The sequence below is a fragment of the Janthinobacterium sp. TND4EL3 genome, from assembly GCF_900156175.1.
Classification (GTDB): domain Bacteria; phylum Pseudomonadota; class Gammaproteobacteria; order Burkholderiales; family Burkholderiaceae_D; genus Janthinobacterium.
In genome coordinates this window covers 1-45,089 of the sequence record NZ_FTMV01000026.1, presented here as the reverse complement: position 1 = coordinate 45,089, position 45,089 = coordinate 1, and the positions used below count along the sequence as shown (strand labels likewise).

Here is a 45,089-nt window from a genome sequence, read left to right as displayed (position 1 = left end):
CCTGTCCTCGATCTGGAGCATCCTCATGGCGGTGTGTGAGGACATCGCCCTGTACTACGGGGGATCGGTGATCGCAGGCGGGCTGATCGGAGGTATCGGCGGGGCCTTGCTGGGCGGCGTCGGTGCTGTGCCAGGCGCTGCTGCCGGCGCTGCTGCCGGCAGCTATGCGGGCGGCGCAGTACTGTCGCTGCTGGGCCTGAAATCGTTGGTGGAAGGCGTGGTCCAGTCCGTTCCCCAAGCGCTGGAGTATTACGAAAAGGGTTTCCGTGAGGCGTGGGGGCCGACCAGGCAGGACCGGCTGTCGCATTACGGCATGGCAGGGGGCAGCCCATCGTCGGGGGCGTTCTACCTGGCTCATGGCCATGTCATCATGATCACCACCATCCTTTCCGTACTGCTGGCTTACGTCACTAGAGGCAAGGGCGGCAAGGCGGCGGCGCTGAAGGAGATCAGCAAGAGCCCGCGCCTTGGGCCGAAAGTGGCGCAATGGGTCGAGCAGAACGAGGGTAAGCTGAACAGCCTTCCCCAACTGCGGCCACGCGGCGGCGGGGGCATGGGCCACGGGGAGTCACCACCACCACCGCGCCGACGCGGCTCAGAACGGGCGCCGGGGCGCCCCCGGCCCAATGGCATGCCGAAGAAGACAGTGCCGTGCTTTAAGGTCAACGGACTGCCCCAAGGCGGCGTTCCGGAGTTTGACCGCCAACTCGCAGGCCAAGAGGCTGGCATCAATAGCATGACGGTTGCTGAGTATATCAAAGGACGTGAGGCATTTACGGCCGGTACTTCGGTGCGCGATCCGAACGTGGCGCGAAATGCGAGGGTGGCCTATCAAAATTTGTTGCAGAAAGATGCGTTAGACAGCCTTCGTGAAAAAGGAATGTCTTTCTCGGACGCAAAGGTTGAATCTGCCGCAATAGCCGCCGATAAAATGAAGACGTTGGCAGCATTACATAACCCGGACATGGTAGCCGCAGGGAAGGATAAAATTGGCGACTTCGGAGATCGGAATATCAACTCACGCATTGGCGCGCAATGGAATAAAGGGCAACGCTTGGTTGAACTGGACAGGGCGGCAAACGCAGTTCCAGAAGCCCTGCGTGGTAATAAAATGAATGCAAAACTTGAACGATGCAAATGAGGCAAAAAATGGATGAAGACTTCACGGGTTTCCTGAACGATTTTGGCCCGGCATTCGACAAGCGGTATGTGCCGCCGTCAAGTATCGAGCGCTATCGTGGCAAGCTGCCGGATCAGTTGTTGTCCTATTGGGCAGAGCATGGTTGGTGCGGCTATGCCAATGGCCTGTTTTGGACTGTTGACCCCCAAGAGTATGATCCAGTACTAGAGGCGTGGATTGGCGATACCCCATTCATGGAGCAAGACGCCTATCACCTCATCGCCAGAAGTGCATTTGGAGAGCTATATTTTTGGGGCGAAAAGACAGGAGATTCATTGGGAATTTTTGCGCCCGGTTCTTACTGCATCCCTCGCAAATCGCGATTCGTTGGCGAGAAAATGGACTTCGGGATGCGACTGTTTTTTGGTGCACTTTCTCGAAAGGCAAATGACTTTGCTGGCATGTTCACCCCCGCATTAGCAAAACTAGGGCGTCTGAAACATGACGAAATGTATGGCTTCGTGCCGGCCCTCGCCTTGGGCGGCACTTCTACGCTTGCTAACTTGCAGAAAGTGAAGGCCGTCGAGCATTTGGTCCTGCTTGCACAACTCGCGCCATTGGACGTCATTACTTCTCCGCCGCCTTGATGGCCGGATGAGTATCCGCGAGGGATGACCATTGCCACGTCGCGGCCATCGGTGGTACGCCACGATCCCATCGGTGCAGGGTTTCCGGCAGCGTCCTTACCTTGGTTGTTGCTCGTTTCGATGCAGATGCGCCCGCCGCAGGTGATGAGATTGATCCTGCCGCCTAGCCTAGTCAGATCCGCTATGCCCGCCTCCAGATCGGCCATCTCCGATCGGAGCGCCGCGATTGTGGTGGGGGCGGGCAGAGAGTGAATCGACCGATGGCATAGTTGGTGGCCACAGCCACTGCGCTGGCGAGGGCTAGGGCGAACACAAGGGGGAACTTCCAGCTGATCCAGGCGCCGGCGTCGCGCATCTGATCGGCGGCATCGTCCAGGGCCTCCATTGAATCGCCACGAGTTCGCTAGGCGCTATTCAGACGCTCAAAGTACTGCTTTTCGCAATTGAGCGGCCTGGGAGGCTCATGATTCGCAGTCCGCCACCAGCGTGCAAAGTCCCCGATCTGGCCGAGCGCACGAAGCTGATGACGGGCTAGTTTATCGTAGCCAACTGTGCCGTTACGGCGCTCAGAAGCCGGCGCACTGCTGCTGCCTCGATCGGATAAGGCAATCCTTCGCACCCGTCAGGGCAAGGGAAGGCCAGCTTTTGCTTCAACGCGGCATGAATCTCTGCTGGGCAGGGGAGATAGACAGGCCAGACCCGATTTCGTCGGTGGATCGAGCAGCTAAGGGATCGCACACCAGGTGCCTGGCAGGACACTCAGGGCTCGAACACGATCCATCGGGTTTTCGTCCTCCAGAATTATGGACCAGGAGTGTCTAAGCTACAGGTGGCAATTCAAATCAACACCCAAACGGAAGCCAAATGAGAGTCCAAGATGGCCAAGCGTGACGCTGACCACGAAGTTGGCTGCAAGCCTCGCGGAAAAGATCATAATCCGCCGGCAAGCATGCGCCCTAACAGCAAAGATCAATTCAATCTGACAGATGAATAGTCGCGGATCATGAAGATGGCCGGCGGCTCCGATCAATACTACAGACTGCTAGACTGCCGTTGCCGAGTAGTTGCGGGCGTCCAAGGCATCTTAGCTAATTACCCATCACGGTCGGCGACATAACACACCCGAAATCCTACTTTGAGGTGGTTGTTCCTGCCCACATACCATGCCTCGAACAACTCGGTTTCGAGTGAGCCGCGTCCCAGCGCGATTCCCGACGCGGTGCAGGCCACAGGTGCGAAGACGTTATTTGGAGCGAACCCGCGATAGTCTCCCAGCCACTCACCAAAGCTGAGGGAGGACAGGAAAGGCAATCCCTGCCCATTCGGCAACCAGCATAGATCCGGCTTAAAACGGGTGAAGTAATGCGGCAGATAAGTCGGTGGCTCAAGCACGCGGCCTTCAGCGTCGAGACCTTCGACAACGGAGTCCCTCGCCTTGCGGCCAAGCGAATCGACTACGGCGCGCTCCGGCGCGATTGCCTGCCATTCCTCGATCGTCAACAAACGCATCGGCAAGCTGGTCCGGCATTCAAGATATTTGCAATAAGCGACTGCATCGTACCAAGTGGCGCACACCGGATGGTCACGTTCGTCGCGCCCGTTCATCTCGTCGAGCGGCGCCCAGCCGCGCACTGTGTGGGCCGCCTTGTCATCGCGCCGCTCGGCCCATTCGTTCTCATAAAAATTCCAGAACTCATCAATGGTGATTAGCTCGGATACCATCAGGCACCTGTCCGCCAAGTGATGCGCGATAAAGTCAATACGGCGCGCGCCGGACTGCGGCTTCCTCGGTGCAAATTCGTTCGTAGATTTGAGGTAGTTGGCCAGCACCCTATCTGTCCCCGGGTAGGTAGCAAGCGTGCCGCCTGTCGCATAATGGAAGGCCTCGGCGCGATGCTCGATCTGCTCGTGCCAGAGGCCTTTGGTGAAGTGTAATTTAGCCTTCGCTTCCGTGTCAGCGGACATGGTACGCGGGACTTCATCGGCGGAAAACACCGGATACAGCCGATTGCCGGAAAACGGCGCGTCGCGCTGATCGCGCACTACCCAGTCGTACGTTCCATCTGCTCCGCGAAGGAACACGATGTTCTCATTAAAGGGTAAGACGTCCACCCAACCTGTCGAGGCGTTCTCGATCTTTGCGCGGAAGATTGCGAAAAGCACCGCCATGCGTTGCTCATCGTCAGCGCTGGTGTGGTAGAGCTGATGCACGGGCGCAAGCCGCTGTGGCACCACCAGATTGTCGCCGAGCAAATTGAAAACGCAGCTAATGTCCCACCGGAATGCCAGCAACAGCAGATCATGCAGCGTCAAGCCACGGTAGGCAGGATCAAGAGCGAACTCACCATCGCCGATCGGCTCATCAGGGTAGATCTCCTGGTCCGGCATTGACGAGACAATGCGGATCATGTCGAGGTCATGGCGAGAACTGAATTCCCGCTTGCCTGTAATGCGCGACATCGCCCACTGCAGGTCCAACGCGCCGATATTGCGCGCAGCGAACATCTCGTTACCGACGCCAGTAAACAGCCGCTCCGGTAGTGGCAATTCCGAAGCGAAGAACCTGTCCGCTAGCTGACGCCCCGTCAGCGGATGGGCGAACGGAGGACTATTCCATTTGATGAGATCGGTTGGCTGACGCAAGTCGTGCATAGCGAAAAAACGCGCAAGCTCCGGCTGGACCTGATGAATCCACCGCTCGAACGACTCGCCGCCCAACGCCCGTGCCAGGCCATCCAGCAAATCCTTGAGCTTGAGATTCGGATGGGAAATCGTATCGCCACGCTTTTGCCGCGACGTTCGCAATGAGTGTACCGCCGACTTCAATTGTTCCGGATGCAGTCCCGGCAACAAGACTTCCCAATATTCAGGGTGCTCGGAAGCGGGTTGTTCAATAAGAAGGGAAAGCGCGCGCATGGAACGCGACAATGACTGGTCCATCAAGTTCTCCAAGCCTACCCCGGCATATACCGATCAAGCACGGAGAACCGTACTGTCTTACGCAGGCAGGCAACATTAACCTAATCAACGTATTGTCTGGAGAACTACTGAGAAGCGTCGGCTTCTTTGGGCTGTTTTAGTCGATAAAGACAGTCATACCGACCTTGGTAGCACACACACATTGTGAGCATACCGCCTGCCCAACAAGACTGTCAATAAGTTGCGTCATATGAATGCATCGCTAACGTTGTATCGTCATCGACTTGACGCCGCACTGCCAGCCAAGCCCCGATCTCGTCGGTGGATCAGGCAGCTACGAGATCTCACACTTAGCGTCTGGCAGGGCTCCCAGGGCTCCAACACGATCCATCGACTTTGCATCTTTCAAGAACTATGGATCAGGAAAGTCTAAGGTACCGATGGCGTTTTGCCCCAGTAGTACCGCCCGCTTCCGCCCCATTGCTGACTGTCGGATATCCGGGAAAACCGATCGACTTGTTTGCTCAACGGTGTGGGGAAGCGGGCACGGCCTGCTGTAGTTGGAGCTACTTCAAATTCCACCGCAGCTTACGCGGCTTGCGCTCCTAGATCCTTAGCCAACTTGATCGCTTAGCCCAGTATCTATCTAAACCGCTAGATGATCCGCCCCATCTCCTTAAATCGATGTTTCAGGTTGGTCAAAACGTAATTTTCATCGGTCTTGAACCTGTCCAAAACACGATCGTATGCCTTTAGAAGTCTTTGGTCCTGGACGCCTGCAAGTGCCTGAAGTGCTGAGTGAACGACTTTTGCGGAAATATCATCCAATCCGAGAATGAAAAGATCAACCAAATTATTCTTGTTTCTCAGTTTCCCGAGTGAATAGAATGCTGTCACGCGAATGTTTTCATCCTCATGCGTGCAGAAAGGCCTGAAGTCTTCGCTAAAATCCATGCTCGACTCCACCAGTAGATAAGATATCACTCGAAATGTCTCTGACGTATGGACTTTCGGTAGGCGACTTCTCAGCAAGGCGCTCCATTCATTCGCTTTATTCTTGGCATACCAATTAATGTTCTGGCAGGCCGCGAGGCAATCATAATCGTCACTAAGAATGTGCGCATGAAGGGATTGCCGGGCCATGAGGTACGAAAATTTAGTCAGCATCGCGAGCGCGAGGCGGCGAATCTCCGCGTCTTCTTCACCGCAAAGCTCAAGCAGTTTGCGGCAATTCTCGTCGGTCGCAGTAGCAAGCTTGGTGAGTCCCTTGAGGGCCTCAAGTTTCGTATCACGGTTATTCGCCTCAGCGTACGCATGCATTAGCTGATTGTCATCGCCTCTCATTGTGTAACCGAACCATGTCGGACCACCTTCCGTTAGATAACCGGCTATTACTTCGTCAAGCCAGCGCTCATACCAATCAAGGAAATTCATCTCGAACGCGAACTGCGGTCGATGTAAGTCGAGATCCAAGTTCACAACCCGACCAGCATGCGGGCCATTTAGAACGAGGGCGTGAATACACGTGCATCCCTGCGAGCCGATTGGCAATAGCCCTCCGTAGATTTTCTCTCGCTCCTTTTCATATTCCTCGTCCGAGATTTCGTCATCATTCTTGATACGCTCTATCAATCTTTCCCATTCCTCGTCTGTTATGGCGGGATTAATGATTGCAGGCTTATTCAAATGTGATGCCGGTCTTTCGGCGAGTTCATCTACACCGTGACCAAGCGGATATATTCCATAAAATGGCCCTGCGGCTGATCCGCAAGTAGATTGTCCGCCGTTGCCCAGCGAAGTCAAAAAAGAACGATAACATTCTGGCAAAACCAGTGAGAAGCGTTTTTCGAAGGCACTGACTTCGCGTTCTGGCGCCGGCGGCTTGATTCTATATTGATGAGAATCCGCGCCAAAGACCTTGAGCTCCTTGTCTGCCTTCTGCGCGTTCGTTAGTTTCGTCTTGATACGTTGGATTTGTTTACTATGGCTATTTGTTGTCGGCTTAGGTTTCAAACTTCCCGACAGGCCATTAAGAAATTTTAAAAAAAGATTCGCCATGTAAGAAAAACTATAAGAGATGAAGTCGCTGTCAACGGCAGGTTTTGGCCGATCTCAGCCATACAGTGTACGGCAACTGTCGCCCCCAGAGTAGGCGGCGAGCACTACATGTTTAATCGTGCAAAACAATCTGAACTTCGATGCTTCGCGTTGTTGCAAGCGCGCGGAGAAAGGTGCGGAACATTCGAATCTCATCGCCAATCGTGCCGCTAGCACTTGGCAGGCCACAGACTAACACCCGCGCAGGTACTGCAAACTCGCTGGAATTACAAAGCAGATCTTGAAGGAAGATCCAAGTTATTTCCCTATCTATTGGCACGGCAAAAGCGACCGCAACGGATTGACGAACGAACAATGCATTCTTCGCGTAGGTAAGATCTATCGTTACTTGCTTGTTGCACATATCTGTCGAGTCAATCATGGCCGGGTGTAGCTCTAACGCTGCGTCCGCTTCTGCGTTGACGACGTCATCGTTATCAACCTCCAAAACATGAACCTGCAACACAAGCTCGCTGCGGCTGCATCAGTCGGATATGACATCTTCGCCATCGCTTATGGCCGAATAAGGCTAATCCGTACCGGTGGAAAAAAGAAGCCCGCTGGAACTTTCTTTAAGGATAGAAGTCTAACAAAATCTACTAAAGTATAAGCATGTATAACGTGAGAAGCTTCTACTTTATTAGAATTTCCTATCAATGGAGGTTGCAGGGATCCCGTAAGAAACCTTTCGCACCCGGCGTAGGTATGTTCGTCTGACGTCGAAAGCGGTTCAACTTCTTAAAGCTGGCAACGGCGAGATCATTGGCAGCAGCCAAATGTGTGCATCGTCTGCGGGGCGAGACAATGGCATTGCCTCCTGCAAAGCCAATGGCTCGACATCTAAAATAGTTGACGAAGCCTGATCGTAGCGAGTTAATGTTGGAAGTGGACCGGATGCTTCTCTAATGAAAATTCCTGCTCTTCGTGTCAAGCTGGCCAAGCAAATGCGAGCAATCGACCAGCCGCTTGGCAATCAGATTGCGCACGCCGCTCTTCGATTGCCAGATTCCGTATACCCCCAAGAGTGAGGCATTCATCAGTTCGGCGCGCTGCTTTTCCACCAGCGTGGGCCAGACAATGATGTTGATGGTGCCAAATTCGTCTTCCAGGGTGAGGATACGCAGCAACTTGGCCCCATGGTGGCTCAGGGCGTGCCAGTCAACTTCCGCAACGAAAAAGGCGATAGCCTGATCATGCTGGCCAGCTACCATGGCCACCTGGAAACGTCGCGCCTGCTGCTCGCAGCGGGCGCCGACGCCAACGTCCCCAACGACCAGGGCCAGACGCCGCTGGCCGGCGTGGCCTACAAGGGCTACCTGGAGATCGCCGCACTGCTGCTCCAGCATGGTGCGAAGGTGGAAGGCGCCAGCCCCGACGGCAAGACACCGTTGATGATGGCCGCCATGTTCAACCGCCTGGCCATCCTCGACCTGCTGCTGCAACACGGCGCCCGCATCGACGCCGTGGACAGCCGCGGCATGAGCGCCGTCAAGTTGGCCAAGAGCATGAATGCGCCGGAGACGCTGGCCAGGCTGGCCAGCCTGGGGCAGACGGCCTAGCCGACGCCGACCTCACCGGCCGTTTCGCAAGCAATACCAGCAAAAAAGCCCCTGAAAAATCAGGGGCTTGGCTGTTGCATTGACCCGGCATTACCTTACGGTGCCGGACGGGAGATTATTCCCACTCGATGCTCAATGAGCTGGCTAAGCGTTTGATTTTTCAGTGTTTTCCAAACCATTCAGTTACTGATACCCTCAAAAATACCCTCACCTGCAAAATCCGCTGTTGCCGGTTTGTCGCGGCCGGGAGGGGAGACACCAGTCCGCTTGCTCGCACCGGTCATCAGATTCTTCCGGGCGACCACGCCTTCATTTCAGCACAGCAGCAATCGAAGCGCTCCGATAAATTTAAGGATACGCCGATCTTCAGCGCCACGCTGTCACCCTGTCACTAACGCAATGTCAGGTCCGCTATAGCGACAGAGATGAGGCAATGGAACGCTCCTATCTCTCAACCTTTTTTACCATAGCCCATATCGCCACCGCTTTTCACGTCTCGCCTTCGCGTACCAGGGCGAACAGGCCCTGGATGAATTCCAGCGTGTCGGCATCCATCGTTGCCGGGAGTTTTCGTGCTTCGGTGTTCATCGTGTTCTTTCCGCGAAGGTGGGCTATGCCTTTAGTCTACTATGTGGCGCCGAACGTCACGGCGTGGTGCCTGTTTATTTTTCGTGAACCTGAAATCGGCGGCGAAGGTTGAAATTGATGTTGAAGCCGGGAAGTTTCAATCGTCTGAGTCCGGCTCCTCATTTGAGGTAAATGCGGCAAGGTACTCTGCTTGTAAATTTTCATTATTGAACTATATTAGAAAATGATGTTATTTTTATATCTCATTGGCTATTCCGATTCGGAAATTTAATGCTTTCCAGAAATTAAACAGGAGGGGCGGATCATGAGTGCAATGTTAGAAAAGAAATCCCTGGATAAGCCGGACGAAGTCCGCCCATTCAAGGATGGAGCAGGCCGGATGGCCGTCTTTACGCTTGGCGAGCACACCATGGGCCGCGGCGAATTTGAGCCTGGCTGGCGCTGGAGCCTGCACGTAAAACCGATTGCAGGAACCGATTCGTGCCAGGCAGCTCATACTGGCATGGTCCTTGAGGGACGGATGGCGGTACGGATGAATGATGGCGCCGAGATGGAATATGGACCGGGTGACGTCTTCCATATGCCGCCGGGGCACGATGCCTGGGTCGTTGGAAGCCAGCGTTGTGTGCTGTTCGATGTCACAGGCGTCGCAAGGTATGCCAAACCGCAGTAAGCGGGCCCAGTGCATGCGCGAGACAGCCGCTCACGCGCCCGGCACCAGCGCCTTTTGCCGCGCTGCCAGCGCCGCGCCAATGAAGAGGGCGATGGCTGAGGCGATCAATCCCCGCTCCAGTCCTGCGGGGCCGTCGGCGATCCAGCCGACCACGATGGGGCCGACGATCTGGCCCAGCGCGAACAGCGTCGTATAGGCGGTAATGCCGGCCGTCCAGGATTGCTGCGGCAGATTATGCCGCACGAGGGCTGTAGTCGATGCCACCACCGACAGGAACACGGCGCCAAACACCAGGCCGGACAGAAAAACGACGGGCGCAAAGCTCGTCAGCGCGGGCAGGATGGTGACCGTGCCCAGCACGCCGTTCAGGATCGCCAGCGATTCGCCGCCCTTGTAGCGGTCGAGCATGCGCGCCCAGATGCGCGACGAGGCGACCACCGCCAGGCCCAGCAAGGTATAGAACACGGTGATGCGCGCAGGACCCATGCCTTGCTGCTTGAGCAGGGCGATGACGAAGGTCATGTAGCCGATGTAGCCGACGCCAAACATGAAGTAGCCGGCCAGGCTGGGGGCAAAGTCGCGCCAGGCGAAGCGCCGACCTGCATCCTTGCTGCGCGGCGCCTCGCCAATGGCGCGCGCCGGCAGGGCGATGACGGCGGTGGCAAGCAGGCAGGCGCAGCCCAGGGCCAGCCATGGCCATTGCCAGGCATGCGCGGCGCCGTGTTCCTGCGCGGTTGCCAATGCTGCCGGCACCAGCAGGGCCGACAGCGCAATGCCGAAACCCGTGCCGCCGTAATACAGGCCGATGTAGAAGCCGGCGCGCTGGCTATGCATGGAACCGAGGCGCGCCGCCAGCACGCCGCCCGCGATGAAAATGAAGGCGCTGGCCACGCCCGCGCACACGCGCTGGAGGAACAGGGCGGCCGTGTCGCTGACCAGGCCCGACATCAGCATGAAGACGCTGGCCAGCACGCAACCAATGATGAGCAAGCGCCACACGCCCAGGCGGCGCATCAGGGCCGGCGTGGCCAGGGCGCCGAGAAAATAGCCGAGCGCATTGAAGGTGTTCATGGCCCCGGCCAGCAGGTAAGACCAGCCCAGGTCGGCGCGCATGGGCGGCAGCAGCAAGCCATAGGAAAAGCGCGACAGGCCCAGGGCAATGGCGGCGCCCAGCGAGAGCGCCAGCGCCGTGGCCAGCGGATGGGCCGGGGATTGATCGTGTATCGGCATGGCCTTGAACCCCGTCAACGTGAAGCGTGCAATGGAGCCGGCGCCCGGGTGCGGCACGTCGGCAGGCAGGGTCTGCGCGTGGCGGTGATCTTCACCGCCCACATTTTTACTATCAAGTTAATGAATATGCATTTGGAAGTCAAGTATTCCCTGGCGCCCCAGATCGCACACTTGCGGATTGGTAGGCTCCCTGTCCTGGGCCGCCAGCGGACCGTCCGGCGCCACGTGGGCCGTGCCGAGGCGCCGCAATACCTGGCACGGCACGACGGGCAGCCCGGTATAGGAGGCCGTATCATCGGTTAGCAGCCAGCCAATGCCGCCCGTGTTAACTGGCCATTGTTGCATTATGGTATACATCGCGGGAATGCACGTGTCGTCGAGGACGAGGGCGATTTTCTTCTCATTTCCGCCAAGAACGATGAATCACGGGCACGGCCCCGACAGGTGAAAGGCGTCTCCCACGCGCAGGCCGGAGAGGCGTGCGAAGCAGAGGACAATGCGGCCGTAGCAGAGGCGTTGAGGTTGGCGATGTCACCATCAAATAATGTGCGAATGCTTCCAGCATTGCTTTCAATTGCGTTTCCGGATTTCTGGGCCGTTTCGCCTGACGCCTCGGGCTGACGGATGCGTCGCTTGCCCTGCTGGCGATGGGCTTGCGCAGACGGGAGTAAGATGGCGTCTTTTCGAGACATTGAGAGGGTGCCGTGCGCGTGTTGCTGGTGGAAGACGATCCGATGATCGGGGAAAGCCTGGTCGAAGGCTTGCGCGGCGAATGCTATGCCGTGGACTGGGTGCGCGACGGCCACGATGCGGAGCTGGCGCTGGCCGGCTTTGCCTACGATTTGATGCTGCTGGACCTGGGCTTGCCCGGCAAGGCTGGCATGGACGTGCTGCACGCCACGCGTGCGCGTGGCGCCGAGCTGCCCGTGCTGATCATCACTGCGCGCGACGGCACGCCGGCCCGCGTGGAAGGACTCGACAGCGGCGCCGACGACTATCTGGTGAAACCGTTCGACCTCGACGAGCTGCTGGCGCGCATCCGCGCGCTGCTGCGGCGCCGGGTCAGCCGTTCGCGCTCGGTCATCGAGCATGGCGCGCTGACGCTGGACCTGGCCAGCCACGACGTCACGTTCGGCGGCGAGCAGATCAAGCTGCCGCCGCGCGAGTTTTCCGTGCTGCGCGCCTTGCTCGACCATCCGGGCAAGGTGGTGACGAAGCGCCAGCTGGGCGAAAAGCTGTACGGCTGGGATTGCGAAGTGGAAAGCAATACCGTCGACGTCTATGTGTACCAGCTACGCAAGAAGCTGGGCACGGACAGCATCCAGACCGTGCGCGGGGTCGGCTACAAGATGCGGCTGGCATCTTGCTGAGCATCCGCCGCCAATTGCTGCTGGGATTGCTGGCCGCCACCTTGCTGTGCGTGCTGGGCGCCGGCATCTCGCTGTTCCGCTCCCTGCTGGAAGAGACCAATGAACTGGCCGATTTGCAGCTGCGCCAGCTGGCCGTGGCCTTGCCGGGCGAGTTCGAGCCGCAGACGGGCTTGCCGGCCGCGCAGGACCCGGAAGAAGCGTTCGTGCTGCAGGCGTGGGACGAGGAGGGCCAGCTGTTGCCCGTCTTGCCGGGCCAGCCGCAACTGCCGCGCTACGCGCTGGCCGGCTTTGCCGATGTCGAAGTGCAGGGCGAGGAATGGCGCCTGTATGGCGCGACGCGGCGCGGCCGCTACGTGCAGGTGGCGCAGGCGCAGGCCGTGCGCGACCAGCTGGCCTGGCAGATGAGCATGCGCGCCGGCGCGCCCCTGCTGGTGTTCGCGCTGATCCTGGCGCTGCTGATCGTCGTCGTCGTGGGGCGTGCACTCGCGCCGCTGCACCGGCTGGCCGAATCCGTGGCCGGGCGTTCGCCGGAAGCGCTCACGCCGCTGCCGGCCGACGGCATGCCGCCCGAACTGCGGCCCGTGGCGCTGGCGCTCAATAGCCTGATGGGACAGTTCGAGGCGGCGCTGACCGCGCAGCGCACCTTTGTCGCCGACGCCGCGCATGAATTGCGCTCGCCGCTGACGGCGCTGAAACTACAGCTGCAGGTGGCCGAACGGGCCGCCAGCGAGGCAGAGCGCCGCGTGGCGCTGGCGCGGCTGCACGAGCGGCTCGACCGCAGCACGCACCTCGTGCGCCAGTTATTGAGCCTGGCGCGCCACGAAGCGGCGCTTACGGCCAGCCAGCTGCACACGGTGGATCTGGGACAGTTGCTGGAAGCTGCCGTGGCCGACCACAGCGCGCTGGCCGACAGCCGCGACATCGACCTGGGCGTGCTGGAAACGCCTTTCGCCGGCGCATCCGTGCTGGTGCAGGCCGATCCCGACGGCTTGCAGGTCTTGCTGAACAATTTGATCGACAACGCCTTGCGCTATACGCAGCGGGGCGGCAGGGTGGACTTGCAGTCGGCGGTGGAGGGCGGCCGGCCGCTGCTGCGCGTGTCCGACAACGGCCCCGGCGTGCCGCGCCAGCACCATGCGCGCCTGTTCGACCGTTTCTTCCGCCCCGACGGCAACGACGCCTGGGGCTGCGGCCTGGGCCTGTCCATCGTGCGCCACATCGCCGAGCACCACCGGGCCGACATCGCGCTGGCCGAAGGGGCGGCGGGGCGGGGACTGCAGGTGACGGTGCGCTTTCCGCAGGCGGCCTGAACGAAAAAAAAGCGGATGCCGGCGAGGGCATCCGCTTTTCAGTCGCTGGCGCGGCGCTTACGCCAGCTCGGTAATGAACTGCTCGCGCGCGGGGCGCACTTTTTTCAGGTCCACCAGCCAGTCGCCTTCGTCCGCGCGGTAGCCCAGCGGCAGCATGACGACGGAGCGCAAGCCTTTTTCGCGCAAGCCCAGGATCTCGTCGACCTTGGCCGGGTCAAAGCCTTCCATCGGCGTCGAATCGACCTTTTCCTGCGCCGCGGCGATCAGCGCCGTGCCCACGCCGATGTACGCCTGGCGCGCCGCGTGCTGGTAGTTGGTCTCGGCATCGCGCTGCGGATACGTGGCCAGGATCTGCTGGCGGTACGCTTCCCAGCCTTCGTTCTTGAAGCCGCGCACGGTGTTGACCAGGTCAAAGCGGGCGTTGATACGTTCGGCCGTGTAATTGTCCCAGGCGGCAAAGACCAGCAGGTGCGAGGCGTCCGTCACTTGCGACTGGTTCCACGCGTGCGGCTTGATCTGCTCGCGCAGGGCCGGATTCGTCACGACGAAGACTTCATACGGGTGCAGTCCGCTGGAGCTGGCCGTCAGGCGCACGGCTTCCAGGATGCGCTCGACCTTGTCTTGCGGCACCGTTTTCGCCGGGTCCATCTTCTTGGTGGCGTAGCGCCATTGCAGTGTTTCGAGCAAATCGGACATGTGTATCCCTTTCAGAGTGAATAGTTCAGATTGGAAATGATAGCGGATTCAGCCATTTCAAGTGCGGCGCCGCAAAGAGAGTTGTATAGATGAGCTGTCTCTTGCCCGTTACAGCACCACCATGGCCAGCTCCGTGTCCGGGTAGCGCGCGCCGTGCACGCTGGCGGGCGCGATGGCGGCGCCGATGGCGGCCAGCTCGGCGCCGCTCAGGGCAAGTTGCGCGGCGGCCACGTTCTCTTCCAGGTGGGCCAGGCTGCGGGCGCCGGGAATCGGCACGATGTCAGTGCCTTGGGCCAGCAGCCAGGCCAGGGCCAGCTGGGCTGCCGTGGCACCGCGCGCGGCTGCCAGACGCTGCAGTTCCGCAACCATGTGTGCGTTGGCCGCCATCGCCGGCGGCTGGAAGCGGGGCAGGCTGTGACGGTAATCGTCTGGCGCCAGTGTGGCGCTGGACGGCAGCTGGCCCGTCAGGAAGCCCCTGCCCAGCGGGCTGTAGGGCACGAAACCGATGCCGAGCGCGCGGCAGGCGGGCAGCACGTCCGCTTCCACCTCGCGGCTCCACAGCGAGTATTCGGACTGCACGGCCGTAATCGGATGGACGGCGTGGGCGCGGCGCAGGGTGGCGGCCGAGACTTCCGACAGCCCCAGGTGGCGCACCTTGCCCGCCCGCACCAGTTCGGCCATGGCGCCGACCACGTCTTCGATGGGCACGGCCGGGTCCACCCGGTGCTGGTACAGCAAGTCGATGCACTCGATGCCGAGCCTGGACAGCGATCCTTCCACCGCCTGACGAATATGTTCGGGGCGGCTGTCGACACCGGCCATGCGTTCCACGCCCTGGCCGTGCGGCAAGATCTTGAAGCCGAACTTGGTAGCGATGCTGACTTTGCCGCGCAGCTGTTTCAGGGCGCGGCCCACCAATTCCTCGTTGGCGTAGGGGCCGTAGACTTCCGCCGTATCGATCAGGGTCACGCCCAGTTCCACGGCGCGGTGCAGCACGCGCAGCGAGGCGGCTTCGTCGGCGCCGCCGTAGGCAAAGCTCATGCCCATGCAGCCCAGGCCGATAGGGGCGACGCGCAAGCCGGAGTTGCCCAGTGTTCTGTGTTCCATTGTCATTTCCTTTCAAAAAAAGATGCAAGGAGTATGGATGACGCAACAGCATGCGATAAGATGGCTAATCCTGCATGCATTACTGAATTTTTCTCATGAATTTTTTCCTCGACTATGGCTGACCTCAACGAATTGACGGCCTTTGCCGCCGTCGCCCGCCTGCGCAGCTTCCGCAAGGCGGCATTGGAGCGGGGCGTGTCCGCCTCCGCCCTCAGCCACGCATTGCGCGCGCTGGAAGAGCGCCTGGGCGTGCGCCTGCTGAACCGCACCACGCGCAGCGTCACGCCGACGCAGGCGGGGCAGCAGCTGCTGGCGCGGCTGGCGCCGGCCATGCGCGAGATCGACGATGCCTTGCAAGACTTGAGCGCCATGCAGGATGTGCCCGCAGGCAAGCTGCGCCTGAACGTGCCCCGTCCCGCCGCCCGGCTGCTGCTGGGGCCCATGCTGGCCGGTTTTGTGGCGCGCTATCCGCGCGTGCAGGTGGAGGTGGTCACCGATGACGGCATGATCGATATCGTGCGCGACGGTTTTGACGCGGGCATCCGCTTCGGCGAACAGGTGGCGGCCGACATGATCGCCGTGCCCGTGGGCGCGCCGCAGCCGTTCGTGGTGGTGGCGTCGCCCGCCTACCTGGCGGTGCATGGCGCACCGGGCACGCCGCGCGACTTGCTGGCGCACGCCTGCATAGGCCGGCGCTTTCCCAGCGGGCGCCAGTATGCGTGGGAGTTCGGGCGGGAGGAAGACGCCGTCAGCATCGCCGTCGGCGGCCCGCTCGTGTTCGACGACGATGAACTGATGCTGCGCGCGGTCCGCGATGGGGCGGGACTGGCGTATGTGTACGAAGCCGACGCGCGCGCCGATATCGCGGCGGGGCGCCTGGCGTGCGTGCTGGAGCACTGCCTGCCGCCGCCTTCGCGCTACTTCCTGTACTACCCGGGCCGGCGGCAGATGCCGCCCGTGCTGCGCGCCTTTGTCGACATGGTCCGCGCCGACGGTCTTGCCTAGGCGGCCGGCGGCGCGCCGTGCTCGACCGGCCACTTGACGGTAAACACGCTGCCGCCCGCCTTGCCGCGCGTGCAGGCCGCGCTGCCGCCGTGCGCGCGCGCGATGGCTTCGACCACGGCCAGGCCCAGGCCGCTGCCCGCGTTCAGGTCGCCGCCGTCGCTGTCGCCGCGGCGAAACGCCTCGAACACGTGCGGCGCCAGTTCCTCTGCAATGCCGGGGCCCGCATCCTCGACGCTCAGGTAGTACTGGCCGGCCTGCACGCGGGTGCGCACGCGCAGCAGGCCAGGGTGGGCATAGCGGCGCGCGTTGTCGAGCAGGGCCAGCACGATTTGCCGGATGCGCGCCGCGTCGCAGCAGACGGGATGGTCGGACAGGTGCAATTGCAGCGTAAAACCGGCCGCTTCCATTTCCTGCGCCAGCAGGCGGGCCACTTCCTCGATTTCCAGGGTCAGGTCCGTCCACGCCATGCGCAGCTGCATGTGGCCGCTGTCGGCCAGGCTCAGGGTGCGCAAATCCTCGATCAGCCGGCCCAGGTCCTCGACTTGCGCCAGCAGGCTGGAAAACGGCACTTCCTCGGGCTTGAACACGCCATCGACGACGCCCTGCAAGGTGCCGCGCAGGATGGTCACGGGCGTGCGCAGTTCGTGCGCGATGGCCGCATTCCACGTTTCGCTTTCCTTGGCGCCCCGCTGCAGGCGCTCGGCCATGCTGTTGAAGTCATCGACCAGCATGGCCGTCTCGCCCAGGCTGCGGTCGCCCGCGAAGGCGCGCGCGGACAGGTCGCCATGGGCCACGCGGCGCACGCTGTCCATCACGGAATTGATCGGTTTCAGGATGCGCGCGGCCAGCTTGAAGGCGAAAAAGGCGGCCAGCCCCAGGCCGAAGATGGTGATGGCAAAGATCCACAGCCATTCGACGGTACTGGGCGACCAGTCGTCGGGCTCGGACAGCATGCCGGGATCGATCTTGAAGGCGACGGCGAAGAAGATCCACGAGCCGATCCAGATGATCAGGATGCTGCACACCATCAGCACGGACATTGACAGCACGATCTGCCGGTTCAGACCCGTAAAACGCATCAGGCGTCGCTTTCCAGCCGGTAGCCCACGCCGCGCAGGCTGGCCGGCATGTGCATCACGCCCGCTTCTTCCAGCTTCTTGCGCAGCTTGCTGACGTGGCTGTCCACCGTGCGTTCCATCGAATTGCTTTCGGGCATGCACGACTCCAGCAATTCCAGGCGGCTGCAGACGCGGCGCGGCGTGCGCGCCAGGTGGGCCAGCAGGCGAAATTCCGTCAACGTCAGGGTCAAGGGCACGGGCGCGCCGTCGCGCAGCACGCTGGCCACGTACGTTTCCTGGTCGATTTCGATGGGGCCGCAGCGCAGGCGCTGGCCGCCCACCGGATGGTGGCGCACGCGCGAGCGGCGCAGCACGGCCGCCACGCGGGCCACCACTTCGGCCGGATTGAAGGGCTTGATGATGTAGTCGTCGGCGCCGACGCGCAGGGCGGCCAGCTTGTCCGCATCCTGGTCGCGCGCCGTGAGCATGATGACGGGCGTCTCGCCGCGCCGCCGCACTTCGGCCAGCACGCCCCAGCCGTCGACGCGGGGCATCTGCACGTCGAGCAGCAGCAGGTCCGGCGCCAGCGCCAGGTGCTGCTGCAGCGCTTCCTGGCCATCGAGGGCAAAGGCCGTGCGGTAACCGTCGCGCTCCAGGTAACCGGCGAGGATGCGGGCGATTTGCGGTTCATCTTCGGCGATCAGGACGAGGGCGGAAGGCGGCGTGGTGGCAAGAAACGAGGGCTGGCTGGCGCTGTGATGATAGTTCATGCAAATAGTCTAGCATTCTTCTTTCTCTCCATCGAATCTCCACATTTCTTTGACGAAATATCCACCTTGGCCTTTTATGCTGCGCTTATCTGTCGACCGGACCGCCGGTTGGGATCCGCCATAGAAAAGACCATGCATCCGAACCACCTCTCCAAGAAAAACATGTTGATCGCCGCGGCACTGTTCAGCCTTGCCGCCTGTTCCAAACCCGCGCCGGAAGAAGGCGCGGCACCGCCCGCCGCCGTCACGGTGCTCAAGCTGCAGGCGGCGCCCGTCGTGCTCAGCGATGAATTGCCGGGCAGGGTGGCCGCCTTCCGCACGGCCGACATCCGCCCGCAGGTGGGCGGCATCGTGCTGCGGCGCCAGTTCGAGCAGGGCGCCGACGTGACAGCGGGGCAGAAGCTGTTCCAGCTCAATCCCGCGCCGTTCCAGGCGGACGTCGATTCCGCCGCCGCCGCCCTGCAGCACGCGGTGGCCACGGCGAAGCGCGCCAGCAGCCAGGCGGACAGGCTGAAACCGCTGGTGGAGGCGGATGCCATCAGCCGCCAGGCGTATGACGACGCCGAGGCCCAGCGCGAACAGGCCGTGGCCACCGTGGCGCAGGCGCGCGCGACCCTGGCGCGGCGCCGCCTGGACCTGGCTTTTGCCAGCATCGAGGCGCCCATTGCCGGGCGCATCGGCTCCGAACTGGTGACGGAAGGCGCACTCGTGGGCCTGGCCGATGCCACGCCGATGGCGCGCATCCAGCAGATCGACAAGGTGTACGTGGACGTGCGCCAGCCGGCGTCCGCGCTGGCGGCCCTGCAGGCGTCGGGACCGGCCGGGGTGGACAAGCTGCCCGTCACCATCCTGGGCGCCGACGGCCAGCCGCATCCCGTCACGGGCCGCATCCTGTTCTCGGGCATCAGCGTCGATGCGGGCACGGGCGACGCCGTCATCCGCGTGCTGGTCGACAATCCGCAGCGCCAGCTCCTGCCCGGCATGTTCGTGCGCGCCCGCATCGCCCGCGCCGTGCAGGCCCATGGCGTGCTCGTGCCGCAGCAGGCCGTCTTGCGCGGCAGCGGCGGCCAGGCGCAGGCCTGGGTGCTGGACGGCAGGAACAAAGCCAGCTTGAAGCCGATTGCCGTGGGCGACGTGGTCGAGCACCAGTACGTGGTCAGCGGCGGCCTGAAGGCGGGCGATACCGTCGTCATCGAAGGCCAGGAGCGCCTGCAGCCGGGCGCCACGGCCGCGCCGCAGCCGTGGAAGCCGGCTGTCGTGGCCACGGCGGCTGCCGCCACGGCGCGTTAATGCACACCTTGAATACAATGAAAGTCTGACGACATGCCTCAATTTTTCATCAACCGCCCCGTTTTTGCGTGGGTGGTGGCGGTCTTTATCGTCCTGTTCGGACTGATCGCCATACCGCAATTGCCGATTGCGCGCTTCCCTTCGGTGGCGCCGCCCAGCGTCAGCATCAGCGCCAGCTATCCCGGCGCCACGCCGCAAACCATGAACGATTCCGTCGTGGGCCTGATCGAGCGCGAACTGTCGGGCGTCAAGCACCTGCTGTATTTCGAGTCGTCCACCGATACCTCGGGTTCGGCCTCGATCACCGTCACCTTCCAGCCGGGCACCGACCCGGAAATGGCACAGGTGGACGTGCAGAACCGCCTGAAGGCCATCGAGCCGCGCCTGCCGCAAGCCGTGCGGCAGAACGGCTTGACGGTGGAGTCGGCGTCGTCCGGCTTTTTGATGATCGTCAGTTTGATCTCCGACCATGGCCAGCATGACGAAGTGGCGCTGGGCGACTACCTGGCGCGCAACGTGACGGAAGAGCTGCGCCGCATCCCAGGCGTGGGCAAGGTGCAGCTGTTCGGCTCCGAGCGGGCCATGCGCATCTGGGTCGATCCGGCCAAGCTGGTGTCGTACAACATCGCCATGGGCGAGCTGACGGCCGCCATCGCGCAGCAGAATGCGCAGATCGCGCCGGGCCGCCTCGGCGATTCGCCCGCCGTGCACGGCCAGCGCGTGACGATTCCGCTGACGGTGCAGGGCCAGTTGCACACGCCGGCCGAATTTGCCGCCATCGTCCTGCGCGCCAATGCCGACGGCTCGAAAGTGACCATCGGCGACGTGGCGAGAGTGGCGCTGGGCGCGCAAAGCTTCAATTTCAGCATCCGCGAAAACGGCCAAGCCGCGTCGGGCGCCGCCATCATGCTGTCGCCGGGCGCCAACGCCGTGCAGACGGCGGCCGCCGTGCGCGAGCGCATGGCCGAACTGGCGCACACCATGCCGGCCGGGATCAAGTACTCGGTGCCGTTCGACACGGCGCCGTTCGTGAAGATCTCGATCGAAAAGGTCGTCGCCACCTTGCTGGAGGCGATGGTGCTGGTCTTCCTCGTCATGTATCTGTTCCTGCAAAAGATACGCTACACCCTGATTCCCGCCATCGTCGCGCCGATCGCGCTGCTGGGCACATTTACCGTGATGCTGATGGCCGGCTATTCCGTCAACGTGCTGACCATGTTCGGCATGGTGCTGGCGATCGGCATCATCGTCGACGACGCCATCGTGGTGGTGGAAGCGGTGGAGCGCCTGATGGCGACCGAGGGCCTGTCGCCGAAGGAAGCGACGTCGAAAGCCATGCGCGAAATCACGGGGGCCGTCGTGGGCATCACGCTGGTGCTGACGGCCGTGTTCATTCCGATGGCGCTGGCCAGCGGTTCCGTGGGCGCGATCTACCGCCAGTTCACCCTGGCCATGGCCGTGTCGATCCTGTTCTCGGCCTTTTTGGCCTTGACCCTGACGCCGGCCCTGTGCGCCACGATGTTGAAACCGATCGGCCCGCACGACCACGATAAAAAAGGCTTTTTCCTGTGGTTCGACCGCCAGTTTGACCGCATGACGGCCCGCTACGAAAAAGGCGTGGTGGCCATGCTCAAGCGCGCGGGGCGCTCGATGTTTGTCTACGGCGCCATCGTCGCGGCGCTGGGCGTGGCCTTCATGCAGCTGCCGTCGGCCTTTTTGCCCGAGGAAGACCAGGGTTACTTCATGACGTCGATCCAGCTGCCGTCCGACGCCACCATGGAGCGCACGCTCGATGTCGTCAAGCTGTACGAGCAGCACGTGGCGTCGCGCCCCGGCATCGAGGTGAACCAGTCGGTACTCGGTTTCAGCTTCTCCGGCTCCGGCCCGAACGCGGCCCTGGCCTTCACCATGCTGAAGGACTGGAAAGAGCGCCACGGCGCCACGGCGCAGGAGGAGGTGGCGCTGGCGCAGGCGGCGATGGCGCAGGCGAAGGAGGGCATGATCATGAGCCTGATGCCGCCCGCCATCGATGAACTGGGCAATTCGTCCGGCTTTTCGCTGCGCCTGCAGGACCGCGCCAGCCAGGGCGTCGAAGCCTTGCAGGCGGCGCAGAACCAGTTGCTGGCCCTGGCTGCGCAAAGCAGCAAGGTGGCGGGCGTGTATCCGGACGGCTTGCCGCCCGGCGCCAGCGTGCGCCTCGATATCGACCGCGCCAAGGCCGAGGCGCTGGGCGTGCCGTTCACGGCCGTGGGCGACATGCTGACGGCGGCCATGGGGTCGACCTATGTCAACGATTTTCCGAACGCGGGCCGCATGCAGCAGGTGATCATCCAGGCCGATGCGCCGTCGCGCATGCAACTGAACGACGTGCTGGCCTTGCGCATCCGCAATAACGCGGGCGGCATGGTGGCCCTGGGCGAGCTGGTGCGCCCCGTGTGGAGCGAGTCGCCGCTGCAGCTGGTGCGCTACCAGGGCTATCCGTCGGCGCGCATTTCCGGCAGCGCGGCGCCCGGCGTGTCCAGCGGCGACGCCATGCTGGAAATGGAGCGGCTCGTGAAACAATTGCCGCCGGGCTTCGCGCTGGCATGGACGGGACAGTCGCTGCAAGAGAAGGAATCGGCGTCGCAGGCGCCCATGCTGATGGCGCTGTCGATGCTGGTGGTCTTCCTCGTGCTGGCGGCCCTGTATGAAAGCTGGTCGATTCCCGTCTCCGTGATGCTGGTCGTGCCTTTGGGCTTGCTGGGCGCCGTGCTGGCGGTGATGCTGCGCGGCATGCCGAACGACGTGTTCTTCAAGGTGGGCATGATCACGATTATTGGCCTGTCGGCGAAGAATGCCATTCTGATCGTCGAATATGCGCGCCAGCTGCAGGCGCAAGGGCGTGGACTGGTAGAGGCGACGGTGGAAGCGGCCCGCCTGCGCCTGCGTCCGATTTTGATGACGTCGCTGGCGTTCGCGCTGGGCGTGGTGCCGCTGATGCTGGCCACGGGCGCCAGCGCCGAGACGCAGCACGCGATCGGCACGGGCGTGTTCGGCGGCATGATTACCGCCACCGTGCTGGCCGTGTTTTTCGTGCCCGTGTTCTTTGTCGTGGTGCTGGGCGCCGTCGACAAGGCGGGAAATTATTTGCGCAAGCGCAATCGCACCGCCGTCAAGGCGGTGGAAGGAGAATCGTAATGCGTTTGATCTTTATCATGCCCCTGGCCGCGCTGGCCTTGTCGGCGTGTTCCCTGACGCCGCCGCTGGTCAAGCCGGCGGCGCCGATACCGGCCAGCTATGCAGAATCTGCCGCGCCAGTCGCGGCCGACAGCGCGGCCGGCACCGCGGCCGACCTGGGCTGGCGCCAGATGCTGCTCGATGCGCGCCTGCAGCGCCTCGTCGATATCGCGCTGGAAAACAACCGCGACCTGCGCGTGGCTTCGCTCAACGTGGAAGCCGTGCGGGCCCAGTACCAGATCCAGGATGCGGGCCGCTATCCTGGCGTCGGCGCGAATGCGGGCGGCGTGCGCCAGCGCGGCGCCGATGGCGCGGTTCAGAACACCTTCACGGCCGGCATCGCCCTGAGCGCATTCGAGATCGACCTGTTCGGCCGCCTGCGTTCCTTGTCGGACGCGGCGTTTGCCCGCTACCTGGCGACGCAGCAGGGCCAGCGCGCCGCGCACATGGCCCTGATCGGCGCCGTGGCCGACGCCTACCTGGAGCAGCGCCTGGCCGAGGAACAGCTGGCGCTGGCCCGGCAAACCCTGCTTGACTGGCGCCAGGCGCTGGTCCTGACGCAGCGCCTGCACGGCGCGCAGCAGGGCAGTGGACTTGACGTGGCGCAAGCCGAAGGCCAGGCGGCCACGGCGGAAGCGGACGTGCAGGCGCGCGAACGGGCCAGCTTTCTTGCGCGCAACAACCTGGAATTGCTGCTTGGTGCGCCATTGCCAACGGACTTGCCCGTTGGCCGGCCGCTCGACGGCCAGCCCGTGCTGACGCAGCTGCCGCCCGGCCTGCCGTCGGACTTGCTGGCGCGCCGTCCCGATATTTTGCAAGCCGAGTACGCGCTGGCGGCGGCGAATGCGGAAATCGGCGCCGCCCGTGCCGCCTTCTTCCCCCGCCTGTCGCTGACGGCGTCGCTGGGCCTGGCCAGCCCGGAACTGGGCGACCTGTTCCGCGGCAGCGCGCGCAGCTGGTCGTTCGCGCCGCAAGTGACGCAGCCGCTGTTCCAGGGCGGCCAGCTGCGCGCGGAACTGCAGCTGTCGCGCCTGCGCAAGGACGTGGCCGTGCTGCAGTACGAGCAGGCGATTCAGGCGGCGTTCCGCGAGGTGCGCGACGGCCTGGCCGGCAGCGCCACGTTTGCGCAGCAGATCGCCGCGCAGGAGCGCGTGGTGGCGGCGGCGCGCCAGCGCCAGCGGTTGTCGCAGCTGCGCTACGACGCGGGCCAGGACAGCCGCCTGGAATTGCTCGACGCGCAGCGCCAGTCGTATGCGGCCCAGCAAGCCCTGCTCGACGCGCGGCGCGACCAGTTCAAGTCGGCCGTGGCGTTGTACCAGGCGCTGGGCGGCGGCCTTGAGGAGTGAACCTCCGTCTACCAGGGCAGCGCCACGGGCACGCTGTCGCGGTGCTTCGCCTGGTAGTGGGAACGCAGGAATTGCGCCAGGAAGGTGAATTCGTTGTAGCAATGCATGAGCAGGGCGCGGGCGAATGCATCGGGGAAGAGGGCGGCGATCTCTTGCGGGCTGTGGCCGGCGTCCGGCAAGTCCTGGCCCATGTAGAAATGGCTGCGCAAGGTCATGCCCCAGGCCGTGTCGCGGCCGATGTGCAGCAGGCGCCCGCCGATGACGGCGCCGTCCGCCGTGCGGGGCGGCGCATAGCTCATGCCCACCCTGGCGCACACGGCGGCAGAAATGCGGCCCTCGGCCCGCGCCGCCGCGTATTGTTGTGCGTCAAAGAATTCACGCGGATCGCGGAACTGGATGGCCAGCTGTTCGGCCGGCATGCCGCTGAAAAACTCTTCCGCCAGATGGATGGAGCCGATGTGCGTCCCGGCGCTGCCTTCGGCCCAGCCGCTGGCCAGGTGGTCTACCGGGTGCCACATCAGGTAGCGTTCCGTGTCGGGCCGCGAGCGGAACCACCATTCAAACATCTCGCCAGTGCAATTTGGCAAGTCGGTGCGGCACGCCACGTGCAGCACGCCGCTGGGCAGCCGTTCAAAGCCCGTTTCCAGCGCCAGGGGCGCGGGCTGCAGCAGGGCGTGGACGTCGTTGAGATCCATGGTCTTACCTTTCAGTGTGGGTGGTGGAAACAGCGGTGGTGCCGGCCGGGCGGCGGCGCAGCAGCGGGGCGGCGGCCACGGCCGCGCCCAGCAGGGCCAGCGCGGCCGTGGCGGCAAACATCGTGGCGTGGCTGCCGGACAGGCAGGTCATGAAGGAAGAGAGAAATTGCCCGCCGAAGATGGCCATCGACAGATAGGCGAGATTGCGGTTGCGGCTGGGCAAGTGGCTGCGCTCGACCGTCATGTGCGTGCACAGGGGCACGGACAGGCCGAAGCCCATCCCCAGCGCCACGGCACCGGCCAGCAGCGCGGGCAGCGCGGCGGCGCCCGCAAACAGCAGGTGCGCCAGCGCATAACAGGCGAAGGCGGCGCCCAGGGTGCCGTGTTCATGCAGGCGCCGGACTGCCCGGGGCATCAGCCAGGCGGCCGCCACGGCCACCAGCGACACGAAGGAAAGCAAATACCCGGCCCGGTCCTCGCTCCAGCCCAGCTGCTGCAGGCGCAGGGGCAGGATGATGATGGCGGCGAAAAATACCGTCATGGAGAGCGCCGCCAGCGCATGGACGAGGAGCAGGGCGCGCGATGGGCCGGGTGCTGGCTGCGCGCCTTCCATGCCGGCATCCCCGGCAGGGGCAGGTGCCGGCACGCAGCGCCAGGCGAAGGCCAGCAGTACCCACGAGGCCAGATACAGCAGGAAGGGATAGCGCCAGCCCGCCGTGGCCAGCAGGCCGCCCAGCGCGAGGAAGAGCACGCCGCCCAGTTCGATCGTCATGCCTTGCCTGGCGATCATGCGCAGCCGCGCCTGGCCGCTGAACAAGGCCGAGATCAGCCCCGTGCCCGACGCCATCACGAGCGCCGTCGGCACGCCCAGCAGGAAACGGTTGGCGAACACGGCCAGGTGGCCATGCAAGAACATGCCCGAGACGCCCAGCAAGCCGTACAGGAACAGCCCCGCCAGCAGGGTGCGGTGCAGTCCCAGGCGCTGCATGAGCATGGCGGCGAAGGGGCCGGACAGCACCACGCCCAGCGCGGGCAGCGTGACGAGCCAGCCGGCGGCGTCGGCCACCCCGAGCCGCGCGGCGATGGACGGCAATCCCGGGACCAGCACGCATCCCACCATGATGGTCAGGCTGGCAACGGAAAGGAGGGTGCACGTTGCTGTCTTCGATATACTGCGGCTGGACATGCGCCTCCCAGGTGTGCGAGTTGAAAACCGTTGGACGGAACAGTGTTCCGAATGATGGAACAATTATAGGGCCATGTACAATGCCGGTCAATGCCGTCACGGCAGCTATCGTCATGCACAATTGGGTAAAGAGATGAGTGAAGAAAACGAAGGCAATAGCGGCAAGCAAGTCATTGCGCGCGCGGCGGCGGTGCTGCGCGCGCTGGAAAACCAGACGGGCGGCCTGAGCCTGGCGCAGATCGCCAAGGGCGCGGACTTGCCGCGCACCACGGTGCACCGCATCGTCGCCGCGCTGGAAGCCCAGCAGCTGGTCAGTTCCGGCGCCGGCGGGGTGAAGCTGGGGCCGGCCATCGCGCGCCTGGCCGCGTCGGCGCATACGGACGTGGTGGCGGTCCTGCGGCCGCATGCGGAAGCGTTGGGCCGGCGCACGCGCGAAACGGTGGACGTGTGCGTGTACCGCGGCCTGCACGCGGTGTCGGTGGACCAGTATTGTTCGGACCATGAATTGCGGGTCGTCTCGGCCGTGGGAACGGCCTACCCGATCCACTGCACCGCGCACGGCAAGGCGCTGCTGGCGGGTCTGTCAGACGAAGCGCTGGGCCAGCTGTTCGGCGAACGCCTGGAAGCGCGCACGGGCCAGAGCATCGCGGCGCTTGCGCAACTGCTGCCGCACCTGGCGCAGGTGCGCGCGCAGGGCTATGCCGTCGATGTGGAAGAGCACGCCCCGGGCGTGTGCGGCATCGGCGTGGCCCTGAACACGGGCACGAGCGAACGCTACGCGCTGTCGCTGGGCGTACCGGCCCTGCGTTTCCACGCCCAGCGGGAGTTGCTGCTGTCGGCGCTATTGCAGTGCAAGGCGGAAGTCGAGGCCGTGCTCGGCGTCAAGCCGTAAACGCCCCGGCCGGGCTGTTGCACGCCTGACTCAGCCCGCTTGCTGCACGCTGAAGCTCCAGAGGATTTCCGTAAAGTTCAGCTTGAACTGTGCGGTCGGCATGTCGTCGGGATGGCTTTGCGGCTCGGTTTCGCTGACTGACCGATATCGCCATCGCACTCAAGTAGGCCAGGCAGGCTGCGCCCGGTGCCTCACGACTTCTGCATTTGCTGCTGGAAGGTGAGTTCGATGAACTCGGCCGGGCGGCTGATCGCGACCAGGATGGTGATCCGCAGGATGCCTTCCAGGATATCGTCGGCCGTCATGGTCTCGTTCAGGCCGACGGCCACGCTAAAGGCGTCGTCCGGCGTGGCGCCGGCCAGTCCGCCGCGCTGCCAGATGCCGGTCAGGAAGTTGCGCGCCATGCTCTTGATGGTGACCCAGGTGTTGGCCACGTTAGGCTCGAACACATGCGCCTTGATAGCCAGGCGCAGCGACTCCTCGAGCATGATCATGGTGCGGCGCACGTTGATATAGCGCCAGTCGAGGCTGTTGCCGTCGAGGGTGCGCGCGCCCCACACCAAGGTGCCTTCGCCTTCGAAGCTGCGGATGGCGTTGACCGACTTGCCGCTGCTGCTCACGTTGAGGTCTTCCTGGTCCTCGTGCGTGATGTTGACGGCCGGCGCGCTGACGGCAGCCAGGCTGACATTGGCCGGCGCCTTCCACACGCCGCGCGTGTTGTCGATCCGGGTATACACGCCGGCCATCGCGGCGCCTGGCGGCAGCAGATTGAGTTGCCGCTGCATGTCCCGCAGTAGCTGCTGGTACAGGGGACTCACGTCGCGCAGTGCACGGTCGATGGCGGCGATGCCGCTGGCCTGGCCGTTTTCGGAAGAATCCGCGATGGCCATTTGCTCGAACAGGGCCGACGCTTGCCGCTGCCCGCCGGCGTCCAGCGCCTGCAATAGCACGTCTTGCAGCGCTGCCCGCTGGGTGGTGCGGATGTGGGTGAAATTGAGTTCCTCCAGCGCAACGACCGTGGCCTGTACCCACGGATAGTAGGCGGCGCCAAAGGCCAGCGAGTCGCTGCCGATGCCGTCCCGGAACGCCGTCACGGGTCCATCCGTCAACGGCGCCGCCCCATGGTGGACGTCGAGGATGGCGAAGCGGTTCCGCCTCTGCTGGCCGCAATGCATGAGCATGTGCCGTTGCAGCGCATGGCAGTCGTCCAGCGCCAGCAGCATGGCGTCGGGCACGGCCAGCAGCGTCGTTTCCTGCTCCCGCAGCAGGGCATCGATGCCGGCGCGCAGTGCGCCGCTGTCCGGCGTGTCATGATAATCGCCGATGGAGACGATATGGCAGGCGCCGCCGCCATTCTGGAAGAAGAGCTGCATGCTGTGATACAGCAGGAACCGGCCGGCGGCCTGGCGCAGCGTGCATGACACGCCTGCCGCGCCGGCCGGGCGGTTTTCCTCCAGCATGAATTCGGGCACTGGCGCGCCGCCGAAGCAGGCTTCAAATTCCGCCATCGAGTTGATGCGCCACGGCTGCTGGCGCAGGGAGCGGCCGCCGTGGCTGGCGCTGGCGGTGTAGCCGACAAAGGCCGGCACAGCCGTCGCCACTTCGACGACGGAATTGGGAAACGCGTTTTGTTCCACGATATACACGCCGGGAGTCTTGTGTTGCGCCATGTGCATGCTTTCCTGGTTGGTCTGGGGGGAGCGAGGTTGCATCGGGCCACGCATCTGGCCAGTATAGCCAGTGATGGCACGGGAATGGGCATTTCTCGCCTTACATTTATTTGATAATTCCAGTAGTATTGAAATATTGAATATTATTCGCGTTTTTTCCTGGACGACTGCCCCATGCTCACCGCTTTCCTGATCTTTCTCGCCACCTTAATCCTCGTCATCTGGCAGCCGCGCGGCCTGGGCATCGGCTGGAGCGCCGTCATCGGCGCCGGCGTCGCCTTGCTGGCCGGCGTGATCCACTGGGCCGACATTCCCGTCGTCTGGCATATCGTGTGGAACGCCACCGGCACCTTTGTTGCCGTGATCATCATCAGCCTGCTGCTCGACGCGGCGGGGTTCTTCGAGTGGGCCGCCTTGCACGTGGCGCGCTGGGGCGGCGGCAGCGGGCGCAAGTTGTTTACCTTGCTGGTCCTGCTGGGCGCCGCCGTGTCCGCCGTGTTCGCCAACGACGGCGCCGCGCTGATATTGACGCCCATCGTCATCGCCATGCTGCGGGCCCTGAAGTTCTCCGCCAAAGCCACCCTGGCCTACGTGATGGCGGCCGGTTTCATTGCGGATACGGCCAGCCTGCCGCTGGTGGTGTCGAACCTGGTCAATATCGTTTCGGCCGACTATTTCAAGATCGGCTTTGCCCGCTATGCATCCGTGATGGTGCCCGTCAACGTCGTCGCCGTGGGCGCCACCCTGGCCGCCTTGCTGCTCTTTTTCCGTAAGGATATCCCGCGCGACTATGATCTGGCGCAACTGAAACGACCCGGCAGCGCCATCCGCGACTTGCCCACCTTCCGCGCCGGCTGGCTGGTGCTGGCGCTGCTGCTGGCGGGATTTTTCTCGCAAGAATCCCTAGGCGTGCCCATCAGCCTGATCGCCGCCGTGGGCGCCGCGCTGCTGCTGGGCGTGGCAGGCAAGGGTCACGTGATTTCCACGCGGTACGTGCTGCGCCATGCGCCGTGGCAGATCGTCGTTTTTTCGCTGGGCATGTATCTGGTCGTGTATGGCTTGCGCAATGCGGGCCTGACGGCTTACCTGACGGGCATGCTCAACCATTTCGCCCAGTACGGCGTGTGGGGCGCGGCCATGGGCACGGGCGTGCTGACGGCCTTGCTGTCGTCCGTGATGAACAACCTGCCGACGGTGCTGGTGGGCGCGCTGGCCATCGACCCGACGACGGCGCAGGGCGCCGTGCGCGAAGCGATGATCTACGCCAACGTCATCGGCAGCGACCTGGGCCCCAAGATCACGCCCATCGGCAGCCTGGCTACCTTGCTGTGGCTGCACGTGCTCGACAGCAAGAATATTCACATTTCCTGGAGTTACTATTTCCGCGTCGGCATTGTGCTGACCGTGCCCGTGCTGCTGGCGACCCTGGCGGCGCTGGCGCTGCGCCTGTCCTGAGTTCCGTGTATGGTAGTGGCTGACAGCAACTTGAACGGGAAAACGATGAAACTGCTACTCGTGGGGGCCACCGGCCTCGTGGGCCGCGAAGTGCTGCGCCTGGCGCTGGCCGACGCGCGCGTCAGCCAGGTCGTCGCCCCCGTGCGCAAGCCCTTGCCGGGGCATCCCAAGCTCGATGCGCCGCTCGTCGATTTCGACCGCTTGCCGCCCGACGCGCCGTGGTGGCAGATGGATGCCGTCATCTGCACCCTGGGCACGACCATGAAGCAGGCGGGCACGCGGCAGCTGTTCCGGCGCGTGGACCATGACTATCCGCTGGCCGTGGCGCGCCTGGCGCTGGCGGCCGGCACGCGCGCGTACGTGCTCAATTCCGCGGCCGGCGCGAATGCCGGCTCGCGCATCTTCTATAACCGCGTCAAGGGCGAGCTGGAACGCGACCTGGAGCAACTGGGCTTCATGTCGCTCACCTGCGTGCGGCCTGGGCTGATCGGCGGCGAGCGCGACGAGGCGCGTGCGGGCGAGGGCGCCGCCTTGCGCCTCCTGCGTGTGCTCGGTCCCGTGCTGCCGCGCCGCTGGCGCATCAATCCCGCGCCGCGCATCGCCGCCGCCCTGCTGGAAGCGGCGCTGGCCGCCGCGCCGGGCGTGCACGTCGTCGCTTCGGAACAGCTGGCCTGAACGCGCACCTCGTATAATCGGCATTCATGTTCTTTTGAGTACAGAAAATGCAAACAGTACGTCCTTACCGGGCCGGCGACCGCGACGCCTGCCTGGCGCTCTTTGACGGCAATACGCCGCGCTTTTTCGACCCGTCGGAGCGCGCGGGCTTCGCCGCCTGGCTGGACGAATCAACGCAGCCGTATCTGGTCATTCTGCGCGACGGCCGCATCGTCGCCTGCGGCGGCCATGCCATCGAGGCGGGCGGCACGGTCGCCAGCCTGTGCTGGGGCATGGTGGCGCAGGATCTGCACGGCCAGGGACTGGGCCGCGCGCTGACGCAGGCGCGCCTGGACGCCATCGGCGCCACGCCGGGAGTCGCCAGCGTGCGCATGAACACCAGCCAGCACACGCAGGGCTTTTATGCGGGCTACGGTTTCGTGACGGTCAAGGTGACGCCGGATGGTTTCGGACCGGGCATCGACCAGTGGGATATGGTGCTGCAACTACCGGTGCTGCAACTGCCGGCGCGTGGGGCGCACCGATGAGCGCCGCCAGACACGGAGGGCGGCATGGCGGATGACAGCCACCCGCCGGCGCCGCTCGTTATCGTCGCCAGCAGCGGCACCGGCGGCGACATGCAACCATTTATTGCGCTGGCGCAGGGCTTGCGGCAACGGGGGCGGCGCGTGCTGCTGCTGGTGCCGGCCTGGCAGGAAGCGGCCGCGCAGGCGTCAAGGCTGCCGTATCGCACCTTCGGCACTGCGGCAGAGGGTCAGGCCATGCTGGGCGACCCGGACCTGTGGGATGAGCGCAAGGGCTGGGGCGTCGTGTGGCGCGGCCTCGTGCCTTACCTGGGCGCCGTGTGCGACATCGTGCAAGGCTTGCCGGACGGTGAAGAGTGCGTGGTGCTGTGCCATCCCTTTCTCGTGCCGATGGCCGCCCTGGCACGCTCGGCACGCCCGGACCTGCGCATCGTCGCGGCCTATCTGGCGCCATCGAACCTGTGCAGCAGCCATGATTTCCTGGCGGCCGGCTCGCTGCGTATTCCCGCCTGGGTGCCGCTGGCCTGGCGCCAGGCCCTGTGGCGGCTGATCCACCGCAGCATGGTCGACCCGGCGCTGCTGCCCGGGCTGAATGGCGCGCGCGCGCAGTACGGCCTGCCGCCGGAAGCGCATTTTTTCGCGCACATGCTGGCCGCGCCCGATGCCTCGCTGGGGCTGTTTCCCGCCTGGTTCGCCGTCCCGCAGGCGGACTGGCCGCCGCATTTCGTGCAAGCCGGTTTCTCCGGCGCCGCCCCGCATGGCGCCGCGGCGCTGCCGCCGGAGCTGGAACGCTTTCTGGGCGAGGGCGAGCCGCCCATCGTCTTTACGCCCGGGACCGGGCACCAGCACGCGCAGCGCTATTTCAGCATCGCCCTGGACGTGTTGCGGCGGTTGGGAAGGCGCGGCCTGTTCCTCACGTCCCATGCGGCGCAGGTGCCGCAGCACTTGCCCCCCAGTGTCATGTGGCAGGCGTACGCGCCGTTCGCGGCGCTGCTGCCGCGCGTGGCGGCCGTGGTGCACCATGGCGGCATCGGCACCAGCGCGGACGCCTTCCGCGCGGGCATCCCGCAACTGATCGTGCCGTTCGCCTACGACCAGTTCGACAATGGCTGGAGGATCAAGCGGCTCGGCGTGGGGGATGTCCTGCTGGCCAGGCGTCTGTCGGCCGGGCGCATGCGGCGCCAGCTGGCGCGTTTGCTGGCCGCGCCCGAGGTTCAATTGGCGTGCGGCGAGGTGGCCCGCCGGATGGGGCAGGGGCCGCAGCCGGCGCACTTGCTCGATCAGGTCGAAGCGGCGCTGGCCGTCTGGACTGCTTAGGGCGCGTTGTGCGGCGTATCGTCGAGGGCGATGACCCGGTCGTCCGGGCCGGGCACGCAGCCGTCGGCGACCGGTTCCCAGCCCCGGTGCACCACCACCTGTTTGCCGTCGTGGCAGATTTCCACGCGCTCGCTGGCGGGCAGGCGCTGGCGCGCAAACGCTTCCAGGCTGGCCGGCAGGCTGACTGCCAGCTGCATCGTGCCGATGGCTTCGGGCGGATGGTCGTCCATGTGCACGAGGGGCACAAAGAGGGAACCGAGCATCAGCCAGCGGGCGCCCACGTCGACGGGGGCGGGGTTGTAGGGCGCCGCGCGCAGCCAATCCTGGGCGCGTGCGCGCAAGTCGCTGCCTGCGGACAGTTCGCCCCAGGCGGCGGCCAGCATTTCCACCACCCACTGATTGCAGTTCTGGTATGTCAAATTGAACGCGTACGCGTTGGCGCTGTAGCGGCCCGCCAGCAGCTCTTGCACGCGCACGGGGTCGAGCAGGGCGCGGCGCAGGGGCGGCACGGTTTCGGCCGGCAGTTTCACGAGCGAGATGTAGCCGAGCGCAGGATTGGCCGTGCCCATGGCGAAACCGGCCGTGCCCTGGTCGAAGATGCGCGGACGGCCTTCGTCGCAGGCGTAGTACAGCTGGCGCGCGGACCAGCCGCTGTCGTTGTCGTGGCGCCAGGCCAGTGCCGCATGCGAATAGCGGATGCCGAAGCGGGCCAGGTCCAGGCCGGAGCGGCTGATCAGGGCCACGCTGCCTTCGCTGGCGGCCAGTTCCTCGCGCACGACGGCGGCAAAGCGCAGCAGCCGGTCCTGTTCCGTGGCCGTGAGTTCCTGCGCGCGGTCGCAAAAGCGCGACGAGGCGAGCGACGTGCCTGCCTGGGCGGTGGCAGCGCTGAAGATGGCGCAAACGCCCAGCAGCAGTGCCGGGCGGTGCAGGAGAAAACGGATCAAAGGCTGACGGGACGCGTGGCCAGTTCGCCGTACCAGTCGTCGGCCAGCACGAGGAAGAAGGCGGCGCGCGTGTCATTGCGCGAGAATTCGATGCCGTAGGCGCGGTTTTGCGCATGCACCATGTCGCCCTGCGCCAGCTGCTGCTTGTCGAGCGCCGCTTGCGGCAAGTCCAGCACCAGCGGCGTGGCCGTGGTGTCGGCCTGCATGGTCAAGCGCGTCATGCCGTCGCGGCCCGGCAAGGCGGCCACGTCGATGATGCGGTAGGGGCCATTGGCCACCTTGTTGTCGCGCGAGGAACTGTTGCTCGAACCGTTGAGCGAATCGGAAATGCTGCCGCTCGACTGGGAGCCGGCGCTGGAGGCCGAGGAAACGAAGCTGTCGGCGTTGGCGTTGCACGCCACGGTCAGTGCTGCGGCCAGGCCGAGCATGCGTAAGGAGATAGTCAAGGCAGTTTTCCAGTGCACATCAATGAAAGCGCGCCGGGTCCATCCCGGCCTGCGCCATCATAGCAGATCGGCCATCAGCTGAGGAGCACCTCGATCAGGCCCTTCGCTTCGGCCGACGGCTGCGTGCGCAGCGCCTGCAGCACGGGATCGTGCTCCAGGTAGGCTTGCAGCGGCGCGCTGACGGTGATGCCGGCCTGCGGCAGCGGCGAAGGAACCGGCGCCAGCGCCTTGGCCAGCAGCAGCGTGTCGCGCAAGCCTTCGGGCGGCAGCATGATGGTCGAGCCGGGCAAGGCATTGACGGCGTCGGCCACCTGCTGCGGCACGCCCAGCTGGCGCATCAGTCCCCGGCCGATCACTTCCAGCGCGGACGCCATCTGCGTTTCCAGCTGGGCGTACAGGCCCGGGGTCTTGTCGGCCTGCGCCAGCAAATAAAAGCCGGCCACTTCATGCACGATGCCGGCAAACAGCGCCGTATCGGCATCCGCGTGCGTGACGGCGCCGGCGATTTCATGCGCCAGCGCCGCCACGTGCACGGTGTGCGCCCACAGCTGGGTGGCATGGGCGCGCAAGGCGTCGTCGCGGATGCCCGCGTTCAGCTGGCGGATGACGGCCGCCGTCGCCAGCGCATACAGGTTGCGGTGGCCGAGACGCTCGACGGCGGCGCGCACGCTGGTGATGGCGGGCGCCTGGCCGGGGGCGAACAGGGCCGAATTGGCCAGCGCCACGGCGCGCGCCGACAAGGTCGGTTCGCACAGCAGCAGACGGCTGATGTCGGCCGAGTGGCAATCCGGATTCGCCAGTTCCTTTTGCAAAAGCAGGGCCGTATTGATGCTGGTGGGAAAGGCCAGGGTTTCCGTTTCGGCGCTGGCCAGGAGTTGCGCCAGGCTGCTGAGCGTGTTGACGTGCATGGATGGGGGCAGGGAAGTCGCGATGTCCGATATTATCAGGCAATTGCCGCTTGCATGGCGTTCGCATGCGGAAGCGGCCATGCCCTGCATGGGGGTGTTGCGTTCCAGCGCCTCATGGCAGCAGCAAGGAGTGCTGGCTGGCCGTATGGAAATCGCGCCAGACGCGGTTGATGGCGCTGTCTTCGCGGGCCGCGTACAGGCCGCAATATGGATACAGGCCGTCGACGGCCGCGCGGCAGGCGGCGACCAAATCCAGCGAACTGGTCTGCACGGCCTGCATGGCGGGCTCGTCGAGCGCCGCGCCGCCGGCCACCGTTGTCCAGCTGTCGTCCAGCACGGCGTAGAAGCGGGCGCGGGCGGCAGAGTACGTGTCTTTCTTGCTTTGCAGCATGGATATTACTTCCGGCACCTCCAGCAGCGGCAGGCCGGCACGCGCATGGCGGCGGTGGCGCATGCATTCCTCGGCCAGTTCCATGAAATGCCCGGCCATGCCGGCCACGTTGGCGGCCAGGGTGACATACGCCAGTGAATAGAAGGGATAGCGGTACAGGGGGCCGGCGGCCGTCGCGGCGGACGCATCGATGGTGAAACCGTGTTCCTTGGCCAGCCACTGGCCATCGATGCGGTAACTGTGCGAGGCGCTGGCGCGCATGCCGAGGCTGTTCCACGAGGGCACCAGCTGCACCAGCGCGGCGGGCACGAGGAAGGCGCGGATGCGCGGCTTGCCGTCCGCATCGGGCAGGGGCTGGCCAGCGCGCTGCAGCCGGGCGTTCAGGGTGAAGTGGGTGGCTATCGGCGCGCCGCTGGCGTAGTCCCAGCTGCCCGTGATGCGGTAGCCGTCGCCTTCTTCCTCCGCGTAGCCGGTGGCCGCGCCGCTGCCGCCCAGGCAGACGCGCGGCGTGCCGATGATGGCGCGCGCCAGTTCCGGCGCCAGAAAGCCCGCGAACCAGCCCGCGCCCGCGCACAGGGTCAGCACCCAGCCCATGCTGCCGTCGGCGGCGGCCACGGCTTCTTCCAGGCGCACCACATGCGGCAAGGGCAGTTCCGCGCCGCCAGCGCTGCGCGGCGCCAGCATCGTCAGCCAGCCGCGCCGGTGCAGCAGCGCCTGCTGGGCCGGATGCAGGAAGCGGGCGGTATCGGCCGCCTGGGCGTGGCGCGCGATGCGGCGGGCGTCGCGCCCGGAAAGGGTGGCAAGGGTAGCGAGGGCAGCGTGCGGCATGAGGAAAGTCCGGCAATGGCGAAGGCGGGCATTTTCGCACGGCGCGGCGGGCCGGGGATAGTCTGCGCCTGTTGCGGCGCCAGTCCGGCGCCTGTAAGCTGCAGGAAAGGGGGAAACATGTGCAAAATCGTCCATGCGGGGAACGCGGCGGCATTGCTGCTGTGCCTGGTGGCTTGCGCCAGCGTGCCGCCACCCCCGCCGGTCGTCATGGTGGGCAAGGAAGACCTCATCGTGGCGGGCCGGCGCGTCCACACGGTGCAAGAGATGCTGGCCGTCCTGGCCGAGCAGAACATTGCCAGCGTTGCCCTGCGGACGGAGCCGGACGTGCCCTATGAACGCATCGGCGCGGTGATCTATTCGATCTTTCGCGCTGGCAGACAAGTGACGCAAGCGGGCAGCTCCTCGGCACCATGAGCCCGCATGCCGCCGTTTTGCCGCACCATGGCGCGGACCCGTGCCAGCCACCAGGAGCCTCGCCATGAGCGCATCGGCTGCGCCGCAAACGAACCGTTGGCAAGATGTCAGCGCCGGCCTGTCGATCGCCGGCCTGCTGCTGCCGGAAGCGGTGGCGTATGCCAGCATCGGCAACCTGGCGCCCCAGGCGGGCATCCTGGCCCTGTTCGCGGGCCTGCTGTGCTATGGCGTGCTGGGCACGAGCCGCTTTGCCATCGTTTCGGCCACGTCGTCGTCGGCCGCCGTGCTGGCCGCGGCCATGGCGTCCATGCCGGGCGGCACGGCGGGGCACCGGCTCATGCTGATGGCGGGACTGGTGATGCTGACGGGCGGATTTTTCCTGCTGGCCTGGGTAGCCAGGCTGGGCAGCGTCACGCAATTCATCGCCAAGCCCGTGTTGCGCGGTTTTTCCTTCGGCCTGGCCATCGTCATCATCGTCAAGCAGCTGCCCGGCGTGCTGGGCGTGCAGCCGCCGCAGGGCGACGTGCTGCATATCGTGCCCGGCTTGCTGGCGCAGGCGGGACAGTGGAACGGGCGCGGCGCGGCCCTGTGCGCGGCGGCGCTGCTGTTGCTGTTCCTGCTGCGGCGCGCGCAGCGCTGGCCGGCCGGCCTGATCGTCATCGCGCTGAACATCGGCGCGGGCCGCTGGCTGGACCTGCCCGGCCACGGCGTGGCCCTGGTGGGCGCCATCGACGTCAGCCTGGCCATGCCCGTCCTGCCGCGCCTGACCCAGGCGGAATGGACGCGCCTGGCCGAGCTGGCGTTTGCGCTGGCGCTGATCCTGTATGCCGAATCGTATGGCGCCATCCGCAGTTTTGCCTTGAAACATGGCGACCCCGTGGCGCCCGAGCGCGACTTGCTGGCGCTGGGCATGGCCAATGTGCTGGCGGGATTGCTGCAAGCCATGCCCGTGGGCGCCGGCTATTCGGCCACGTCGGCCAACGAGGCGGCCGGCGCCACCTCGCGCCTGGCGGGCCTGGTGGCCGCCGCCGTGGTGGGCGTCATCGTGCTGACCCTGCTGCCGCTGGTGGCGCTCACGCCCTTGCCCGTGCTGGCCGCCGTGGTCATCCATGCCGTCAGCCATACCCTGAACCCCGCTTCCCTGCAGCCCTACTTTGCCTGGCGCCGCGACCGCCTGCTGGTGCTGGCGGCGATTGCCGGCGTGCTGCTGTTCGGCGTGCTCGACGGCTTGCTGGTGGCCATCGCCATCAGCCTGCTGCTGATGCTGCGCCGCCTGTCGCGGCCCGGCATGTCCGTGCTGGGACGGCTGGGCGAGAGCCACGACTACGTCAAGCTGGCGCTGCACCGCAATGCGCGGGCGCAGCCGGAGCTGCTGATATTGCGCCTCGACGAACCCTTGTTCTTTGTCAATGCCGAGCGCAGCCTGCACCTGGCGCGCGCCATGCTGGAGGAGCGGGCCGGTCCGCTGCGCAAGGTGATCCTCAGCCTGGAAGAGTCGCCCGACCTCGACGGCAGCAGCGTCGAAGCCTTGCGCGACTTCGCCGCGTTCGTGCGCCAGCAGGGGCTGTCCCTGGCCCTGGCGCGGCTGAAGGAGCCGGCGTACACCGTGCTGCAGCTGGCGCTGGGCGACATGCTGGCCGTCCAGGGCGGGCCGGCGCTGCTGCTCAGCGAACTCAGCGTGGCCGAGGCCGTGCGCCTGCTGGACGCTGTCGCGCCTGAAAAGTAGCAGCGACTATGCTACGCTGGCGGCCAGGCGATGCATATCGGGAGACGGCATGACAAGGGCGAAACCGCAACTGGTCAAGGCAAGGCTGAACAAGCTGCTGCCCACGCAGATCACGGTCGGCATGGCCGAGGTGGCGCTCAAGCGCGCGCACTGGGCCAGCCTGGGCAGGAAGGCGCGGGCGGCGGCGCTGGCCGATCACTGGTTTCCCGGCATCATCGGCCCGGAAGGACGCCACTACATCGTCGACCACCATCATTTCGGCCTGGCGCTGCACCAGGAGGGCGTGAAAACCGTCAGCCTGATGATACTCAAGGATCTGTCCTGGCTGGAGCCCTTGCACTTCTGGCATGTGATGGACCACCACCAGTGGGTGCATCCCTACGACAGCGAAGGCTTGCGCCGCGATTTTTCCGCCATCCCCCGCCACCTGAGCGGCTTGCACGACGATCCCTACCGCAGCCTGGCCGGCGAATTGCGCAGCGCGGGCGGCTATGCCAAGGATGTGACGCCGTTCAGCGAGTTTCTATGGGCCGATTTCCTGCGCAGCCGCATTGCACCGGCCAGCCTGCAAAAGAATTTCCCCAAGGCACTGGCGCAAGCGCTGAAGCTGGCGCGCAGCCAGCAGGCCCGCTATCTGCCCGGCTGGAGCGGCGTGCTGCCGCCCGCCTGACGGCGTCTACAGCAGGAAGGCGCTGCCGGCGGCGAGGATGCCGGCCGCCGCTGCGCCGACGGAACCCCACAGCAGCCAGCGGCGCCGCGTCAGCACCGTGATGGCGGCCAGCGCCACGGCGATCTGGATGAAGGTCAGGGCCATGGCCAGGCGTTCGTGCGGGCGCAGCTTGGCTTCCGACGCCTCGCCCAGTTTCTTCGATTGCTCTTCCAGCTGGCGCGCCAAGGCTTGCACGGCCACCTTTTCCTTTTCCTGCCTGGCCTGCTCCGCCAGGTAGCGGGTGCGCACCTCGGGCACCGTGGCCAGCGCGGCCGTCGCCTCGGCGATATGGCCCTTGGTCGATTTCGCCTGGTACAAGGCCCACTGGTCGCTCGCCTGCGCCTGCTTGAGGATGCTTTCGTTCTTCAGGAACATGGCTTCGTTCTGCGCATTGCCGCTCTGGTAGCTGATCAGGGCGCCGATGGTGGCGAGGATGGCCGTCATCAGGGCGATTTTTTGCGTCAGCCCGTCGCGTTCCTTCTCCGTCGCCTCTTCCACGGCATGTTCATGGGGGCTGGGGACGTCGTATTCTTCTTCCATGGCGGATCTTTCGCGGGGGCGGGGAGGGAAATGGCGTTGGCATGCGATACTACCGCATTTGCCAGGCAAGCTGGCAAGCGCCGCAAAATAGCGCGGACAGGCATAAGCGGGTACAGTACGGCGTTCCCTCCCTGAAAGCGTACAGCCCATGAGCACATCCCGTCTTCCCGATCTGCACTTCGCCGACCGCGTGCGCGCCAGTTTTGACTTGCAGAACGCCATGACCCTGATTCAGGCCAGCCTGCCCGTGGTGGCGCACGGCAGCACGGAAATCCACGTGCCGCACTGGAGCGGCATCGAGCAGCAGCATGGTTTCGTGCATGGCGGCGTGGTGGGCATGATCGCGGACTCGGCCGCAGGCTATGCGGCCATGACGATGGTGCCGGACGGCGCGTCCGTGCTGACGGTGGAATACAAGATGAACCTGCTGGCGCCCGCCGATGGCGAAAAACTGATCGCGCGCGGCAAGGTGGTGCGTCCGGGACGCACCCTGATCGTCACGCAGGCCGAAGTATTCGCCGTGCGCGATGGCAAGGAAACCCTGTGCGCGCTGATGCAGCAAACTATCATGGTAATGCACGGCAAATCCGAAAAGCCTTGAGCCGGGCGCCATGCGCGGGATTCAGGCGGCCTTCGCCAGGCCTTCCGCTGCCCAAGCCGCCTTGACGCTGTCGCGCTGGGCCATTCTGCCCAGGAAGGCCTGCACGTTCGCCAGCTGCGACAAATCCACGCCCACGTTCGGCGCCCAGCCGGTGACGACGAAGAGATAGGCGTCGGCCACGGTGAAGGTGTTGCCCGTCAGATAGGCCCGGCCTTCCAGGCGGCTGTCAATATATTTGTACTTCTTGCCTAGTTGCTCGACGAACAAGGTCTTGGTGGCCGCGTCAAAGCGGGGATCGAACAGGGGGCTGAATGATTTGTGCAGTTCGGACGTGATGTAGTTCTGCCATTCCAGCACCTGGTAGCGGGCCGGGCTGCCTACGGGCGGCAATAAATCCTGCCTGCCGGCCCGTTCGGCGATGTACTGGGCGATGACGGGGCCTTCGCTCACGGTCGTGCCATCGTCGAGCGCCAGCAGCGGGACCTGGCCTTTCGGGTTGAGGTCGTAGTAATTACCGCCTTCCTGCGTCTTGTGCTGGCCCAGGTCGACCTTGACGAGAGTGCAGGCCATCCCCGTTTCGCGCAGGATGATGTGCGGCGCCAGCGAGCAGGCGCCCGGAGAGTAGAAGAGTTTCATGGCGATCCTTGAACAGGTGGGAAAGCAGCCACTATAGTCCTGCGCCGCCGCACGGTAAATGTGCGTTCCTTCAATTCACAGTTGCCCCCGGTGAATGATTGTGCTGCCTCAAACTCCCCGATAGCGCAAGGCGTCGAGCAGCACGGTGAAAGCCGGCGAGGGGTGGCGCCGGCTCGGGTAGTACAGCTGGTAGCCCGCGTAGCTGGGGCACCAGTCGTCGAGCACCCGGACCAGGCGGCCATCGGCGACGTAAGGCTGTACCACATCTTCCGCCATGCAGGCCAGCCCCAGGCCATCGAGCGCCGAATGCAGCCGCATGGCCATGTTGTTGACAATCATCTGTCCTTCCACGCGCACTTTCAGCTCCTGCCCGTCCTTGGCAAATTCCCAGGCATACAGGCCGCCCAGGGTGGGCAGGCGCATGTTGATGCAGTTGTGCGCCATCAAGTCCTGCGGCGTGGCCGGCGGCGGGTGGCGGCTGAAATACGCGGGCGAGGCAACGATGGCCATGCGGAAATCCGGGCCGATGGGCATGGCGATCATGTCCCTGGCCACTTGCTCGCCCAGGCGCACGCCCGCGTCGCAGCGGGCGGCAACGATGTCGGTCATGCCATTATCGACGACGACTTCGATGTGGATGTCGGGATAATCGGGCAGCAAACGGGCGATGGCCGGCTGCAGGACGGTCAGCGCCGCATGCTCGCCCGCGCTGATGCGGATGTTGCCGGCCGGTTTGTCGCGCCGCTCGCTGAGCAGGGCCAGTTCCGCCTCGATCTCGTCGAAGCGGGGCGCCACCGTGCGCAGCAGCTGTTCGCCCGCTTCGGTCGGCGAGACGCTGCGCGTGGTGCGCACCAGCAGGCGCAGTCCGAGCCGTTCTTCCAGCGCGCGCACGGTCTGGCTCAGCGCCGACTGCGACACGCCCAGCCTGGCCGCCGCCCGGGTAAAACTGCCGGCGCGGGCCACGGCCACGAAGGCGAGGATGTCGTTGAAGTTGGTTTGCGCCATTCATTAGTCTTGCTAATAGGTTCATGCCGACTTTAGCATCTATTCATGGTAATGGGGAAGGCATACAGTGGCGGCATGAAAAATCTTCCCGCTCGCGCTGTCCCGCCGTCCCCGCCGCACAAGGCGGCCATCCTCGCCATCATTCTCGTCAGCTATGTGATGATCGTGCTCGACACGTCCATCGTGCTGACGGGCTTGCCGAAAATCCATCAGGAACTGGGCTTTACGGACACGGGCCTGGCCTGGGTGCAAAGCGCCTACACCTTGACGTTTGGCGGCTTGCTGCTGCTGGCCGCGCGCGCCAGCGATATTGTCGGCCGGCGCAGGATGCTGCAGGCGGGCCTGCTGCTGTTTACCGTCGCGTCGCTGGCCATCGGCCTGGCGCGCTCGCCCGCCATGCTGATCGCCGCGCGCGCCATCCAGGGCGTGGGCGCGGCCATCCTGGCGCCGTCGACCTTGGCCTTGCTGCAAACCACGTTCGCCGAAGGGCGCGAGCGCACGCGGGCCATCGCCCTATACAGCGCCGTGGCCGGCATCGCCGCCAGCGTGGGCCTGGTGCTGGGCGGCGCGCTAGCCGAATGGCTGTCGTGGAGAGTCGGTTTCTTCCTCAACCTGCCCATCGGCGCGGCCATGCTGGTGGCCGCGCGCCGTTACATCGCGGAAAGTGACCGCAGCCGGGGCTCGTTCGACGTGGCCGGCGCCGCCAGCTCCACCATCGGCATGTCGGCCCTCGTGTATGGCTTGATACGCTCGGCCGGCGCCAGCTGGGGCGACTTCCTGACGCAAGGCGCCTTGGCGGCAGGCATGTTGCTGCTGGCCGCTTTCATTGCCATCGAACAGCGCGCCGCGCAACCGATCTTGCCGCTGCGCCTGTTTGCCGATAGGCAACGCAATGCCGCGTACGGGGCCAGGGTGCTGTTCCTGGGCGCCATGGTCGGCTTTTTCTTTTTCACCACGCAATTTTTGCAAGTGGTGCTCGGCTATCCGCCATCGTTGACGGGCCTGGCCTTCCTGCCCATGACCTTGGTCAACTTTGCCGTGGCCCTGTGCGTGCCGCGCTTGACGCGGCGCTTCGGCAATGCGCGCCTGCTGGCCATGGGCCTGGGCTTGACCCTGCTGGGCATGGCATGGCTGAGCCGTGTCGGCGCGGACACGGCCTACTGGCTGGGCGTGGCCCTGCCGATGGTGCTGATCGGCGCGGGGCAGGGCATGGCGCTCAGTCCATTGACGGCGGCTGGCGTGGCCGGCGTGCCGGCGCGGGATGCGGGCGCGGCATCTGGCATCGTCAACGTGGCGCACCAGCTGGGCAGTTCGCTGGGGCTGGCGACGCTGGTGGCGATCTCGGCTGTTGGCGCCGGCCGGCTGGCGGGCGTGCCGCTGCTGGCGCACCGCGTCAACGTGGCCCTGGGCAGCGCGGCCGTCATGCTGGCGCTGGCCTTGCTGCTGGTGCTGTCAAGCCGCAGGCGCGGCTGACCACACGCGCAGCCATCGGCCGAACGCGTCGGCTGGTGTCGTCAAGCTTGCGCTGGCACAAGGCTTTGGCGCCGTGATGCTGTACGGCGGCGTGGCCGCCTGCCTGTTCGCCGTGGCCAGCGGGCTCGTGTTTGGCGCCGGGAGGACGAGCGCGCCAAGGGGCGGGGAGGCTATAATCGGGTCACGTTGACAAGTGTTGCTCAACGTTATTACGAGGCCGCCCATGCATAAACTGATTTCCGAACTCACCCGCCTGTATCTGTTCGAGGAACAGCAGCACTACGTCGATGCACAGGGCGGCGTCCAGCCGTTGACGCCGGCCGTGCTGGCGCGCCATTTGGCGGGCGAGCAGACGGTGGCAGCGCAGCTTGTGAGCGAACGCGGCCAGGCGCGTGCGCTGGTGCTGGAATTTGGCGGCAAGGGCGGCGGCGAGGCGCACTGGAGCGCGCTGTGCACGATCGCCAATGCCGTGCAGCATGAGCTGGACTTGCCGGCGCCCGCCGTCAGCATCTCGGGCACGGCGTTCCAGCTGTGGCTGTCGCTGGCCACGCCCGTGCCGGTCGCCCAGGCGCGCCAGTTCGCGCAGCTGCTGCGCTCGACCTTCTTGCCCGCCTCGACCGACATCCTCGCCGTCGCGCCGCCAGACTACGTGGAACAGGCGGCGCTGCCGCCATGTCTGCAGCCATCGGGCAAGTGGGCCGCCTTCATCCACCCCAGCATGGGTGCCGCCTTCGTCGACGAGCCGGGCCTGGACATGCCGCCGCCACCGGCCGCCCAGCTGGGCTTCCTGGAAAGCTTGCGCAGCATCAATCCAGCCCAGTTCGCGCAGGCGCTGGCGAAATTGCAGGGACATGCGGGGCTGGTCGATGCCGTGCCTGCGCCCGTTCCCGTGGCAGCTGCGTTGCCGTCGGTAACGTCTACCACCGCGTCAGGCTTGCTGCTGCAGGATGCCACGCTGGAAGACATCGTGCGCTGGCTGCACGCGCGCCATATCGAACCGACGTTCCGGCACCGGCTGCCGTAGCGGGGGCATCGTCGAGCAGGCTGGCCCGCCAGCTTTTTTACATATCGTCAGTTGGGTGCCGAATGTGCGTATCTATCGATTTCCACTGCACCGTCATTCTTGATCGGATAGTCCTCCAGACTCGCCTTGAGCAGTTCTCGCCGCAGCTCGCCGTTTTTCGCTTGCTCGGCACAGCGAACCTTCAAGCCTTCGGCCTGGGAAGCGGCCGATGGCATGAGGCCACCTTCGTCGTGGTAGAACTCCACATCCGGGGCCAAGTACTATGTAAATGCGGCGATATGGCAGGAATTGAAGGCACTGAACAATGCTTCTTCCATCTGTTCAATTGTTTTGGCTCTGTCCCCGCTAAGTAGGGGAACGCCAGGAATTTTCCTCAGCCCCGGCTGTCTGACTGTACATATCGGACAAACGGGAGCCTTTCATGCAGCCAGTCGAATGGAAAACCTTCATCGCCCAGTTCGCCGCACTGAGCCGTCGCCAGCGTCTGGCCAGCGCTGCTCTGCTGCGCGGGGCAGGATCGCAGAACGCCGCCGTGGCACTGGTCGAAAGCGTGGCCCGGCAGCGGCTACACTGTCCCGCCTGCAACAGCAGCCATGCTCACCGGCACGGCCATGCGCACGGACTGCAGCGCTACCGCTGTGTGCCGTGCGGGCGCACCTTCAATGCGCTCACCGGCACGCCGCTGGCGCGCCTGCGCCACAAGACCTTGTGGCTAGCCTACGCCGATTGCCTGCTGGCATCGGTTTCCGTGCGCCAGGCAGCGCGGCAACTGAACGTGCACCGCAACACCACCTTCCGCTGGCGCCACCGGTTTTTGACGCTCGCCAGGACGGACCGCCCGCTGTGCCTGCACGGTATCGCCGAAGCGGACGAACTGTATGTGCTGGAATCGGAAAAGGGATCCAGGCATCTGACGCGTCCGGCACGCCGCCGTGGCGGCCATGCCCGCCAGCGCGGCATTTCCAGTGAACAGGTCTGCATCGTGGTGGCGCGCGACCGCACGGGACAAACCCTCGATTTCGTCACGGG

At 64.7% G+C, this 45,089-nt stretch carries 42 protein-coding genes and 1 pseudogene; 23 read left to right on the top strand and 20 right to left on the bottom strand.

Annotated features, from left to right (window positions below; all coding sequences use genetic code 11):
* The coding region (locus tag BXA07_RS26920) for a DUF6861 domain-containing protein (protein ID WP_139335790.1) at positions 1-1,141 on the top strand (1,141 nt) is incomplete at its 5' end.
* Between the two features lie 8 nt (positions 1,142-1,149).
* Positions 1,150-1,767 carry a GAD-like domain-containing protein gene (locus BXA07_RS26915; protein WP_076572669.1) on the top strand — a complete coding sequence of 206 codons (618 nt, stop codon included), beginning with the start codon at positions 1,150-1,152 and terminating at the stop codon, positions 1,765-1,767.
* A 1,092-nt stretch (positions 1,768-2,859) separates the two neighbouring features.
* Here BXA07_RS26915 and BXA07_RS26905 read toward each other — a convergent pair.
* The 3 genes from BXA07_RS26905 to BXA07_RS26895 form a co-directional block, all read right to left on the bottom strand.
* Positions 2,860-4,707: an SUMF1/EgtB/PvdO family nonheme iron enzyme gene (locus tag BXA07_RS26905; RefSeq protein ID WP_076572658.1), complete on the bottom strand. Its 1,848-nt coding sequence runs from the start codon at positions 4,705-4,707 to the stop codon at positions 2,860-2,862.
* A gap of 633 nt (positions 4,708-5,340) precedes the next feature.
* Positions 5,341-6,744 carry an SMI1/KNR4 family protein gene (locus BXA07_RS26900; protein WP_083708570.1) on the bottom strand — a complete coding sequence of 468 codons (1,404 nt, stop codon included), beginning with the start codon at positions 6,742-6,744 and terminating at the stop codon, positions 5,341-5,343.
* 112 nt (positions 6,745-6,856) lie between these two features.
* Entirely contained in the window at positions 6,857-7,249 is a 393-nt protein-coding gene (locus tag BXA07_RS26895; protein WP_139335789.1) for a hypothetical protein, read from the bottom strand.
* 247 nt (positions 7,250-7,496) lie between these two features.
* Between BXA07_RS26895 and BXA07_RS31705 the strand changes: the two genes are divergently transcribed.
* Positions 7,497-7,646 (top strand): YegP family protein, encoded by a 150-nt coding sequence (locus tag BXA07_RS31705; protein WP_139335793.1) that lies wholly within the window; start codon positions 7,497-7,499, stop codon positions 7,644-7,646.
* 39 nt (positions 7,647-7,685) lie between these two features.
* On the opposite strand, the pseudogene BXA07_RS26885 reads toward BXA07_RS31705, so the two are convergent.
* Positions 7,686-7,898, bottom strand: a pseudogene (locus tag BXA07_RS26885) (hypothetical protein); the annotation flags it as partial.
* A 21-nt stretch (positions 7,899-7,919) separates the two neighbouring features.
* Here BXA07_RS26885 and BXA07_RS26880 point away from each other — a divergent pair.
* Together BXA07_RS26880 and BXA07_RS26875 are read left to right on the top strand one after the other, a co-directional pair.
* Positions 7,920-8,342, top strand: coding sequence for an ankyrin repeat domain-containing protein (locus BXA07_RS26880; RefSeq protein ID WP_083708568.1), 423 nt, complete (start codon positions 7,920-7,922; stop codon positions 8,340-8,342).
* 892 nt (positions 8,343-9,234) lie between these two features.
* Positions 9,235-9,603, top strand: coding sequence for a cupin domain-containing protein (locus BXA07_RS26875; RefSeq protein WP_076572651.1), 369 nt, complete (start codon positions 9,235-9,237; stop codon positions 9,601-9,603).
* 30 nt (positions 9,604-9,633) lie between these two features.
* On the opposite strand, the gene BXA07_RS26870 is transcribed toward BXA07_RS26875, so the two are convergent.
* Complete coding sequence (locus BXA07_RS26870; protein WP_076572666.1) at positions 9,634-10,833, bottom strand: YbfB/YjiJ family MFS transporter; 1,200 nt, start codon at positions 10,831-10,833, stop codon at positions 9,634-9,636.
* Positions 10,834-11,537: 704 nt separating this feature from the next.
* Between BXA07_RS26870 and BXA07_RS26860 the strand changes: the two genes are divergently transcribed.
* Positions 11,538-12,203 carry a response regulator transcription factor gene (locus BXA07_RS26860; protein WP_076572646.1) on the top strand — a complete coding sequence of 222 codons (666 nt, stop codon included), beginning with the start codon at positions 11,538-11,540 and terminating at the stop codon, positions 12,201-12,203.
* Positions 12,197-13,513, top strand: a complete 1,317-nt coding sequence (locus BXA07_RS30965) for an ATP-binding protein (protein ID WP_076572644.1) — start codon at positions 12,197-12,199, stop codon at positions 13,511-13,513. Before BXA07_RS26860 ends, BXA07_RS30965 begins: the two co-directional genes overlap by 7 nt.
* 57 nt (positions 13,514-13,570) lie before the next feature.
* On the opposite strand, the gene BXA07_RS26850 is transcribed toward BXA07_RS30965, so the two are convergent.
* Positions 13,571-14,209: an NAD(P)H-dependent oxidoreductase gene (locus tag BXA07_RS26850; RefSeq protein WP_076572641.1), complete on the bottom strand. Its 639-nt coding sequence runs from the start codon at positions 14,207-14,209 to the stop codon at positions 13,571-13,573.
* Between the two features lie 108 nt (positions 14,210-14,317).
* Positions 14,318-15,316, bottom strand: coding sequence for an aldo/keto reductase (locus BXA07_RS26845; RefSeq protein ID WP_076572639.1), 999 nt, complete (start codon positions 15,314-15,316; stop codon positions 14,318-14,320).
* A 114-nt stretch (positions 15,317-15,430) separates the two neighbouring features.
* Between BXA07_RS26845 and BXA07_RS26840 the strand changes: the two genes are divergently transcribed.
* On the top strand, positions 15,431-16,321 hold the full coding sequence (locus BXA07_RS26840) for a LysR family transcriptional regulator (RefSeq protein WP_076572636.1): 891 nt from the start codon (positions 15,431-15,433) through the stop codon (positions 16,319-16,321).
* Here the strand turns inward: BXA07_RS26840 and BXA07_RS26835 are convergent.
* Together BXA07_RS26835 and BXA07_RS26830 are read right to left on the bottom strand one after the other, a co-directional pair.
* Complete coding sequence (locus BXA07_RS26835) at positions 16,318-17,400, bottom strand: ATP-binding protein (RefSeq protein ID WP_076572634.1); 1,083 nt, start codon at positions 17,398-17,400, stop codon at positions 16,318-16,320. The genes BXA07_RS26840 and BXA07_RS26835 overlap by 4 nt on opposite strands.
* A complete protein-coding gene (locus BXA07_RS26830; RefSeq protein WP_076572632.1) occupies positions 17,400-18,149 on the bottom strand; it encodes a response regulator in 750 nt (249 codons plus the stop codon). Before BXA07_RS26830 ends, BXA07_RS26835 begins: the two co-directional genes overlap by 1 nt.
* A gap of 132 nt (positions 18,150-18,281) precedes the next feature.
* On the opposite strand from BXA07_RS26830, the gene BXA07_RS26825 reads away from it, so the two are divergent.
* The 3 genes from BXA07_RS26825 to BXA07_RS26815 are packed head-to-tail and all read left to right on the top strand — an operon-like array spanning position 18,282 to position 24,001.
* Positions 18,282-19,439 carry an efflux RND transporter periplasmic adaptor subunit gene (locus tag BXA07_RS26825; protein ID WP_076572630.1) on the top strand — a complete coding sequence of 386 codons (1,158 nt, stop codon included), beginning with the start codon at positions 18,282-18,284 and terminating at the stop codon, positions 19,437-19,439.
* Positions 19,440-19,472: 33 nt separating this feature from the next.
* Positions 19,473-22,616, top strand: coding sequence for an efflux RND transporter permease subunit (locus BXA07_RS26820; RefSeq protein ID WP_076572628.1), 3,144 nt, complete (start codon positions 19,473-19,475; stop codon positions 22,614-22,616).
* On the top strand, positions 22,616-24,001 hold the full coding sequence (locus BXA07_RS26815) for an efflux transporter outer membrane subunit (protein WP_076572626.1): 1,386 nt from the start codon (positions 22,616-22,618) through the stop codon (positions 23,999-24,001). The genes BXA07_RS26820 and BXA07_RS26815 overlap by 1 nt, the downstream gene beginning before the upstream one ends.
* Positions 24,002-24,009: 8 nt before the next feature.
* Here the strand turns inward: BXA07_RS26815 and BXA07_RS26810 are convergent, their stop codons facing one another.
* Positions 24,010-24,696 carry a DAPG hydrolase family protein gene (locus tag BXA07_RS26810; RefSeq protein WP_076572624.1) on the bottom strand — a complete coding sequence of 229 codons (687 nt, stop codon included), beginning with the start codon at positions 24,694-24,696 and terminating at the stop codon, positions 24,010-24,012.
* A 4-nt stretch (positions 24,697-24,700) separates the two neighbouring features.
* The gene (locus tag BXA07_RS26805) at positions 24,701-25,882 is read right to left on the bottom strand and encodes an MFS transporter (RefSeq protein WP_076572621.1); all 1,182 of its coding nucleotides are present in this window, start codon (positions 25,880-25,882) and stop codon (positions 24,701-24,703) included.
* Positions 25,883-26,015: 133 nt separating this feature from the next.
* Here BXA07_RS26805 and BXA07_RS26800 point away from each other — a divergent pair, with 133 nt between their 5' ends.
* Complete coding sequence (locus tag BXA07_RS26800) at positions 26,016-26,774, top strand: IclR family transcriptional regulator (RefSeq protein ID WP_076572618.1); 759 nt, start codon at positions 26,016-26,018, stop codon at positions 26,772-26,774.
* A gap of 191 nt (positions 26,775-26,965) precedes the next feature.
* Here the strand turns inward: BXA07_RS26800 and BXA07_RS26795 are convergent, their stop codons facing one another.
* Positions 26,966-28,444: a phage tail sheath family protein gene (locus BXA07_RS26795; protein WP_076572615.1), complete on the bottom strand. Its 1,479-nt coding sequence runs from the start codon at positions 28,442-28,444 to the stop codon at positions 26,966-26,968.
* Between the two features lie 174 nt (positions 28,445-28,618).
* Here BXA07_RS26795 and BXA07_RS26790 point away from each other — a divergent pair, with 174 nt between their 5' ends.
* From BXA07_RS26790 to BXA07_RS26775, 4 genes are read left to right on the top strand one after another with little or no spacing between them, the layout of a single operon-like run.
* Entirely contained in the window at positions 28,619-29,899 is a 1,281-nt protein-coding gene (locus BXA07_RS26790) for an arsenic transporter (RefSeq protein WP_076572612.1), read from the top strand.
* A 45-nt stretch (positions 29,900-29,944) separates the two neighbouring features.
* Complete coding sequence (locus tag BXA07_RS26785) at positions 29,945-30,574, top strand: Rossmann-fold NAD(P)-binding domain-containing protein (protein WP_076572610.1); 630 nt, start codon at positions 29,945-29,947, stop codon at positions 30,572-30,574.
* Between the two features lie 47 nt (positions 30,575-30,621).
* Positions 30,622-31,101 (top strand): GNAT family N-acetyltransferase, encoded by a 480-nt coding sequence (locus BXA07_RS26780; RefSeq protein WP_076572608.1) that lies wholly within the window; start codon positions 30,622-30,624, stop codon positions 31,099-31,101.
* A gap of 24 nt (positions 31,102-31,125) precedes the next feature.
* Positions 31,126-32,415, top strand: coding sequence for a glycosyltransferase (locus BXA07_RS26775; protein ID WP_076572606.1), 1,290 nt, complete (start codon positions 31,126-31,128; stop codon positions 32,413-32,415).
* Here the strand turns inward: BXA07_RS26775 and BXA07_RS26770 are convergent.
* From BXA07_RS26770 to BXA07_RS26755, 4 genes are all read right to left on the bottom strand, one after another.
* Positions 32,412-33,329: a DUF2145 domain-containing protein gene (locus BXA07_RS26770; RefSeq protein WP_244556415.1), complete on the bottom strand. Its 918-nt coding sequence runs from the start codon at positions 33,327-33,329 to the stop codon at positions 32,412-32,414. The genes BXA07_RS26775 and BXA07_RS26770 overlap by 4 nt on opposite strands.
* Positions 33,330-33,355: 26 nt before the next feature.
* Positions 33,356-33,787 carry a hypothetical protein gene (locus tag BXA07_RS26765; protein ID WP_076572604.1) on the bottom strand — a complete coding sequence of 144 codons (432 nt, stop codon included), beginning with the start codon at positions 33,785-33,787 and terminating at the stop codon, positions 33,356-33,358.
* Positions 33,788-33,879: 92 nt separating this feature from the next.
* Positions 33,880-34,794, bottom strand: a complete 915-nt coding sequence (locus BXA07_RS26760) for an HDOD domain-containing protein (RefSeq protein ID WP_244556414.1) — start codon at positions 34,792-34,794, stop codon at positions 33,880-33,882.
* A gap of 31 nt (positions 34,795-34,825) precedes the next feature.
* Positions 34,826-35,932, bottom strand: a complete 1,107-nt coding sequence (locus BXA07_RS26755) for an acyl-CoA dehydrogenase family protein (protein ID WP_076572602.1) — start codon at positions 35,930-35,932, stop codon at positions 34,826-34,828.
* 117 nt (positions 35,933-36,049) lie between these two features.
* Here BXA07_RS26755 and BXA07_RS26750 point away from each other — a divergent pair, with 117 nt between their 5' ends.
* The 3 genes from BXA07_RS26750 to BXA07_RS26740 all read left to right on the top strand — a co-directional run bounded on the left by BXA07_RS26750 (position 36,050) and on the right by BXA07_RS26740 (position 38,742).
* Positions 36,050-36,346: a hypothetical protein gene (locus BXA07_RS26750; RefSeq protein WP_076572600.1), complete on the top strand. Its 297-nt coding sequence runs from the start codon at positions 36,050-36,052 to the stop codon at positions 36,344-36,346.
* A gap of 64 nt (positions 36,347-36,410) precedes the next feature.
* Positions 36,411-38,072, top strand: a complete 1,662-nt coding sequence (locus BXA07_RS26745; RefSeq protein WP_076572598.1) for a SulP family inorganic anion transporter — start codon at positions 36,411-36,413, stop codon at positions 38,070-38,072.
* A 49-nt stretch (positions 38,073-38,121) separates the two neighbouring features.
* Positions 38,122-38,742, top strand: coding sequence for a ParB-like protein (locus tag BXA07_RS26740; RefSeq protein ID WP_076572596.1), 621 nt, complete (start codon positions 38,122-38,124; stop codon positions 38,740-38,742).
* Positions 38,743-38,748: 6 nt separating this feature from the next.
* Here BXA07_RS26740 and BXA07_RS26735 read toward each other — a convergent pair whose 3' ends face one another.
* A complete protein-coding gene (locus BXA07_RS26735; RefSeq protein WP_076572594.1) occupies positions 38,749-39,321 on the bottom strand; it encodes a DUF4337 domain-containing protein in 573 nt (190 codons plus the stop codon).
* Between the two features lie 148 nt (positions 39,322-39,469).
* Between BXA07_RS26735 and BXA07_RS26730 the strand changes: the two genes are divergently transcribed.
* Positions 39,470-39,922, top strand: a complete 453-nt coding sequence (locus tag BXA07_RS26730) for a PaaI family thioesterase (RefSeq protein WP_076572592.1) — start codon at positions 39,470-39,472, stop codon at positions 39,920-39,922.
* Between the two features lie 21 nt (positions 39,923-39,943).
* Here BXA07_RS26730 and gstA read toward each other — a convergent pair whose 3' ends face one another.
* Complete coding sequence (gene gstA / locus BXA07_RS26725; protein ID WP_076572589.1) at positions 39,944-40,558, bottom strand: glutathione transferase GstA; 615 nt, start codon at positions 40,556-40,558, stop codon at positions 39,944-39,946.
* A gap of 108 nt (positions 40,559-40,666) precedes the next feature.
* A complete protein-coding gene (locus BXA07_RS26720) occupies positions 40,667-41,563 on the bottom strand; it encodes a LysR family transcriptional regulator (protein ID WP_076572587.1) in 897 nt (298 codons plus the stop codon).
* 75 nt (positions 41,564-41,638) lie between these two features.
* On the opposite strand from BXA07_RS26720, the gene BXA07_RS26715 reads away from it, so the two are divergent.
* Both BXA07_RS26715 and BXA07_RS26710 read left to right on the top strand, forming a co-directional pair.
* Positions 41,639-43,036 (top strand): MFS transporter, encoded by a 1,398-nt coding sequence (locus BXA07_RS26715; RefSeq protein ID WP_076572584.1) that lies wholly within the window; start codon positions 41,639-41,641, stop codon positions 43,034-43,036.
* A gap of 223 nt (positions 43,037-43,259) precedes the next feature.
* Entirely contained in the window at positions 43,260-44,060 is an 801-nt protein-coding gene (locus BXA07_RS26710; RefSeq protein ID WP_076572581.1) for a TOTE conflict system archaeo-eukaryotic primase domain-containing protein, read from the top strand.
* A gap of 47 nt (positions 44,061-44,107) precedes the next feature.
* Here the strand turns inward: BXA07_RS26710 and BXA07_RS30960 are convergent, their stop codons facing one another.
* Positions 44,108-44,275: a hypothetical protein gene (locus BXA07_RS30960; RefSeq protein ID WP_170909749.1), complete on the bottom strand. Its 168-nt coding sequence runs from the start codon at positions 44,273-44,275 to the stop codon at positions 44,108-44,110.
* A gap of 206 nt (positions 44,276-44,481) precedes the next feature.
* Here BXA07_RS30960 and BXA07_RS29860 point away from each other — a divergent pair.
* Positions 44,482-45,089 (top strand): IS1595 family transposase (locus BXA07_RS29860; RefSeq protein WP_139335788.1); only part of this gene is annotated, 608 nt, incomplete at its 3' end.

Coding starts and splice junctions, on each gene's coding strand:
- BXA07_RS26915 (WP_076572669.1), top strand. CDS start 1,150: ATGGATGAAGACTTCACGGGTTTCCTGAACGATTTTGGCCCGGCATTC.
- BXA07_RS26905 (WP_076572658.1), bottom strand. CDS start 4,707: ATGGACCAGTCATTGTCGCGTTCCATGCGCGCGCTTTCCCTTCTTATT.
- BXA07_RS26900 (WP_083708570.1), bottom strand. CDS start 6,744: ATGGCGAATCTTTTTTTAAAATTTCTTAATGGCCTGTCGGGAAGTTTG.
- BXA07_RS26880 (WP_083708568.1), top strand. CDS start 7,920: ATGGTGGCTCAGGGCGTGCCAGTCAACTTCCGCAACGAAAAAGGCGAT.
- BXA07_RS26875 (WP_076572651.1), top strand. CDS start 9,235: ATGAGTGCAATGTTAGAAAAGAAATCCCTGGATAAGCCGGACGAAGTC.
- BXA07_RS26870 (WP_076572666.1), bottom strand. CDS start 10,833: ATGCCGATACACGATCAATCCCCGGCCCATCCGCTGGCCACGGCGCTG.
- BXA07_RS26850 (WP_076572641.1), bottom strand. CDS start 14,209: ATGTCCGATTTGCTCGAAACACTGCAATGGCGCTACGCCACCAAGAAG.
- BXA07_RS26845 (WP_076572639.1), bottom strand. CDS start 15,316: ATGGAACACAGAACACTGGGCAACTCCGGCTTGCGCGTCGCCCCTATC.
- BXA07_RS26840 (WP_076572636.1), top strand. CDS start 15,431: ATGGCTGACCTCAACGAATTGACGGCCTTTGCCGCCGTCGCCCGCCTG.
- BXA07_RS26835 (WP_076572634.1), bottom strand. CDS start 17,400: ATGCGTTTTACGGGTCTGAACCGGCAGATCGTGCTGTCAATGTCCGTG.
- BXA07_RS26830 (WP_076572632.1), bottom strand. CDS start 18,149: ATGAACTATCATCACAGCGCCAGCCAGCCCTCGTTTCTTGCCACCACG.
- BXA07_RS26825 (WP_076572630.1), top strand. CDS start 18,282: ATGCATCCGAACCACCTCTCCAAGAAAAACATGTTGATCGCCGCGGCA.
- BXA07_RS26820 (WP_076572628.1), top strand. CDS start 19,473: ATGCCTCAATTTTTCATCAACCGCCCCGTTTTTGCGTGGGTGGTGGCG.
- BXA07_RS26815 (WP_076572626.1), top strand. CDS start 22,616: ATGCGTTTGATCTTTATCATGCCCCTGGCCGCGCTGGCCTTGTCGGCG.
- BXA07_RS26810 (WP_076572624.1), bottom strand. CDS start 24,696: ATGGATCTCAACGACGTCCACGCCCTGCTGCAGCCCGCGCCCCTGGCG.
- BXA07_RS26805 (WP_076572621.1), bottom strand. CDS start 25,882: ATGTCCAGCCGCAGTATATCGAAGACAGCAACGTGCACCCTCCTTTCC.
- BXA07_RS26800 (WP_076572618.1), top strand. CDS start 26,016: ATGAGTGAAGAAAACGAAGGCAATAGCGGCAAGCAAGTCATTGCGCGC.
- BXA07_RS26795 (WP_076572615.1), bottom strand. CDS start 28,444: ATGGCGCAACACAAGACTCCCGGCGTGTATATCGTGGAACAAAACGCG.
- BXA07_RS26790 (WP_076572612.1), top strand. CDS start 28,619: ATGCTCACCGCTTTCCTGATCTTTCTCGCCACCTTAATCCTCGTCATC.
- BXA07_RS26785 (WP_076572610.1), top strand. CDS start 29,945: ATGAAACTGCTACTCGTGGGGGCCACCGGCCTCGTGGGCCGCGAAGTG.
- BXA07_RS26780 (WP_076572608.1), top strand. CDS start 30,622: ATGCAAACAGTACGTCCTTACCGGGCCGGCGACCGCGACGCCTGCCTG.
- BXA07_RS26775 (WP_076572606.1), top strand. CDS start 31,126: ATGGCGGATGACAGCCACCCGCCGGCGCCGCTCGTTATCGTCGCCAGC.
- BXA07_RS26765 (WP_076572604.1), bottom strand. CDS start 33,787: ATGCTCGGCCTGGCCGCAGCACTGACCGTGGCGTGCAACGCCAACGCC.
- BXA07_RS26760 (WP_244556414.1), bottom strand. CDS start 34,794: ATGGCCGCTTCCGCATGCGAACGCCATGCAAGCGGCAATTGCCTGATA.
- BXA07_RS26755 (WP_076572602.1), bottom strand. CDS start 35,932: ATGCCGCACGCTGCCCTCGCTACCCTTGCCACCCTTTCCGGGCGCGAC.
- BXA07_RS26750 (WP_076572600.1), top strand. CDS start 36,050: ATGTGCAAAATCGTCCATGCGGGGAACGCGGCGGCATTGCTGCTGTGC.
- BXA07_RS26745 (WP_076572598.1), top strand. CDS start 36,411: ATGAGCGCATCGGCTGCGCCGCAAACGAACCGTTGGCAAGATGTCAGC.
- BXA07_RS26740 (WP_076572596.1), top strand. CDS start 38,122: ATGACAAGGGCGAAACCGCAACTGGTCAAGGCAAGGCTGAACAAGCTG.
- BXA07_RS26735 (WP_076572594.1), bottom strand. CDS start 39,321: ATGGAAGAAGAATACGACGTCCCCAGCCCCCATGAACATGCCGTGGAA.
- BXA07_RS26730 (WP_076572592.1), top strand. CDS start 39,470: ATGAGCACATCCCGTCTTCCCGATCTGCACTTCGCCGACCGCGTGCGC.
- gstA (WP_076572589.1), bottom strand. CDS start 40,558: ATGAAACTCTTCTACTCTCCGGGCGCCTGCTCGCTGGCGCCGCACATC.
- BXA07_RS26720 (WP_076572587.1), bottom strand. CDS start 41,563: ATGGCGCAAACCAACTTCAACGACATCCTCGCCTTCGTGGCCGTGGCC.
- BXA07_RS26715 (WP_076572584.1), top strand. CDS start 41,639: ATGAAAAATCTTCCCGCTCGCGCTGTCCCGCCGTCCCCGCCGCACAAG.
- BXA07_RS26710 (WP_076572581.1), top strand. CDS start 43,260: ATGCATAAACTGATTTCCGAACTCACCCGCCTGTATCTGTTCGAGGAA.
- BXA07_RS30960 (WP_170909749.1), bottom strand. CDS start 44,275: ATGCCATCGGCCGCTTCCCAGGCCGAAGGCTTGAAGGTTCGCTGTGCC.